This window comes from Modestobacter sp. VKM Ac-2983, from assembly GCF_026967885.1.
GTDB lineage: Bacteria > Actinomycetota > Actinomycetes > Mycobacteriales > Geodermatophilaceae > Modestobacter.
Window position 1 is genome coordinate 569,428 of sequence record NZ_JAPVBK010000002.1, and the last position, 56,424, is coordinate 625,851.

Annotated in this window: 52 protein-coding genes and 1 riboswitch (1 of these 53 only partly in view); of the genes, 24 read left to right on the forward strand and 28 right to left on the reverse strand. The window is 74.8% G+C overall.

The window, feature by feature from the left end; all coding sequences use genetic code 11:
• Window positions 1–2,489 carry the 3' portion of an efflux RND transporter permease subunit gene (locus O2W18_RS09155; protein ID WP_269187224.1) on the forward strand. 637 nt of this gene lie to the left of the window's left edge, so the window shows 2,489 of its 3,126 coding nt (coding positions 638–3,126); its start codon lies off the left edge, out of view; the stop codon is at window positions 2,487–2,489.
• Window positions 2,490–2,553: 64 nt separating this feature from the next.
• Here O2W18_RS09155 and O2W18_RS09160 read toward each other — a convergent pair whose 3' ends face one another.
• Window positions 2,554–3,987, reverse strand: coding sequence for an MFS transporter (locus O2W18_RS09160; protein ID WP_269187225.1), 1,434 nt, complete (start codon window positions 3,985–3,987; stop codon window positions 2,554–2,556).
• Between the two features lie 121 nt (window positions 3,988–4,108).
• On the opposite strand from O2W18_RS09160, the gene O2W18_RS09165 reads away from it, so the two are divergent.
• Both O2W18_RS09165 and O2W18_RS09170 read left to right on the forward strand, forming a co-directional pair.
• Entirely contained in the window at window positions 4,109–5,431 is a 1,323-nt protein-coding gene (locus tag O2W18_RS09165) for an alpha-amylase family glycosyl hydrolase (protein WP_269187226.1), read from the forward strand.
• A 57-nt stretch (window positions 5,432–5,488) separates the two neighbouring features.
• On the forward strand, window positions 5,489–6,838 hold the full coding sequence (locus O2W18_RS09170; protein ID WP_269187227.1) for an MFS transporter: 1,350 nt from the start codon (window positions 5,489–5,491) through the stop codon (window positions 6,836–6,838).
• Window positions 6,839–6,841: 3 nt separating this feature from the next.
• Here the strand turns inward: O2W18_RS09170 and O2W18_RS09175 are convergent, their stop codons facing one another.
• From O2W18_RS09175 to O2W18_RS09195, 5 genes are read right to left on the reverse strand one after another with little or no spacing between them, the layout of a single operon-like run.
• Window positions 6,842–7,528, reverse strand: a complete 687-nt coding sequence (locus tag O2W18_RS09175; protein WP_269187228.1) for a spermidine synthase — start codon at window positions 7,526–7,528, stop codon at window positions 6,842–6,844.
• A complete protein-coding gene (locus tag O2W18_RS09180) occupies window positions 7,525–8,370 on the reverse strand; it encodes a biotin-dependent carboxyltransferase family protein (RefSeq protein WP_269187229.1) in 846 nt (281 codons plus the stop codon). The genes O2W18_RS09175 and O2W18_RS09180 overlap by 4 nt, the downstream gene beginning before the upstream one ends.
• Entirely contained in the window at window positions 8,367–8,981 is a 615-nt protein-coding gene (locus O2W18_RS09185; RefSeq protein ID WP_269187230.1) for a 5-oxoprolinase subunit B family protein, read from the reverse strand. The genes O2W18_RS09180 and O2W18_RS09185 overlap by 4 nt, the downstream gene beginning before the upstream one ends.
• On the reverse strand, window positions 8,981–9,742 hold the full coding sequence (locus O2W18_RS09190; protein ID WP_269187231.1) for a LamB/YcsF family protein: 762 nt from the start codon (window positions 9,740–9,742) through the stop codon (window positions 8,981–8,983). Before O2W18_RS09190 ends, O2W18_RS09185 begins: the two co-directional genes overlap by 1 nt.
• Before the next feature lie 14 nt (window positions 9,743–9,756).
• On the reverse strand, window positions 9,757–11,013 hold the full coding sequence (locus O2W18_RS09195) for an NRAMP family divalent metal transporter (RefSeq protein WP_269187232.1): 1,257 nt from the start codon (window positions 11,011–11,013) through the stop codon (window positions 9,757–9,759).
• Window positions 11,014–11,173: 160 nt separating this feature from the next.
• Between O2W18_RS09195 and O2W18_RS09200 the strand changes: the two genes are divergently transcribed.
• On the forward strand, window positions 11,174–11,881 hold the full coding sequence (locus O2W18_RS09200; RefSeq protein WP_269187233.1) for a GntR family transcriptional regulator: 708 nt from the start codon (window positions 11,174–11,176) through the stop codon (window positions 11,879–11,881).
• A 2-nt stretch (window positions 11,882–11,883) separates the two neighbouring features.
• Window positions 11,884–12,672: a putative hydro-lyase gene (locus O2W18_RS09205; RefSeq protein WP_269187234.1), complete on the forward strand. Its 789-nt coding sequence runs from the start codon at window positions 11,884–11,886 to the stop codon at window positions 12,670–12,672.
• A 6-nt stretch (window positions 12,673–12,678) separates the two neighbouring features.
• Here the strand turns inward: O2W18_RS09205 and O2W18_RS09210 are convergent, their stop codons facing one another.
• Together O2W18_RS09210 and O2W18_RS09215 are read right to left on the reverse strand one after the other, a co-directional pair.
• The gene (locus tag O2W18_RS09210) at window positions 12,679–13,701 is read right to left on the reverse strand and encodes a hypothetical protein (RefSeq protein ID WP_269187235.1); all 1,023 of its coding nucleotides are present in this window, start codon (window positions 13,699–13,701) and stop codon (window positions 12,679–12,681) included.
• Complete coding sequence (locus O2W18_RS09215; protein WP_269187236.1) at window positions 13,698–14,507, reverse strand: hypothetical protein; 810 nt, start codon at window positions 14,505–14,507, stop codon at window positions 13,698–13,700. The genes O2W18_RS09210 and O2W18_RS09215 overlap by 4 nt, the downstream gene beginning before the upstream one ends.
• 83 nt (window positions 14,508–14,590) lie before the next feature.
• Here O2W18_RS09215 and O2W18_RS09220 point away from each other — a divergent pair, with 83 nt between their 5' ends.
• Complete coding sequence (locus tag O2W18_RS09220; protein ID WP_269187237.1) at window positions 14,591–15,361, forward strand: putative protein N(5)-glutamine methyltransferase; 771 nt, start codon at window positions 14,591–14,593, stop codon at window positions 15,359–15,361.
• Window positions 15,362–15,413: 52 nt separating this feature from the next.
• Here the strand turns inward: O2W18_RS09220 and O2W18_RS09225 are convergent, their stop codons facing one another.
• The gene (locus tag O2W18_RS09225; RefSeq protein WP_036335229.1) at window positions 15,414–16,250 is read right to left on the reverse strand and encodes an HpcH/HpaI aldolase/citrate lyase family protein; all 837 of its coding nucleotides are present in this window, start codon (window positions 16,248–16,250) and stop codon (window positions 15,414–15,416) included.
• A gap of 97 nt (window positions 16,251–16,347) precedes the next feature.
• Window positions 16,348–16,944 (reverse strand): hypothetical protein, encoded by a 597-nt coding sequence (locus tag O2W18_RS09230; RefSeq protein ID WP_269187238.1) that lies wholly within the window; start codon window positions 16,942–16,944, stop codon window positions 16,348–16,350.
• A gap of 60 nt (window positions 16,945–17,004) precedes the next feature.
• Here O2W18_RS09230 and O2W18_RS09235 point away from each other — a divergent pair, with 60 nt between their 5' ends.
• From O2W18_RS09235 to O2W18_RS09245, 3 genes are all read left to right on the forward strand, one after another.
• A complete protein-coding gene (locus tag O2W18_RS09235) occupies window positions 17,005–17,784 on the forward strand; it encodes an SDR family oxidoreductase (RefSeq protein WP_269187239.1) in 780 nt (259 codons plus the stop codon).
• A gap of 305 nt (window positions 17,785–18,089) precedes the next feature.
• Window positions 18,090–19,823: an HNH endonuclease signature motif containing protein gene (locus tag O2W18_RS09240; RefSeq protein ID WP_269187240.1), complete on the forward strand. Its 1,734-nt coding sequence runs from the start codon at window positions 18,090–18,092 to the stop codon at window positions 19,821–19,823.
• A gap of 315 nt (window positions 19,824–20,138) precedes the next feature.
• Window positions 20,139–20,432: a hypothetical protein gene (locus O2W18_RS09245; protein WP_269187241.1), complete on the forward strand. Its 294-nt coding sequence runs from the start codon at window positions 20,139–20,141 to the stop codon at window positions 20,430–20,432.
• A gap of 116 nt (window positions 20,433–20,548) precedes the next feature.
• On the opposite strand, the gene O2W18_RS09250 is transcribed toward O2W18_RS09245, so the two are convergent.
• Both O2W18_RS09250 and O2W18_RS09255 read right to left on the reverse strand, forming a co-directional pair.
• On the reverse strand, window positions 20,549–21,619 hold the full coding sequence (locus O2W18_RS09250; RefSeq protein ID WP_269187242.1) for a Dyp-type peroxidase: 1,071 nt from the start codon (window positions 21,617–21,619) through the stop codon (window positions 20,549–20,551).
• Window positions 21,620–21,644: 25 nt separating this feature from the next.
• Window positions 21,645–22,037 carry a cupin domain-containing protein gene (locus tag O2W18_RS09255; protein ID WP_036335220.1) on the reverse strand — a complete coding sequence of 131 codons (393 nt, stop codon included), beginning with the start codon at window positions 22,035–22,037 and terminating at the stop codon, window positions 21,645–21,647.
• A 216-nt stretch (window positions 22,038–22,253) separates the two neighbouring features.
• Here O2W18_RS09255 and O2W18_RS09260 point away from each other — a divergent pair, with 216 nt between their 5' ends.
• From O2W18_RS09260 to O2W18_RS09285, 6 genes are all read left to right on the forward strand, one after another.
• Complete coding sequence (locus O2W18_RS09260; protein ID WP_269187243.1) at window positions 22,254–22,808, forward strand: universal stress protein; 555 nt, start codon at window positions 22,254–22,256, stop codon at window positions 22,806–22,808.
• A 5-nt stretch (window positions 22,809–22,813) separates the two neighbouring features.
• On the forward strand, window positions 22,814–23,461 hold the full coding sequence (locus tag O2W18_RS09265; RefSeq protein WP_269187244.1) for a class I SAM-dependent methyltransferase: 648 nt from the start codon (window positions 22,814–22,816) through the stop codon (window positions 23,459–23,461).
• 165 nt (window positions 23,462–23,626) lie between these two features.
• Window positions 23,627–23,775: riboswitch (cyclic di-AMP (ydaO/yuaA leader) on the forward strand.
• 16 nt (window positions 23,776–23,791) lie between these two features.
• On the forward strand, window positions 23,792–24,688 hold the full coding sequence (locus O2W18_RS09270) for a transglycosylase SLT domain-containing protein (protein ID WP_269187245.1): 897 nt from the start codon (window positions 23,792–23,794) through the stop codon (window positions 24,686–24,688).
• 161 nt (window positions 24,689–24,849) lie between these two features.
• Window positions 24,850–25,449 (forward strand): YceI family protein, encoded by a 600-nt coding sequence (locus tag O2W18_RS09275; RefSeq protein ID WP_269187246.1) that lies wholly within the window; start codon window positions 24,850–24,852, stop codon window positions 25,447–25,449.
• Between the two features lie 146 nt (window positions 25,450–25,595).
• Window positions 25,596–26,825: a pre-mycofactocin synthase MftD gene (gene mftD, locus O2W18_RS09280; protein ID WP_269187247.1), complete on the forward strand. Its 1,230-nt coding sequence runs from the start codon at window positions 25,596–25,598 to the stop codon at window positions 26,823–26,825.
• A 110-nt stretch (window positions 26,826–26,935) separates the two neighbouring features.
• Window positions 26,936–28,075 carry a serine hydrolase domain-containing protein gene (locus O2W18_RS09285; protein ID WP_269187248.1) on the forward strand — a complete coding sequence of 380 codons (1,140 nt, stop codon included), beginning with the start codon at window positions 26,936–26,938 and terminating at the stop codon, window positions 28,073–28,075.
• Window positions 28,076–28,104: 29 nt separating this feature from the next.
• Here the strand turns inward: O2W18_RS09285 and O2W18_RS09290 are convergent, their stop codons facing one another.
• The 5 genes from O2W18_RS09290 to O2W18_RS09310 form a co-directional block, all read right to left on the reverse strand.
• The gene (locus O2W18_RS09290) at window positions 28,105–28,956 is read right to left on the reverse strand and encodes an alpha/beta fold hydrolase (RefSeq protein ID WP_269187249.1); all 852 of its coding nucleotides are present in this window, start codon (window positions 28,954–28,956) and stop codon (window positions 28,105–28,107) included.
• Between the two features lie 103 nt (window positions 28,957–29,059).
• The gene (locus O2W18_RS09295; RefSeq protein WP_269187250.1) at window positions 29,060–29,680 is read right to left on the reverse strand and encodes an FMN reductase; all 621 of its coding nucleotides are present in this window, start codon (window positions 29,678–29,680) and stop codon (window positions 29,060–29,062) included.
• Entirely contained in the window at window positions 29,677–30,822 is a 1,146-nt protein-coding gene (locus O2W18_RS09300; protein ID WP_269187251.1) for an LLM class flavin-dependent oxidoreductase, read from the reverse strand. The genes O2W18_RS09295 and O2W18_RS09300 overlap by 4 nt, the downstream gene beginning before the upstream one ends.
• Window positions 30,823–30,971: 149 nt before the next feature.
• The gene (locus O2W18_RS09305; protein WP_269187252.1) at window positions 30,972–32,108 is read right to left on the reverse strand and encodes an acyl-CoA dehydrogenase family protein; all 1,137 of its coding nucleotides are present in this window, start codon (window positions 32,106–32,108) and stop codon (window positions 30,972–30,974) included.
• Between the two features lie 7 nt (window positions 32,109–32,115).
• Window positions 32,116–33,291 carry an acyl-CoA dehydrogenase family protein gene (locus O2W18_RS09310; protein ID WP_269187253.1) on the reverse strand — a complete coding sequence of 392 codons (1,176 nt, stop codon included), beginning with the start codon at window positions 33,289–33,291 and terminating at the stop codon, window positions 32,116–32,118.
• 265 nt (window positions 33,292–33,556) lie between these two features.
• Between O2W18_RS09310 and O2W18_RS09315 the strand changes: the two genes are divergently transcribed.
• Complete coding sequence (locus O2W18_RS09315; RefSeq protein WP_269187254.1) at window positions 33,557–35,650, forward strand: putative bifunctional diguanylate cyclase/phosphodiesterase; 2,094 nt, start codon at window positions 33,557–33,559, stop codon at window positions 35,648–35,650.
• Window positions 35,647–36,477: an HDOD domain-containing protein gene (locus O2W18_RS09320; protein WP_269187255.1), complete on the forward strand. Its 831-nt coding sequence runs from the start codon at window positions 35,647–35,649 to the stop codon at window positions 36,475–36,477. The genes O2W18_RS09315 and O2W18_RS09320 overlap by 4 nt, the downstream gene beginning before the upstream one ends.
• Before the next feature lie 25 nt (window positions 36,478–36,502).
• Here the strand turns inward: O2W18_RS09320 and O2W18_RS09325 are convergent, their stop codons facing one another.
• Entirely contained in the window at window positions 36,503–38,182 is a 1,680-nt protein-coding gene (locus O2W18_RS09325) for an amidase (protein WP_269187256.1), read from the reverse strand.
• A 176-nt stretch (window positions 38,183–38,358) separates the two neighbouring features.
• On the opposite strand from O2W18_RS09325, the gene O2W18_RS09330 reads away from it, so the two are divergent.
• Window positions 38,359–39,210 (forward strand): hypothetical protein, encoded by an 852-nt coding sequence (locus O2W18_RS09330; protein WP_269187257.1) that lies wholly within the window; start codon window positions 38,359–38,361, stop codon window positions 39,208–39,210.
• A gap of 1 nt (window position 39,211) precedes the next feature.
• Here the strand turns inward: O2W18_RS09330 and O2W18_RS09335 are convergent, their stop codons facing one another.
• Complete coding sequence (locus tag O2W18_RS09335; protein ID WP_269187258.1) at window positions 39,212–40,300, reverse strand: DUF3616 domain-containing protein; 1,089 nt, start codon at window positions 40,298–40,300, stop codon at window positions 39,212–39,214.
• A gap of 104 nt (window positions 40,301–40,404) precedes the next feature.
• Here O2W18_RS09335 and O2W18_RS09340 point away from each other — a divergent pair, with 104 nt between their 5' ends.
• The 4 genes from O2W18_RS09340 (at window position 40,405) to O2W18_RS09355 (ending at window position 42,204) form a co-directional block, all read left to right on the forward strand.
• Window positions 40,405–40,629 (forward strand): hypothetical protein, encoded by a 225-nt coding sequence (locus O2W18_RS09340; RefSeq protein ID WP_269187259.1) that lies wholly within the window; start codon window positions 40,405–40,407, stop codon window positions 40,627–40,629.
• Window positions 40,630–40,672: 43 nt separating this feature from the next.
• Window positions 40,673–41,053 (forward strand): TFIIB-type zinc ribbon-containing protein, encoded by a 381-nt coding sequence (locus O2W18_RS09345; RefSeq protein WP_269187260.1) that lies wholly within the window; start codon window positions 40,673–40,675, stop codon window positions 41,051–41,053.
• 114 nt (window positions 41,054–41,167) lie between these two features.
• A complete protein-coding gene (locus tag O2W18_RS09350; protein ID WP_269187261.1) occupies window positions 41,168–41,830 on the forward strand; it encodes a hypothetical protein in 663 nt (220 codons plus the stop codon).
• Window positions 41,831–41,853: 23 nt separating this feature from the next.
• Window positions 41,854–42,204: a hypothetical protein gene (locus O2W18_RS09355; RefSeq protein ID WP_269173268.1), complete on the forward strand. Its 351-nt coding sequence runs from the start codon at window positions 41,854–41,856 to the stop codon at window positions 42,202–42,204.
• Window positions 42,205–42,222: 18 nt separating this feature from the next.
• Here O2W18_RS09355 and O2W18_RS09360 read toward each other — a convergent pair whose 3' ends face one another.
• Both O2W18_RS09360 and O2W18_RS09365 read right to left on the reverse strand, forming a co-directional pair.
• Entirely contained in the window at window positions 42,223–43,740 is a 1,518-nt protein-coding gene (locus O2W18_RS09360) for an acetyl-CoA hydrolase/transferase family protein (protein ID WP_269187262.1), read from the reverse strand.
• A gap of 119 nt (window positions 43,741–43,859) precedes the next feature.
• Entirely contained in the window at window positions 43,860–45,656 is a 1,797-nt protein-coding gene (locus O2W18_RS09365; RefSeq protein ID WP_269187263.1) for an alkaline phosphatase D family protein, read from the reverse strand.
• A gap of 198 nt (window positions 45,657–45,854) precedes the next feature.
• On the opposite strand from O2W18_RS09365, the gene O2W18_RS09370 reads away from it, so the two are divergent.
• Window positions 45,855–47,279 (forward strand): NADP-dependent succinic semialdehyde dehydrogenase, encoded by a 1,425-nt coding sequence (locus tag O2W18_RS09370; protein ID WP_269187264.1) that lies wholly within the window; start codon window positions 45,855–45,857, stop codon window positions 47,277–47,279.
• Window positions 47,280–47,310: 31 nt separating this feature from the next.
• Here the strand turns inward: O2W18_RS09370 and O2W18_RS09375 are convergent, their stop codons facing one another.
• The 7 genes from O2W18_RS09375 to O2W18_RS09405 all read right to left on the reverse strand — a co-directional run bounded on the left by O2W18_RS09375 (window position 47,311) and on the right by O2W18_RS09405 (window position 54,858).
• Window positions 47,311–48,183 carry a metal ABC transporter permease gene (locus tag O2W18_RS09375; RefSeq protein ID WP_269187265.1) on the reverse strand — a complete coding sequence of 291 codons (873 nt, stop codon included), beginning with the start codon at window positions 48,181–48,183 and terminating at the stop codon, window positions 47,311–47,313.
• The gene (locus O2W18_RS09380; RefSeq protein WP_269187266.1) at window positions 48,177–48,887 is read right to left on the reverse strand and encodes a metal ABC transporter ATP-binding protein; all 711 of its coding nucleotides are present in this window, start codon (window positions 48,885–48,887) and stop codon (window positions 48,177–48,179) included. The genes O2W18_RS09375 and O2W18_RS09380 overlap by 7 nt, the downstream gene beginning before the upstream one ends.
• On the reverse strand, window positions 48,878–49,849 hold the full coding sequence (locus tag O2W18_RS09385) for a metal ABC transporter substrate-binding protein (RefSeq protein WP_269187267.1): 972 nt from the start codon (window positions 49,847–49,849) through the stop codon (window positions 48,878–48,880). Before O2W18_RS09385 ends, O2W18_RS09380 begins: the two co-directional genes overlap by 10 nt.
• Window positions 49,850–49,914: 65 nt before the next feature.
• Window positions 49,915–51,684, reverse strand: coding sequence for an ABC transporter permease subunit (locus tag O2W18_RS09390; protein WP_269187268.1), 1,770 nt, complete (start codon window positions 51,682–51,684; stop codon window positions 49,915–49,917).
• A 21-nt stretch (window positions 51,685–51,705) separates the two neighbouring features.
• Entirely contained in the window at window positions 51,706–53,214 is a 1,509-nt protein-coding gene (locus O2W18_RS09395; protein WP_269187269.1) for an ABC transporter substrate-binding protein, read from the reverse strand.
• 31 nt (window positions 53,215–53,245) lie between these two features.
• Entirely contained in the window at window positions 53,246–54,046 is an 801-nt protein-coding gene (locus O2W18_RS09400; protein WP_269187270.1) for an ABC transporter ATP-binding protein, read from the reverse strand.
• Complete coding sequence (locus O2W18_RS09405) at window positions 54,043–54,858, reverse strand: ATP-binding cassette domain-containing protein (protein ID WP_269187271.1); 816 nt, start codon at window positions 54,856–54,858, stop codon at window positions 54,043–54,045. Before O2W18_RS09405 ends, O2W18_RS09400 begins: the two co-directional genes overlap by 4 nt.
• A gap of 203 nt (window positions 54,859–55,061) precedes the next feature.
• On the opposite strand from O2W18_RS09405, the gene O2W18_RS09410 reads away from it, so the two are divergent.
• Window positions 55,062–56,372 (forward strand): MFS transporter, encoded by a 1,311-nt coding sequence (locus O2W18_RS09410; RefSeq protein WP_269187272.1) that lies wholly within the window; start codon window positions 55,062–55,064, stop codon window positions 56,370–56,372.
• Window positions 56,373–56,424 lie beyond the last annotated feature (52 nt).

The window sequence follows — 56,424 nt, forward strand, 5'->3', positions numbered from 1 at the left end:
TGCCCGCCGGCACGGTGACCGAGGGGCAGCAGACCCTCTCGGTGCAGGCCGGTGACCGGCTCACCTCGGTCGAGGAGCTCCGCGCCGTCCCGCTGACCGGCGCCGACGGTGCCGTCGTCCCGCTGGGCGAGGTCGCCACGGTCGAGCTGGGCGAGGCGCCGGCGACGTCCTACTCGCGGGTCGACGGCCAGCCCGCGCTCTCCGTCGGGCTCACCCAGACCCCGGACGGCAACACCGTCGACATCTCGAACTCCGTGGCCGACCTGCTGCCGCAGGTGCGGGATCTGCTGGGTGCGGGCAGCACGGTCGCCGTGGTGTTCGACCAGGCGCCGTTCATCGAGGAGTCGATCGAGGGCCTGGCCACCGAGGGCGGGCTGGGGCTGCTGTTCGCCCTCGTCGTGATCCTGGTCTTCCTGGGCTCCGTGCGCTCCACGCTGATCTCGGCGATCTCGATCCCGGTGTCCCTGTGCGTCACCTTCATCGGCCTGCAGGTGGCCGGCTTCTCGTTGAACATCCTCACCCTGGGCGCGCTGACCGTCTCGATCGGCCGCGTGGTCGACGACTCGATCGTGGTCATCGAGAACATCAAGCGGCACCTGTCCTACGGCGAGGGGCGCACCAGGGCGATCCTCGGCGGGGTCCGCGAGGTGGCCGGGGCGATCACCTCCTCGACCATCGCCACCGCCGCGGTCTTCCTGCCGATCGCGCTGGTGGGGGGCCTGGTCGGTGAGCTCTTCCGGCCGTTCGCGCTCACCGTCGCGATCGCCCTCCTCGCCTCCCTGGTCGTCTCGCTGACCATCGTCCCGGTCATCGCCTCGGCGTTCCTCAAGGCGCCGGAGACCGACCGCGAGGAGACCGCCGAGCTGGCCCGGGAGCGGGAGGCGGCCGAGGCGGCGGAACGGCGTACCTGGTTGCAGCGGTTGTACGTCCCGGCGCTGCGCGGCGTGCTGGCGCACCGCCGCTGGACCGTCGCCGGTGCGCTGGCCGTCTTCGTCGGCACCCTGGCGCTCACCCCGCTGCTGCAGACCAACTTCATCGGCGACGCCGGCGAGGACACCGTCACCGTGACCGCCGCCTACCCGGCCGGCACCAGCCTGGCCGCGCAGGACGAGCGGGCCCGCGTGCTGGAGGAGGCGCTGGGTGAGCTGGCCGGGGTGGAGACCGTGCAGACCACGGTGGGCTCGGCCGGCGGGTTCGCCGCGTTCAACGGGGGCGGCGGCACACCCACGGCGACGTTCTCGCTGACCCTGGCCGAGGACGGCGACCCCGAGGAGACCCGTGCGGAGATCCGGACGGTCGCCGGGGACCTCGCCGACGTCGGTGACGTGACGGTGGCGGCGGCCGGGTCCGGGTTCGGCAGCTCCACGGTGGACGTGCTGGTCCAGGCGGCCGACGCCGACGTGCTGGCCGACGCCGCCGACCAGGTGCAGCAGGCCGTGGCGGAGGTCCCCGGGGCCACCGACGTGACCAACGACCTGTCGGCCGGGCTGCCGGTCGTACGGGTCGACGTCGACCCGGTAGCGGCGGCCCAGGTCGGGCTGACCCAGGCGCAGGTGACCCGCACCCTGGCCGGGCTGACCAACGCCGTCCCGCTGGGGGAAATCGACGTCGACGACGCGACCACGCCGGTCTACCTGGACCCGGGGCAGGCCCCGGAGACGGTCGAGCAGCTCCGCGCGGTCGTGCTGCCGACGGCCGGGGGCCTGGTGCCGCTGACCCAGCTGGCGACCGTCGAGGAGGCCCAGGCACCGAGCTCGATCACCCGGGTCGACGGCGAGCGCAGCGCGACCGTGTCAGCGACCCCGGCCGACGCCGACCTCGGCGCGCTGACCACCGCGCTGCAGGCGGCGATCGACGACCTGGAGCTGCCGGCCGGTGCCGAGGTGTCGATCGGCGGTGTCGCCGCCGATCAGGGCGAGGCCTTCGCCGACCTGGGCCTGGCGCTGGTGATCGCGGTGGTGATCGTCTACCTGGTGATGGTGGCGACCTTCCGCAGCCTTGCCCAGCCGTTCATCCTGCTCGTCTCCGTGCCGTTCGCCGCGACCGGTGCGCTGCTGATGCTGCTGGTCACGGGCACCCCGCTGGGCGTGCCCGCGCTGATCGGCGTCCTCATGCTGATCGGCATCGTGGTGACGAACGCGATCGTGCTGATCGACCTGGTCAACCAGTACCGCGAGCGCAGCCGCCCGCTGGCCGAGGCGGTCAGCGAGGGGTCCCGCCAGCGGCTGCGGCCGATCGTGATGACGGCGGCGGCCACGGTGCTGGCGTTGACCCCGATGGCGTTCGGGCTCACCGGCGGCGGGGTGTTCATCTCCCAGCCGCTGGCCCTGGTCGTGATCGGCGGGCTGATCAGCTCCACGGTGCTGACCCTGCTGCTGGTGCCGGTGCTCTACACCTCGCTGGAGACCCGCCGCGAGCGGCGGGCGGCGAAGCGGGCAGGTGCCGGGCAGCCGGAGCCGGCGGTCGAGGAGGAGCTGCAGCCGGCCTGACGCCGAGTGCGCCGTTCCGGTCGCCCGACGCGGCGTGTCCACGCGTGTCGGCGACCGGAACTGCTCACTCGGTCGCGGAGGCGGCGGGGAGGGGCGCGGGCACCGGGTCGGCAGCGCGGGCCCGGTCGGGCAGGAAGGCGGTCAGTACCGCCAGGGCGAGGCACGCGCCGCAGCCGATCGCGGCCAGGGCGGTGTAGCCGCTGGACGGCGGGAAGTCGGCGCCAGCCGGGGTCAGCGCCTCCAGCACGGTGGCGCTGAGCGCGCTACCGAGGGCGAACCCGACGTAGCGCAGCACCTGGTTCAGGCTCATCGCACTGCCGGTCTCCCCGGCCGGCACGGCGCCGACGATGAGCCCGGGCAGCGCCGCGAAGGTGAGGCCCACGCCGAACCCGGCGACCGCCATCGCGACGAACAGCTGCCACAGCTCCTCGCGCACCAGGCCGAACAGCACCGTGCCCAGCAGCAGGACGAGGGCGCCGGCCGGCAGGACCACCCGCGGCCCGGCGGCGCGGTCCAGCGGCCGGCCGACCCGGCTGGCCAGGAAGCTGGCGACGGAGAACGGCAGCAGGATCAGCCCGGCCACCACGATCGAGGTGCCGAAGCCGTAGCCGGTGGACTCCGGGGTCTGCGCCAGCCGGGGCACCGAGGACAGCAGCAGGTAGTTGGCCAGGCCGACGAGCAGGGCGGCGCCGTGCGCGGTCGCCGGGACCCGGCCGCGGGCCAGCCGCAGGTCGACCAGCGGGGCCTGCGCGCGCAGCTGCCACACCACCCAGGCGACCAGGGCGAGGACGGCGACGGCGGCCAGCCCGAGCACCGAGGGCGAGGTCCAGCCCCAGGTGCCGGCCTCGCCGAGGGCCAGCAGCCCGGTGGACAGCGCGATCCCGAGCAGCACCGCGCCGGCGACGTCCAGCCGGCGGGGCGGCACGTCGGGCGAGGGCGGGTACACCAGCGCCGCGGCGGCCAGCGCCAGCACGCTGGCGCCGGCGCCGAACCAGAAGGCGGCGTGCACCCCGCCGAACTGGGCGATCGCCCCGGTCAGCGGGTATCCCAGACCGACACCGGCGGCGACGGTCACCGACAGCGCCGCGACCGTGGTCCGGGACCGCTCCCCGGTCAGGGCGGTGCGGGCGGTGGCGATCGCGAGCGGGGTCAGCCCCAGGCCGACCCCCTGGAGCCCGCGGCCGGCGATCAGCCAGCCCAGGCCCAGCGGCAGCGCGGCGAGCACGTTGCCCAGCAGTACCACGGTGAGGACGACGAGCACCACCGTGCGCCGGTGCCGGCCGTCGCCGAGCCGCCCGATCACCGGCGTGGCCACGGCGCCGACCACGAGGGTGACGGTGAGCGACCACTGCGCGCTGGTGATCGAGACGTCGTTGGCCGCGGCGATCGCCGGGACCAGCGGCGCACCCAGGCTGCTGATGACCGCGACGAGCATGGCGAGGTAGATCAGCACCGGCACGAGGGCCGGCCGGGCCGGCGACGCGGGAGGGGCGCTCACCCCGGCGACGGTAGTTGCAGTCTGCACACGGGTGGGGTGCCCCTTCCGCCCAGCGGCGTACCGGTGCCGGCCGCTGGGTAGCGTCGCCGGTGCTGGTGGAGGTCGACGACGAAGGAGCGGGATGCCGGACTGGGTGCAGGACGCGGTGTGGTGGCACGTCTACCCCTTGGGCTTCGTGGGGGCGGAGCGGGAGTCGACCGACGTCGTGACGCACCGGCTGGACCGGCTCACCGCCTGGCTGGACTACGCGGTCGAGCTGGGCGCCAACGGGCTGGCCCTGGGCCCGGTGTTCGCCTCCAGCACGCACGGCTACGACACCGTCGACCACGGTCGGATCGACCCGCGGCTCGGTGATGACGCGGACTTCGACGAACTGGTGGCGGCCGCCCACGAGCGTGGCCTGCGGGTGCTGCTCGACGGGGTGTTCAACCACGTCGGCCGCGAGCACCCGGCGTTCCAGGCGGTCGTCGACCGGGGGCCCGACGCGCCCTCGGCGGCCTGGTTCCGGCTGCGCTGGCCGGACGGCTGGCAGCCCGGCGTCGTCCCGGAGTACGACACCTTCGAGGGCCACGGCCAGCTGGTCGCGCTCGACCACTCCGCCCCCGTGGTCGCCGACTGGGTGACCGAGGTGATGACGCACTGGCTGGACCGCGGCGCCGACGGCTGGCGACTGGACGCGGCCTACGCCGTCCCGTCCTCGTTCTGGGCGACCGTGCTGCCCCGGGTGCGCGAGCAGCACCCCGACGCCTACCTGGTCGGTGAGGTCATCCACGGCGACTACGCGCAGGTGGTGCGCGAGTCGACGATGGACGCGGTCACCCAGTACGAGCTGTGGAAGGCGATCTGGAGCTCGCTCAACGACGGCAACCTGCACGAGCTGGCGCACGCCCTCGGCCGGCACGACGGGTTCCTGGACACGTTCGTGCCGCTGACCTTCGTCGGCAACCACGACGTCACCCGGATCGCCAGCCGGCTCGACGACGTCCGGCACCTGCCCCATGCACTGGCGGTGCTGTTCACCGTGGGCGGCACGCCGTCGGTCTACGCCGGCGACGAGCAGGCCTTCACCGGGGTCAAGGAGGACCGGGCCGGCGGGGACGACGCCGTCCGGCCGTCCTTCCCCGACTCGCAGGAGGAGCTGGCGCCCTTCGGCGAGCCCACCCGCCGGCTGCACCAGGAGCTGATCGGACTGCGCCGGCGGCACCGCTGGCTGCACACGGCCCGGGTCACGCCCCTGCACCGGGACAACCGGCAGCTCAGCTACGCCGTGACCGGCGACGGGCAGCGGCTGGTGGTGGCGCTGAACCTGGCCGACGGCGAGGCGACGCTGCCGGCCGGCGGGGCGGGGGAGCTGCTGGCCGGAGCAGGCGCCGTGCGGCAGCCGGGCACCGACCGGGCGGCCGTCTCGCTGCCCGCGCACGGGTGGGCCATCCTGACCGGGTGAGCAAGTGCACAGCCCGGTTCGGGAAGGGTGGCGGGTGGGACGGCGTCGTCCCTGTACGTGACTGAGTCAGCGATCCGGACGCCTTCCCGCGCCTACGTGATCTGGCTGATCGGCCTGGTCGCGTACGCGGTCGCGATCTTCCACCGCGCCTCGCTCGGGGTCGCCGGGATCGAGGCGCAGGAGCGGTTCTCCGCCGGGGCGTCGGCGATCTCGCTGTTCCTGGTGCTGCAGCTGGCCGTCTACGCCGGCCTGCAGGTGCCGGTCGGCGTGCTGCTGGACCGGTTCGGCTCGCGGAAGATGATCGTGGCCGGCGCGCTCACGATGGCCGTGGGGCAGTTGGTGCTCGCCCTGGCCGACAGCGTCCCCACCGCGGTCGTGGCCCGGGTGCTGGTGGGCGCCGGTGACGCGATGACCTTCATCAGCGTCCTGCGGCTGGTGCCGCTGTGGTTCCCCGGGCGCACCGTCCCGGTGGTCACCCAGCTCACCGGGATCCTCGGTCAGGTCGGCCAGATCGTGGCCGCCTACCCCCTGGTCGCGCTGCTGCACACCGCCGGCTGGACTCCCACCTTCCTCGGCGCCGCCGCCGTCAGCGTGCTGGTCGGCATCCTGGTGCTGGTCGCCCTCCGCGACGCCCCGCCCGGCACCCCCGCCCCGACGGTCGCCGGGATGGCCGCCGTCCGGGCCAACCTGGCGGCCGCCTGGCGGGAGCCGGGCACCCGGATCGGCCTGTACACGCACCTGGTCACCCAGTTCTCCGGCACCGTCTTCGCGCTGCTGTGGGGCTACCCGTTCCTGACCGTGGGCCAGGGGCTGGCGCCCGGGACGGCGGCCGGGCTGCTGACCCTGCTGGTGCTGGTCGGGATGGCGTTCGGGCCCCTGCTGGGCCGGCTGGTCGGGCGCTGGCCGCTGCGCCGCTCCAACCTGGTCTTCGGCATCCTCACCGTCACCGCCACCATCTGGACCGTCGTGCTGCTCTGGCCGGGCCGCGCGCCGCTGTGGCTGCTCGTCGTCCTGGTGGTGGTGCTGGGCACCAACGGCCCCGGCTCGATGATCGGCTTCGACTACGCCCGCACCGAGAACCCGGTCGAGCGGTCCGGCAGCGCCACCGGGTTCGTCAACGTGGGCGGCTTCTTCGCCTCGCTGTGCACCGTGCTCGCGATCGGCTTCGTGCTCGACGCGATGACCCCCGGGAACTCCACCGACTACTCGCTGGACGCCTTCCGGGCGGCGTTCGCCGTGCAGTACGTCTTCTGGGCGATCGGGCTGTTCGGGGTGCTGACCCACCGGCGGCACCTGCGCGCCCGGATGGCCCGGGACGGCGTCGTCATGGTGCCGCTGGTCACCGCGGTGAACGCCCGGCTGCGCGGCAGGTCGGCCTACGACACCCCGCCGCGCGAGGAGGGGTGATCGTCACGGCTGTCCACCGGCCCGGCGGGCGACGGTGATCGCGTAGTCGAAGCGCCGGCCGTCACGCTGCACCGGCAGCACCAGGTGCGCGGCGTCGGCCGCGTCGGGCAGCGCGGACAGCCGGCCGGCGAGCTCCGGCGCGGGGTCGCTGGACCAGACGGCCAGCACGCCCCCGGGCCGCAGTGCGGCGATCGCGGTGGCCAGCCCGGCCTCCTCGTAGAGCGGCGCGTTGGTCCGGTGGACCAGGAACGCCGGCCCGTTGTCGACGTCCAGCAGCACCGCGTCGTAGCGGCCGGGGGAGCCGGCGAGGTGGTCGGCCACGTCGGTCACGTAAAGCCTCAGCCGCCGGTCGACGCCGCTCAGCGCGGGCAGCAGGCCGCGGCCCGCCCACCCCACCAGCGCCCCCTGCAATTCCGCGACGTCGACCGCCGCCACCCGGGGGTCGGCCAGTGCGGTGGCCGCGGTCCAGCCCAGGCCCAGGCCGCCGACCAGCACCCGGAGCCGGTCGCCGGCGCAGCGGGCCAGCGCCTCGGTCGCCAGCGCCCGCTCGGTGGAGGTGTCCACGTCGTCCATCGCGAAGACGCCGTCCACGATGAGCTCCAGGTGCGTGCTGCCGTCCTCGGCGGCGCGCCGGCGCAGGACGACCTCGCCGTGCGGGCCGCTCGCCCGGCCGAGCTCGGTGACCGTCATGTCAGGCTGCCCGGGCGCAGCCGCAGGGTCTGGCCGGGGCGCAGCTGCGCGCACCGGTCGACGTCCGCGTCGGTGACGTACCCGATCACCGGGTAGCCGCCGGTCACCGGGTGGTCGGCGAGGAACAGCACCGGCAGCCCGGACGGCGGCACCTGCAGCGCCCCGCGGACCATCCCCTCGCTGGGCAGCTCCCCGGCGCGCAGCCGGTCCAGCGGCGTGCCGTCCAGCCGCAGGCCGACCCGGTTGCTCTCGCTGGTGACCGCCCAGGCCTGACCGGTGAGCGCGGCCCAGCCGGCCTCGCCGAACCAGTCGGCCCGCGGGCCGGGCAGCACGGTGACGGTGAGCTCGCCCGCGGCCGGCTCGGGAACCGGGGCCAGGTCGACCCCGGGGGCCGGGTGGACCGGCTCGCCGACCGGCAGCACGTCCCCGACGGCGACCACCGCGGGGCCGAGACCGGCCAGGACGTCGGTGGCCCGCGAGCCCAGCACCGGCGGGACGGCGATGCCGCCGCGGACCGCCAGGTAGGTGCGCAGCCCGGCGGCCGGTGGGCCGAGCCGGAGCTCCTGTCCCCGGCGCAGCACCGTCGGGGCGGCGTGCGGGGCGCCGGGGCAGCGTGCCCCGGCGGTCACCACGAGCAGGTCGGCCTCGGCGCGGACGGCCAGCCCGCCGAAGGTCACCTCGAGCACCGCGGCGTCGGCGCGGTTGCCGAGCAGCCGGTTGGCCAGCGCGGCCGACGCCCGGTCGCAGACGCCGGAGCGGCCGATGCCCAGGGCGGCCTGTCCCGGGCGGCCGCGGTCCTGCACGGTGGTCAGCGGCCCGGTGGCCAGCACGGTCAGGCTCATCGCGGTGCCGCCACGAAACGCACCCGGGTGCCCGGCCGGAGCAGCGCGGCCGGCTCGCGGCCGAGGTCGAACACGGCGACGTCGGTGCGCCCGATCAGCTGCCAGCCGCCGGGCGACTCGCGCGGGTAGACGCCGCTGAACTCCCCGGCCAGTGCGACCGAGCCCGGCGGCACCTTGGTGCGCGGGGTGGCCCGGCGGGGCACGTCCCACTGCCCGCCGGGTTCGGTGAGGTAGCCGAAGCCGGGCGCGAAGCCGCAGAAGGCCACCGTCCACTCCGCGCCGGTGTGCCGTTCGACGAGCCCGGCCGGGGTGAGGCCGAGCAGCTCGGCGGCCTCGGCCAGGTCGGCGCCGTCGTAGTGCACCGGCAGCTCGACGGTGTCGCCGACGGCCTGCGCGTCCGGGCGCGGGGTCGTCGCCCGCACGGCGTCGGCAACCGCGGTCAGGGTGGTGACCGCGGGGTCGGTCATCAGCAGCACGGTGCGGGCGGCCGGCACGACGTCGACCACCCCGTGCGGCGGGTCGGCGCTGAGCGCCGCGTACAGCGCCAGGACGTCGTCCAGCCCGTCCAGCTCGACGAGCAGGGCGGCGCTCCCGCTGGGGAGCAGCCGCATCAGCCGGTGAAGGGGGCCAGCTCGACCCCCGCCGTGGTCAGCGCCGCGCGCACCTGCCGGGCGATCTCCACCGCACCCGGGGTGTCGCCGTGCACGCAGATCGACCCGGGCTGCAGCGTCAGCTCGCCACCCTCGACATCGGTGATCGGTCCGCCGGTGGCCATGGCCACGCACCGGTCGGCGATCTCGGCCGGGTCGTGCAGCACCGCGCCGGGCAGCCGGCGGGACACCAGGGTGCCCTCCGGGGTGTAGGCGCGGTCGGCGAACGCCTCGTGCACCACGGTCAGCCCCGCCTCGGCGGCCAGCCGCAGCCACACCGACCCGGGCAGACCCAGCACCGGGAGCGTCCGGTCGTAGGCCACGACGGCCGCGACCACCGCGGCCGCCTGCTCCTCGTGGTGGACGATCGCGTTGTAGAGCGCGCCGTGCGGCTTGACGTAGCGCACCCGGTCGCCGGCGATCCGGGCGAAGCCCTCCAGCGCGCCGATCTGGTAGACGACGTCGGCGGTCAGCGCCTCGGGCTCCACGTCGATGAACCGGCGGCCGAAGCCGGGCAGGTCGCGGTAGCCGACCTGGGCACCGATCGCCACGCCCGACTCGACGGCCTTGGCGCAGACCCGCCGCATGATCGTGGCGTCACTGGCGTGGAAGCCGCAGGCGACGTTGGCGCTGGTGACGACGCCCAGCAGCGCGTCGTCGTCGCCGAGCGTCCACTGGCCGAAACCCTCGCCGAGGTCGGAGTTCAGGTCCACACGGGTCATGTCGACAGCCTCCCTCACGCGAACAGGTCGATGACCGGGCGGATCGAGTTGATCGCCAGGTACAGCGTGAGCAGCCAGGCGACCCAGCCGATGACCAGCAGCCAGCGCGGGTAGCGGTAGCCGTTGAGCAGGTCGGCGCGGCGGGTGGCCACCCAGAGCAGGACGGCGATCCCGATCGGCAGCAGCAGCCCGTTGAACGCCCCGGCGAAGACCAGCAGCGTCGTGGGTGCGGTGCCGATCAGCACGTAGACCAGTGAGGTGAAGGCGATGAAACCGACGACCAGCAGGCTGCGGGTGCGGTCGGAGGTCGTCGTCCGGGAGGTCACGAACGACACCGAGGTGTAGGAGGCGCCGATGACGCTGGTGATCGCCGCGGCCCACAGCACGATGCCGAACACCCGCAGGCCGACCTCGCCGGCGGCCTGCTCGAAGGCCGACGCCGCCTGGTTGGTCGGGTCGAGCGCTGCGCCGCCGGTGACCACGCCGAGGATCGCCAGGAAGAGGACCACCCGCATCACGGCGGTGATCAGGATTCCGGTGACCGAGCCGCGGGTGATGTCCCGGACCCGGCCGGGGCCGGAGATGCCGGAGTCGAGCAGCCGGTGGGCGCCGGCGTAGACGATGTAGCCGCCGATCGTGCCGCCGACCAGCGTGGTGATCGCCAGGACGTCGATGTCCTCGGGCAGCACGACGTTGCGCAGCGCATCGCCGACCGGCGGCCCGGAGGTGATCGCGACGTAGGTGGTCAGCACGATCATCACCACCCCGAGGACGACGACGATCCGGTCGACCGCCACCCCGGCCCGCTTGCTCAGGAAGATGCCGATGGCGATCAGCGCCGACAGCGCCCCGCCGAGCTTCGGGTCGAGCCCGAGCATCGCGTTGGTGCCCAGGCCCGCGCCGCTGACGTTGCCGATGTTGAACACCAGCCCGCCGATCAGCAGGAAGGCGGCCATCACCCAGCCCAGGCCCGGGGCGACCAGGTTGCCCAGCTCCTGCGCGCGCCGGCCGCTGACGCCGATGACCCGCCAGACGTTCAGCTGCAGCGCGATGTCGATCAGGATCGACGCGATGTCGATCAGGATCGAGATGACGATCGCGAAGGCGAACGCGGCGCCCAGCTGGACGGTGAAGGTCGTCGTCTGGGTGATGAAGCCGGGGCCGATGGCCGAGGTGGCCATCAGGAACATCGCGCCGAGCAGGGTGGAGCGGGTGCTCGAGGCCAGCCGCCCGTTGGGCGCGGTGGACGGCTCGGCTGGGGTGGAGGCCATGGCTGCTCCCGGGTCGGGTGAGGTGCTGCGGCGGCGAGGGGTCGCTGCCCGCGGGCTGGTGCCGCTGGCGACCGAACCTAGAGAGTTGTTGAACAATCCCTCAAGGGGATCGGACGACATTTAACTGTGCGGACACATCAGGAGACGGCAGGATGACGGCATGCCCGAGCCCGCCGACACCGCCTGGCTGCGCACCGTGGCGCACGAGGTGCGCAGCTTCGACCGGTCCAGCACCGCCGAACGGGTCGCCGAGCTGCTCCGCTCCCGGGTGATCGAGGGCGACCTGCCGCCCGGCACCCGGCTGTCGGAGGAGCAGCTGGTCGAGGTCCTGCACGTCAGCCGGAACACGCTGCGTGAGGCGTTCCGGCTGCTCACCCACGAGGGCCTGCTGGTGCACCGGCTGCACCGCGGGGTCTTCGTGCCCGAGCTGGACGAGGACGACCTGGTCGACCTGTACCGGCTGCGGCGGACGATCGAGTGCGACGTCGTCCGCCGGCTGGAGGGGCTGGACGCCGTCCGGCTGCGGCCGCTGCACGACGCCGTCGCCGCCGGTGAGGACGCCGCCCGGCGCGGCGACTGGGGCGCCGCCGGCACCGCCAACATGCGGTTCCACCAGCAGCTCGTGGCGCTGGCCGGCAGTCGGCGGCTCGACGAGACGACGGCCCGGCTGCTCGCCGAGCTCCGGCTCGCCTTCCACGCCATCGCCGTCCCGCAGCGGCTGCACGAGCCCTACGTCAGCCGCAACCGCGCCCTGCTGGGCCTGCTGACCGCCGGGGAGGTCGAGCAGGCGGCCAAGGAGCTCGAGGCCTACCTGCACGACTCGGAGGCCGAGCTGGTGGCCGCCCACCGCGAACGCCCGAGGAGCTGACCGTGACCACGATCGTCCCCGCCGCCGGTCCCGCCGCCGCCCGGGCCGCGTTCCGTGCCGGGCTCGCCGTGCCCTCGTCGGGCCGGGCGCCCGGGCACACCCAGGCCAACCTCGTCGTGCTGCCCCGGGACTGGGCCTGGGACATGCTGCTGTTCGGCCAGCGCAACCCGCAGCCGGTGCCGCTGCTGGACGTGACCGAAGCCGGCTCCTGGGAGACCGCGCTGGCCCCAGGTGCCGACCTGCGCACCGACCTGCCGCGCTACCGGGTGTGGCGGGACGGCGAGCTGGCCGACGAGCCCACCGACGTCACCGACCTGTGGAGCGACGACCTGGTCGCCTTCCTGATCGGCTGCAGCTTCAGCTTCGAGACCGCCCTGCTGGACGCCGGGGTGCCGGTGCGCAACATCGAGCAGGGCCGGAACGTGTCGATGTACCGCACCGATCGGGACTGCCGGCCGGCCGGGCGGCTGTCCGGGCCGCTGGTCGTGTCGATGCGCCCGGTGCCCGGTCACCTGGTGGCCACCGCGGTGCAGGTGACCGCCCGGATGCCCGCGGTGCACGGGGCACCGGTGCACGTGGGGGCGCCGGCCGCGCTCGGCATCGCGGACCTGACCCAGCCCGACTTCGGCGACCCGGTCGACCACGCGGACGGCGACGTCCCGGTGTTCTGGGCGTGCGGGGTGACGCCGCAGGCAGCGCTGATGGCGTCGCGTCCGCCGTTCGCGATCACCCACGCCCCGGGGCACATGTTCGTCACCGACGTCCCGGACGCGGTGTACCGGCAGCCCTGAGCCGGCTCAGGGCTCCGCCGCGCGGAAGCAGGCGGCGATCTCGTGTTCCCGTGCAGCCTCCTCGGCGCTGCTCAACTGCTCGGACTCTTCCCAGCTCAAGCCGGGCCCGGTCTGGACGTCGAGACCGAGCTGCTCCAGACACGGGGCGACGAGGGCCTCGTCGACCGGGCCGGTCGGGAACGCCGGCAACGACGGCAACGGACCGCTGAGCATCGGGGACAGCGACTGCTGCCCGACCGGGCTGGTGACCAGCACCTCCCCGGCGTTCCAGGTGACCGGGGTGATGACCACCCCCAGCGGGACCCCGTCAACCTGTGGCAGCGGGTCGAAGTCGCGCACCAGCTCACCGCCGGAGGTCCGGTCCAGACTGGGGGAGTACTCGGCCTCGAGTCCGGGCTCGCCGAGCACGACCAGCGTGCTGGTCTCCGCAGAGCCGTCCATCAGGGCCAGCGGATCGGCCCACACCGGCAGTCCGCCGATCACCGGCGTCATCTCCGCGGGCTCCGCGCCGCGCGGCCCGCTGAACCACGTCCAGACCCACTCCGTCCCGGCGCGGGCGACCACCACGGCCCATCGGTGACCGCCGGGGACGTCGGCGGCGTACACCACCCGCTGGGTGCCCGGGTCCGGCGACAGTCCGCCCCAGTCGACCACCTGGCCGTCCGGCCCGGTCGGGTCGGACCAGTCGGCACCCGCCATCGCGGTCAGGAACTCCTCGTCGTCGGCGAGCGAACCGCGGACGGGCGCCTCGACCAGCCCTGGGGTCGGCGTGACGTACGTGCTGGTGATCGGAGCTGGGATCGGGGTCGCCGCCGGCGGTGCCGCGGTCACCGCCGTGCGGGCGAACGAGGCGCCGGAGACCAGCAGCACGACGGCCAGGACGCCGGCGGCCCAGCCGGCTCCCCGGCGCCGACGATGCCGGTCCAGCGCGACGGCGCGGGCCGCCGTGCGGCCGTCGTCCACCGGGTGCGCGCCCTCGGCGAGCCGGCGCAACCGTTCCGCGACGGCCTGACCGGCGTCCGCGGTCACGTGGGCCTCCGGTAGATCGCGTAGGGATCGTCGCCCGGCTGCGGCTGGCCGGCGACCGGCGCAGATGTCGGCGCGGGAGCCGGCCGCTGGACCGGGAGTGGCACCGGGGGCGGGGCCGGGGTCCCCGGGCGGCGGTAGATCGCGTACGGATCGGTCGGGTCGGTCGTGTGGCCGGCCGGCACCGGGCGATCCGGTAACGCGGCCAGCGGCGGCAGGGTGGCGTCGACCGGCTCGGCCGGGTGTGCCGGGCTGCCCGGGTTCCCGTGGGCGCTCGGCTCGTTCGGGTCGCTCAAGTCGCTTGGGCCGCTCGGGCCGCTCGGGCCGCTCGGGCCGCGCGGGTCGACCGGGTCGCTCGTGAGGAGGGGGGCCAGGGTGTCCAGGGCGTCGGCGAGGGCGGCCCCGACCTCGGCGGGGGAGCAGCCCAGCCGCATCGCGACGGCGTCCTCGTCCTCGCCCTCGTGCAGCCGGAGCACGGCCACCGCCCGGGTGCGCGCATCCAGCTCGGCGAGCGCCCGCAGCCACCGCCGGTCGGGCTCGTGCTCATGTCCCGCGACCAGTGCGCTGCCCCGACCGGCCGCCGGGAGCCGCGTGTGGCCGAGGGCGGCCGACAGCAGCGCCTCCCGGGCGTCGGTCAGCGCGGCCGCCGGCGAGCCGAGCCGCCGCCAGCGCCGGTGCGTCCGCGCCAGCGCCGCCACCAGCAGGTCGTCGGCCTCGGCCGGGTCGGCGCTGAGGAGGAGGGCGGTGCCGCGCAGCTGCTGCTCGTGCTCGGCGACGAACGCCGGGAAGCCCTCCTGCCGCTGGTCCACGCCCGCCCCTCCCGTCCGCCGTCGCTGGCGGCACCGTATCGGTGCGATCGTGTTCCGTCAGCCAGGCGGCACACTGGCCGCCGATGACCACCGCCCCGGATCCTGCCGTCGTCGCCCGGCTGCGCGCGGCGGGGTGCGTGTTCGCCGAGGACGAGGCGGTCCTGCTGGGAGAGGCCGCCGCGTCGGCTGCCCACCTCGACGGCCTGGTCGCGCGGCGGGTGGCGGGCGAGCCGCTGGAGCAGGTGCTGGGCTGGGCGGAGTTCTGCGGGCTGCGGTTCGCGGTCGAGCCGGGAGTGTTCGTGCCACGTCAGCGCACCCGGCTGCTGGTCCGGGAGGCGGTGGCCCGGGCGGCGCCGGGGGCGGTCGTCCTGGACCTGTGCTGCGGGGTCGGCGCGGTGGGCGCGGCGGTGACGGCCGCCGTCCCGTCGGTCGAGCTGCACGCAGCGGACCTCGACCCGGTCGCCGTCCGCTGCGCCCGGCGCAACGTGTCCGGTTCGGTGTACGTCGGCGACCTCTACGACGCCTTGCCGGAGTCATTGCGCGGCCGGGTCGACGTGTTGGTGGCGAACGCGCCCTACGTGCCGACCGACGCGATCGGGCTCATGCCACCCGAGGCCCGCGATCACGAGGCGCGGGCCGCGCTGGACGGCGGGGCCGACGGGCTGGACGTGCAGCGCCGGGTGGCGGCGGCGGCGCCGGACTGGCTAGCGCCCGGCGGCGCGCTGCTGATCGAGACGGGCCGGCAGCAGGCGCCCGGGACGGTGGCTGCGTGCACCAGTGCCGGGCTCACCGCCCGGGTGGTCGAGGACGACGACCTGGCGGCCACCGTGGTCGTCGCCGTCCGCGAGGCCTGAGACGCGAACGGCCCCCTCCCGATGCGGGAGGGGGCCGTTCGGGTCGGTCGGATCAGGAGGGCTCGACGCCGAAGGCGGTGGCCAGCTTCTCGATCTTGCGGGCCCGGCCGAGGCGGGGCAGGTCGCTGCCGTCGCGGATGACCTGGCCGCGGGCGTCGAAGTCGGCCAGGAAGTCCCGGGCCCAGGCGACGTCCGACGGTGCCGGGCTGATGACCTCGTTGATCACCGGCAGCTGGTCCAGCTGCAGGCAGAGCTTGCCGGTGAGGCCCAGGGAGACCGTCAGCGCCGACTGCTCGCGCAGGATCGGGTGGCTGGTGCCCACCGTGGGGCCGTCGATCGGGCCGGGCAGGCCGCCGACCCGGCTGGCGATGACCAGGCGGGAGCGTGGGTAGGCCATCGCCAGGTCGTCGGCGCTGGTGCCGGTGTCGCGCCGGTAGTCACCGCTGCCGAAGGCGAGCCGGAAGGCGCCGCGGGCGGAGGCGATCCGCACGGCCTCCTCGATGCCCAGCGCCGACTCGACGAGGGCGAGCACCGGGGTGGAGCCGCCCAGCCGGTCGTAGGTCTCGGTGACGTGCTCGGCGGCCTCGGTCTTGGCGAGCATCACGCCGGCCAGGCCGGGGAGTCCGGCGAGCGCGGCGACGTCGTCGGCCCAGAACGGGGTCGCGTGGTCGTTGATCCGGACCCAGGCCCGGTTGCCGGGGGCGGAGAGCCACTCGACGACGTCGGCCCGGGCATCGGGCTTGCGGGCCGGGTCGACCGCGTCCTCGATGTCGAGCACGATCTGGTCGGCGCGCGACTCGTGCGCCTCGTCGAACAGTTCCGTGCGGGCGCCGTTGACCAGCAGCCACGAGCGCGCGATTCCGGGGTCTACGTTCCTGCCTCTGTGCACCGGGACATTGTGGGGGCCGCGGGTCCGCCGGTTCCCGCGGGGGTGCCGCACGGGGTGTGCGCCCGGGTGTCGCTCGCGGTGGCCGGGCGCCGGCCGGTCAGGCTGCGCGCCGGCCGAGCAGGTCGAGCAGACCCACCCGCCAGTCGACGTCCACCCGGCGCCCGGCCCAGTCGCGCGGACGGACGAGGTCGAACCGGACCAGTTCCGGCTCCCGGCCGAGCGTGCGCGCGTCGGCCCACAGCAGCGCCAGGTGGTCGCGCCGGCGCAGGTCGGGAGCGCCGTCGATCGCCAGCTGCAGGCGCTGCTGGGCGACCGGCGCCTGCCGGTAGAAGTCGCGCAGGCCCTGGGTGTCGGCGGCCGGCAGCTCGCCGTCGTCGGAGTGCCACACCCGGACCACCTCGGTGGGGGTGCGCAGGATCAGCCCGCTCATCGGCAGCCCGAGGTTCTCGTTGCCGGGGTCGAGCAGCTCCAGCTGGGTGCCGAACGGGTGGTCGTCGTGCTCGGCGTAGGGGCGCAACCGCTCCATCGCCTCCCGGCGGACCAGCTGGTGGTCCAGGTGGCGGTCGGCGGCCGGCTGCCAGCCGTGCGCCGCGTGGATCTCCCGGCTGACGGTCAGGCCACCGAGCAGTGCATCGCGCACCTCGACCAGCAGCGGGTGCAGTCGCCGGAAGGCGGCCTCGGGGCTGTTGTCCACGTCGGGCAGTCTGCCGGGCGGGGGTGACAGTCCCGGCTCGTGCCGCGGCAGGATCACCGCGTGTCCACCCCGCCGCCCGTGCCGTCCGCTCCGTCCCGCCCGGTCACGGTGGTGACCGGCGGCAGCCGCGGCATCGGTGCGGCCACCGCCGTCCACCTCGCCCGGCAGGGCCACGACCTGGTCGTCGGGTACCGGTCGGGCCGTGTCGAAGCCGAGGCCGTGGTGACCGCCGCGCGCGAGCGCGGCGTGCGGGCGGTCGCCGTCCGGGCCGACGTGGCCGACCCCGACGACGTCGACGCGCTCTTCGCCGCCGCGGCCGAGCAGCTCGGGCCGGTCACCGGGCTGGTCGCCAACGCCGGCCTGACCGCGCACCTCGGCGACCTGGCCGACACGCCCGTCGACGTCGTCCGGCAGGTGATCGACGTGAACCTGCTGGGCGTCGTCCTGTGCGTCCGCCGGGCGGCGCAGGTCATGTCCCTGCGGCGGGGCGGGCCGGGTGGGGCGATCGTCACCGTCTCCTCGAGTGCGGCGACGCTGGGTTCGGCGCACGAGTACGTGCACTACGCGGCGGCGAAGGCGGGCGTCGACGCGCTCACCATGGGGCTGGCGAAGGAGCTCGCGGACGACGGGGTCCGGGTCAACGCGGTGGCGCCGGGGCTGGTCCGCACCGGCATCCACGCCGGCGCCGGTGACGCCGGTCGGCTGGAGCGGGTCACGGCCCGGGTGCCGATGGGTCGCCCAGGGGAACCGGACGAGATCGCGCCGGCGATCGCCTGGCTGCTGGGGCCGGAGGCCGGCTACGTCTCGGGCGCGGTGCTGCGGGTGGCCGGCGGGCTCTGATCAGGAGGCCCTAGCCCGGCCGGCGGCGCGCGTCGGTCTGCCGACCCCGTGCGCCCGTGTCGCCGTGTCGCCGTGTCGGGACGTCGACTCGACGAGTTGTCGACTCGTGGACACGCCGACTCGTGCGAACGCCGATCCGCACCCCGGTTCGCAGGGTGACCGGGATGCGTCTCGTTGGGTCCAGAACTGTCAGACCCTCTCCCTAGGTTCGTGGTGTGTCCATGGGCGATGGGTTCGGGGTGGCGGTGACGGTGTCACCGCGGTCCTCGTCGGCCTGCGCTGAGTTGCCTGCACCGCCTGCGGGGGTGACGCGGCGGCGGACCCGGTTGTCGGAGGTGCTCCCGCCGAGCGGCTTCTCCGACGCGGGTCTGGTGGGGGAGCTGGGCACGATCGCCGACGTGCGGGCGCAGTTGGCTGCCTATGAGGCGGTGGTGGTGGCCGAGCTGGCGCGGCGTCGCCCGGTGGAGTGGGATCTGACCGATCAGCAGCCGGGGCACGGGGTGGAGGGCTGGCGCCCGGTTCGCGTGCCGGTGGGGGTGAGTGAGTTCCTGGCCGATGAGCTGGCGGTCGTCGCGGGCATCTCGCGGACGGCGGCGACCCTGTTGGCGGAGCGGTCGCTGGTGTGGGTGCATGAGCTGCCGGAGACGTGGGCGGCGTTGGCTGATTCGCTGATCGACCCGCCGCGGGCAACGGCGATCGCGAAGGCGTTGGGCGGACAGTCGCAGGCTGCGGGCGGCCGGGTGGAGCCGGCGGTGGTGGCCGAGGTGGAGGCGCAGGCGTTGGGGTGGGCGGTGGCGGGGGAGACGCCGGTGCGGTTGCAGGAACGGACGGCGGCGGCGTTGATCGCGCTGGACGATGCGGCGGCCGATCGGCGGCGGAAGAAGGCCGAGCAGTGTGCCGATGTGACCACCCGGGCCACCGCCGATGGGATGGGTCAGCTGGTGGCGGACCTGCCGATGCCGGTGGCCGCGGCCTGCCGAGAGACGGTCGACGGTTATGCGCGGATGGCGAAGGCCGAGGGTGATGAGCGGCCGATCGGGCAGCTGCGTACCCAGGTGATGGCCGACCTGATCCTGCGGCCCTGGGACACCAGCCGGGAGCCGGTCACCGCCCATCTGACGGTCCTGACCCCGCTGCCGGCGCTGCACCCCCACCCCTTCGACGGCTCCACCCCGCCGGGTGAGGGCCACGGCACGCCCGAGGGAGGCCACCGGGCGCCGGACGAGAACCACGGGCCGGGCGAGGGTCTCCACGCGTCGGGCGAGGGTCACGAATCGGGCGAGGATCTCCTCGCACCGGGTGGGGGTCACGCGGCGGGCGCGGGCGGGCTCCCGGCGTGCGATGACCGGGATGCTGCGACGGTGGACGGGGCGCCGATCACCGCCGGGCAGCTCCGGGAGCTCCTGGCGCAGCTGGATGCGATCTGCCCCGGTGGGCTACAGGCCCCGACCGGGGGCACGCTGGGCATCGACCTGACCGACCCGGACACCGGGGCGCTGCGGGCGACGGTGACCCGCCCGGAACTGGAGCGGCTGGCCCGCCGCGGCTGCCCCGCTCATCCCGACCGGGACTGCGGGTGCGGGGTGCTGGACCGGCCACCGCCGATCGACCGCTACACCCCGACCCCGGCCCAGCAGCGGTACGTGCGGGCCCGGGACCGGACCTGCCGACATCCCGGCTGCCGTCGACCGGCCGCGCGCACCGACCTGGACCACGTCTGCGCCCACCGCGACGGCGGGGCCACCGACTGCACCAACTTGTGCTGCTTGTGCCGGCGACACCACCGGCTGAAGACCCACGCACCCAGGTGGCGGTTCGTCATGACTGACGACGGCGCCCTGTCGGTCACCACCCCCTCCGGCGTCACCCGGACCACCCGACCACCCGGCCTCCACCTGCCCAGCCACCGAACACCGAGCTCCCGAACACAGAGCTCCCGAACACCCGGCCGCCAGCCACCGGGCCTCCGGCTGTCCGCCACCGGACAGCTGACCGGAGGCGGGAGCCCACCCGACCCGGACGACCCGCCGCCTTTCTGAGTCCCTACGGGCCGCCTTCCTGAGTCCCTACGGCTTGTGGCCGCCGCGCTTTCTGAGGCCCCATGGCCTGTGGCCCCTGCTTCCTGAGGCCCATGGCGTGGGGCCGCCCCGGCATAGGGGAAGCCGCGTCGACTTCCTCGACAGCGTGCGAGAGGAGGTCGCCCGGCGGGTCCACCCGGGTACCAGATCGGCGTGCGGACGTGACCTCTGATGCGGGTGTGACACGAGTGTCCAGAGAGCAAGAACGGCAGCTCAGGGCCGCCCGTGAGCCCTGTTCGAGTCACAGCGAGCGCACAACGGGCCGATAAGCACATCGTGATCCGTCACCACCTCGCAGCGAGCTCGCCGCGGAGCCCTCAGTGGTTCGACCCGGCGCACCAGGCCGACATCCTCGCGGCCTTCGACAGTCAGGTCGCCGCCGGGCTGCACGATCGGAAGCCGCACAGCCCGCGACCGGAACGGGTCCGCGAACTGGGCCAGCTCGCTGCAGCGAGTGCGCTCCCGGCCCGGGCGGCGCTGCTCCGCTGGGGAGCGCTGCCGGCCTCTGTCCGCGCGCACCTGCTCACCAGCTGGTACGGCAGTCAGGTCGCCAGGAGCTCCGCCGCCTGACTTGCTCGGCGGCCAGCACCGGCCGCCGGCATGGCCGGACAGACCCCTCGGCGCAGTGGCTGCCCAGGCACGGTCGGTCACCTGCCGCTGCGGCCGAGGATCTCATCGGGGGACGGTCAGTCCCAGGGCTCGCCGCAGGCGGCGCAGCGACCCGTGGGCAGCCGCTCGGTCAGCCGGCCGCACACCGGGCAGACCCGGTCGAGCCAGCACGCCGGGTCACCACCTTCCGGCTCCGGCTGCGCCGGCTGCTCCTGCTCCTGGGTCACGGTGGCCGTCAGTCCTCGTCGGGGGGGCGCGAACCGGGCCAGGGCGTCGATCGACGGGCACGTGTAGTACGCCCCGCTCAGCGGGGTCAGGAAGCCGGTCAGCCCGTCGCGCACCCCGTCTGTAGCCCCGGCCATCCGGCGGAGCATCTCGGTGAGGCGCCACTGGTCGCGGGCGAACCCGACGAACGCCGTCCCGTGGTCGGTGACCCCGCCGTAGGCGACGTTGCGCCGGAAGATCTGCTTCTCCTCGCCGTCCACCTCGACGGTGGTGCGGGCGACGTGCGCGCTCGGCAGCATCACGTCGTCGGGCAGCTCGACGCTGTCCGGCTTGGTCCGGCCCATCATCATCTCCTGGCCGTGCATCCCCAGGGACTCCCAGGCGGCGCTGTCGTGCCGCCACACCTGATAGAGCACGATGCTCGCCCCCGCACCCGGCTCGCCGGCAGGCACGGCCGCGACCTCCGCGGCGGTCAGCAGCGAGGGGTTCTCCGTGCCGTCGATGAAGCCGGTCAGGTCCCGGTCGTGCCGGTACAGCCAGCCGGTGACCTCTGCGGCCACCCGGGCGACGCCGGCCAGGGCGGCCAGCACGGCCCGGGCGTTGTCGAAGACCGCGGTGCGATCGCCCCCGGCGACCCAGATCCAGGCGTCGTGCTGGGTCGCCGGCATCCGGTAACGGCCGGCGCCGACGAGGTCCTCGGTCCAGCTGGCGGCGTCCGCCGGGGCGTCGTCCGGGGCGACGGCGGCCCACAGCTCCGGCCGGAAGCCGACCACGAGGTTCACCCCACCGGTGGAGGAGAGCGGACCGGTGAGCCCGGCCACCCCGCGGACCAGGTCCTCCGCGGAGCAGCCGGGCTCCAGGTCGAGCTCCAGGTAGCAGTGCTCAGGGGTGCCGAGGGCGAAGATGCCCGGCTGCGTCGTCACGACGCCCACCCTGCCCGATCGGGCCTCAGCTGGTCGGCGGCTCGTCCTTGCCGGCCTCCTCGAGCGCGTCGGCCTCCTCCTTGGTCTTGTGCACCGCCTTGTCGGCGTGCTCCGGCGGGCCGTAGACCGTGTAGAGCACCAGCGGGTTCACCCCGGTGTTGAGGAAGTTGTGCTTCTTGCCGGCGGGGACGACGACGAGGTCACCCTGGGCGACGTTCTTCTTCTGCCCGCCGACGACGGCCTGGCCGGTGCCGCTGACGAAGGTGAGGATCTGGTCGATCTCCTCGTGCACCTCCTCGCCGATCTCCCCACCCGGCGGGATCGTCATGATCACCAGCTGGGTGTGCTCGCCGGTCCAGAGCACCCGACGGAAGTCGGCGCTCTCCTCGGCGACGGTGGCGATGGTGAAGTGCTCCATGGCTGCCGTTCCTCCTCGATCCAGTCGATCCTGCCGGCGCGCGCCGGCTCATGATCAGTGAAGAGCAGAGCGGCCTCCGCCGCGATCCGAAGGCCCCCGGCCCGGACGACACGGGGGAACAGGCCCTCCGACCCTGCCGTCGACCGGCCGGGTGGGGGAGGCTTCCTGGTGCCGGGTACCGGCGGAGCACGAGCACACGAGCACTGGAGGACGGCGTTGACGCAGCAGCCAGCAGACCGGTCGGGGAACGCAGCACTCGCTGCCGAGCGGGACGAGGCGGCCACCGAGCTGGCCGAGGTCGAGGGAGAGGTGTCGACCCGCGCCGCCGTCGAGGGTGGCGTCGTCGTCGGCCACGACGGCTCGGACTGCGCGCAGGAGGCGCTGCAGTGGGCCGCGACGCTGGCCGAGCGCGCCTCCTGGCCGCTGCACGTCGTCCGCGGCTGGCGGATCGCCACCGCCCCGCAGCCGCCGAGCTGGGAGCTCGGCTACGTGCCGCCGATCGGTGAGTACGAGCAGGCGGTGCAGGCCGACCTGGAGGCCGACGTCCGGGCCGCGCTGGGCGCCGAGCGGGCCGGCGAGGTGACCTGCCACGTCGTGCACGCTGCGCCGGTGCGGTCGCTGCTCGAGGCCGCGCAGCACGCCGACCTCCTTGTGGTCGGGGCCCGCGGGCGAGGCGGCTTCGCCGGGCTGCTGCTCGGCTCGGTGAGCGACCAGGTCACCCGGCACGCCCCGTGCCCGGTCACCGTCGTGCGCACCGAGCGCAAGGCCTGACCGGCGTGGCGGTCCAGCACCCCGTGCCACCGGCCTTCCTGCGGGCCCACACCCGGCTGGACCGCCCGTCGCTCGTCCCCGAGGTGCAGCTGCACGTCGCCGACGACGTCGTCGCGCTCTGGGAGGCGATGGAGACCGAGGGCGGCGGAGCCGGCGAGGACCCGCCGTTCTGGGCCGCGGCCTGGCCCGGCGGCCAGGCGCTGGCCCGGCACGTGCTCGACCACCCGGAGCTCGTGGCCGGCCGCCGGGTCCTGGACCTGGGCGCGGGCAGCGGCCTGGTGGCCGTCGCCGCGCTGCTGGCCGGGGCGAGCGGGGTGCTGGCGAGCGACGTCGACCCGTACTCGCACACCGCGGTCGGGCTGAACGCCGAGGTCAACGGGGTGGCCGGGATCGAGGTCGTCGGGGACGTCCTGGACGAGGAGCTACCGGACATCGACGTCGTCCTGGCCGGCGACGTCTGTTACGACCGGGAGATGACCGCCCGGGTGCTGCCCTTCCTCGGCGCGGCCTGGCTGCAGGGGGCCACCGTCCTGCTGGGCGACCCCGGACGGGCGTACGTCCCGAAGGAGGGCCTGGTGGCCCAGGCGGAGTACGACGTACCGGACGCCGCCGGGGGAGCGGTGCGCCGGACGACGGTCTGGCGGCTCCCCTGAGGCCCACCGGCACCAGCCGTCCCACTGCTGCTGCCCCGCCCCGCCACCGGATGGGAGACGTGGCACATGGCGACGAAATCCGGCTCCCGGCATTGTCACGCCCAGGCGACGGCCTCTACCGTGGCCAGGTCCGGTCGGACGTCTCGTCCCCACCCGGGGAGCCCGCACCGGATGCCGCCGAATCGCTGCACGCAGCGAACCGGGGACCCACCGCACCACTGGGGTGAATCCCGCCCGGGCAGCCGCCCGGCTGGGTAGGGCGACTTCCCGCCCGAATCCGTCAGCTGACTCGGTAGGCGGCCGCGGAAGACCCACGGAGCCCCTCTCTTCATGTCCCGTCGCACCACCGCGTCCTCGTCCGACGAGCAGCTGCCCGCCACCGAGGTGCTCCCCGCGCTCTCGACCGGCGCCGATGACGCCCCGGTGGCCCGGCGGGCTCGTCGTCAGCCCCCGGGGGGCCTCCGTCGGCCCACGCTGTACGTCGGCGTCGCCGCCGCCGGGGCGATCCTGGTCAACGTCCTCGTCGGCGGTGAGCCCGGCACGCGGGCCGAGGCCGCCGTCGAGCCCGCGAGCGTCGTCGCCCAGCTGGACCTGAGCTCGCAGCAGACCGGGACCGCCCTCGTCGACGGCCCCCTGGCCGACCGGCTCGGCCAGCTCGCCGCCAACCGCAGCGAGCGCGAGGCCGCCCAGGCCGCCGCCGCGCAGGCGCAGGCGGCCGCCGACCAGGCCGTGCTCGACGCGCAGGCAGCCGCAGCAGCGCAGGCCGCCGCCGAGGCGCAGGCCGCGGAAGAGGCGCGGATCGCCGCCGAGGCCCAGGCCGCTGCGGAGGCGAAGGCCGCGGAGGAGGCAGCGGCTGCCGCCGCTCGGGCGGCGACCCCGGCCCCGTCCAGCACCACCAGGGCGCCGGCTGCGCCTGCCCCCGTCGCGTCCTCCGGGTCGGGCTCGTTCCAGGACTACGCCCTGGGCAAGCTCGGCGGCGACCAGACGGAGTTCTCCTGCCTGGAGAGCCTGTGGGGCAAGGAGAGCGGCTGGAACCCGAACGCGCAGAACCCGAACAGCACCGCGTACGGCATCCCGCAGTTCCTGGACTCGACCTGGAAGAGCACCGGGATCGCCAAGACCGCGGACGGCTACCGGCAGATCGACGCGGGGCTGATCTACATCACCAACCGCTACGGCTCGCCGTGCGCCGCGTGGTCGCACTCGAAGGCCACCGGCTGGTACTGACCCACCGGCGGTGCGCAGCGAGGCCCGGGTCCGGCCGGACCCGGGCCTCGCTGCGTCCGATGCAGTGCCGAGGTGTCGGGCAGATGGCCCTCCTGTGCACCGGCGGGGGACCATCGGGGAGGATCGAGGGGTTCGACCACCGAGACGAGGAGCGCTGATCCGTGGGCAAGCACCGCGCACCCGAGGGCGCCGCGACGGACTTCGACGCCGCCACCAGCGCCCTGGCCGACGTGACGGGCGACTACACCGTCGACGTCACGCACACCCGGATCGGCGTCCGGGCCCGGCACGCCATGGTGACCACCGTGCGGGGTGCCTTCACCGACTTCTCCGGCACCGCCCACCTGGACACCGCGACGCCGACGGCCAGCAACGTCCGACTGCGGATCGCCACCGCCAGCATCGACACCGGGACGCCGGACCGCGATGCGCACCTGCGCTCGGCCGACTTCCTGGACGTCGAGCAGCACCCCGAGATGGTCTTCGTCTCCACCGCGGTCGAGCAGGTCGACCGGGACGTCTACCGCGTCACCGGCGACCTCACGATCAAGGCGGTCACCCGGCCGGTCTCGATCGACTTCACCCTCACCGGCTCGGCGTTGGACCCGTTCGGCAACATGCGGGTGGGCTTCGAGGGCGCGCTGGCCATCAAGCGCAGCGAGTGGGACCTCACCTGGAACGCGATGCTGGACACCGGTGGCGTGCTGGTCAGTGACCGGATCCAGGTGGAGTTCGACGTCTCGGCGATCAAGGACGCCTGACCGGCGCACTGTGTCCCAGGCCACCCTCGGCCGCTAGGGTGGCACTCAGTGCCACGTAGGGCGCCGGGGGACCGGCCGGCCCCGCGACGGCAACCCCGGTGACGACGGCGTCGCCCGGGACGAGTCGAGCAGCAGGGGGTCCGCAGGTGGCGAACGCGTGGTTCGAGTCGGTGGCGGAGGCGCAGCGCCGGGCGAAGCGGCGGCTGCCCAAGGGGGTCTACGGGGCGCTGGTGGCCGGCTCCGAGCGCGGGCTGACCGCGGCGGACAACCTCGCCGCCTTCACCGAGCTCGGGTTCGCCCCGCACACCGCCGGGCTGAGCAACGAACGGCAGCTGGCCACCACGATCATGGGCCAGCCGGTCTCCATGCCGATCATGATCAGCCCCACCGGGGTCCAGGCGGTCGACCCCGAGGGTGAGGTCGCCGTGGCCCGCGCCGCCGCCTCCCGCGGCGTGGCGATGGGCTTGTCCTCCTTCGCCAGCAAGCCGATCGAGGAGGTCGTGGCGGCGAACCCGCAGACCTTCTTCCAGATGTACTGGGTCGGCACCCGCGAGGAGATGCTCGGCCGCATGCAGCGGGCGAAGGCCGCCGGCGCGGTCGGCATGATCGCCACGCTGGACTGGTCCTTCGCCTACGGCCGCGACTGGGGCAGCCCGTTCATCCCGGAGAAGATCGACTTCGAGGCGGCCCGCCGGTACGCCCCGCAGGTGCTGGCCCGGCCGCGGTGGCTGCTCGACTTCGCCCGCACCCGCAAGCTCCCCGACCTCACCGTGCCGAACATGGTGGCGACCCCCGGTGACCCGGCGCCCACGTTCTTCGGGGCCTACGGGCAGTGGATGGGCTCGCCGATGCCCACCTGGGAGGACGTCGCCTGGCTGCGTTCGCAGTGGGACGGGCCGTTCATGCTCAAGGGCGTCATGCGGATCGATGACGCCAAGCGGGCCGTCGACGCCGGGGTCACCGCGATCTCGGTCTCCAACCACGGCGGCAACAACCTCGACGGCACCCCGGCAGCGATCCGCGCGCTGCCCGCGGTCGTCGACGCGGTCGGGGACCAGGTCGAGGTGCTGATGGACGGCGGCGTCCGGCGGGGCGGCGACGTCGCCAAGGCAGTCGCGCTGGGCGCCCGGGCGGTCATGATCGGCCGGGCCTACCTGTGGGGCCTGGCCGCCAACGGCGAGGCCGGCGTGGGCAACGTGCTCGACCTGCTGCGGGACGGGCTCGGGTCCGCGCTGGTCGGCCTCGGCCACCGCTCGGTCGATGAGCTCAGCCCGGCCGACCTCGTCGTCCCGCCGCACTTCGAGCGGCACCTGGGCGAGGACGGCGCCGACGCCCCGGCGGCCCAGCGGTCCTCGGGCAAGGGCACCACCGCCTGAGGGTCCCGGTGGCCGGCGCGATGACTTCCACCGGCCACCGCCGTCCTCCCTGCCGAGCGCACCGTCCCTCGGACGCTGGGTGCGCCGTCCCTCGGACGCAGGAGGCCCCCATGTCGGACCTGTCCCGGTTCGTCACCGTCTGGTCAGCGCTGCAGGCCCAGGTGGAGCGCGGCCGACTGCCCGGCTACGCCGCCGCGGTGCGCCACCACGGCGAGGTCGAGGTGCACACCGGCGGCTCCCTCGAGCTGGGCGGCCGCGCCCGGGTGCGTCCGGACTCGCTGTTCCGGCTCGCCTCGCTGTCCAAGCCGTTCGCCGGCGTGCTGACGCTGTCGCTGGTCGAGGACGGGCTGCTGGACCTCGACGACCCGGTCGGGCGGTGGCTCCCGGAGCTGGCCGACCCGCGGGTGCTGGTCGACCGGGCCGGCGCACTCACGGACACGGTGCCCGCTGACCGCCCGATCACCGTCCGCCACCTGCTCACCAGCACGCCCGGCTTCGGTGGGCTGTGGGACGGCTCGCCGCTGGACCGAGCTCTGTACCGGGCCGGCCTCGGACCGGGTCCGCTGCCGCCGCAGCTGACGCCGGGGGAGTACCTGGCCCGGTTGGGCGAGCTGCCGCTGGCCGCGCAGCCCGGGGCCAGCTGGCTGTACCAGCTCAGCACCGAGGTGCTCTCGGTGCTGCTGAGCCGGGTCGCCGGGTGCCCGCTGCGCGACTTACTGCGCGTGCGGGTCACCGGTCCGCTGGGCCTGGCCGACACCGGCTTCTGCGCGACCGACCCCGCGCGGCTCGGCCCGGCGTACCTGCCGGCCGGTGACGGGTTCGAGCTCCTCGACCCGGCCGACGGGCGGTCGTCCGTGCCACCGGTCTTCGAAGGGCTGGCGGCCGGGTTGGTCTCCAGCGCACCGGACGTGCTCGCCTTCTTCGGCGCGCTCGCCGACGGCGGCGGGCCGCTGCTGAGCCCGCGATCGGTGGCCGCCATGACCACCGGAGCGCTGACCACGGCGCAGCGGGTGGAGGCCGCCGACTTCCTCGGCGCCGGCCGCTCCTGGGGCCTGCAGGTCGGCGTGCAGGTCGAGCCGGGGGAGCCATGGGCGCAGCCGGGCCGGTTCGGCTGGGACGGCGGGACGGGCACGACCGCCTACGCCGATCCGGACCGGGACCTCGTCGCGGTGCTGCTCACCGCGCGCGGCACGGCCGGGCCGGGCGACGGCCTGGACACGTTCTGGCGGGCGCTGTACCGCTGCCTCTGACCCACCCCTGCGGGAGCACGCCCGACGGGTCAGCGGGGTCGGTCACCGCCCAGCGCGAGCACCGTGCGCAGCGCGGTGACCAGGGCGAGCGGCTGGTCCAGCATCGGGTGGTGACCGCTGTCGGGCAGGTCGACCACGGGCATCCCGGCCCGGGTCAGCCCCACCATCTCGGTGGCCATCTCCGGGCTCACCAGCCCGTGCTCGCAGCGCAGGAAGGTCAGCGGGACGGCGACGCCGGGCAGCAGGTCGCGCAGCCGCAGCCGGGTGCCGAAGAAGTGCGGGTCGAACTTCCACGTCCAGCCGCCCTCGACCGCGCGCAGCGAGCCGGCGGCCACGTGCTCGCGGACGAAGGGGAGCAGGACGTCCTGCGGCGGCAGGGTCCGGAAGCGGGCCCTGGCCTCGGCCGGGTCCGGGTACACGCGGTGCGGCCGGCGGCGCTCCCGCAGCCGACGCTCGTCCGGCGGCCGGTCGTTGAGCGGGGAGTCGACGACGACGACCGAACCGATGTCACCCGGGTGCTGGACGCCCACGGTGACCGCCACCCAGCCACCCATGCTGTGGCCGACGACGACCGGCCGGTCGAGGCCTGCGTCGGCGGCGACGGCCACCACCTCCCGCGCCCACAGCAGCGGGTCGTAGTCCTCGCGCGGGTCGCTGTCGCCGTGGCCGGTCAGGTCCAGGGCGACCACCCGGCGGCCGGTGAGCAGCGGAGCGACGTGGTCCCACCAGCCGGAGTGGGCCGCCCCGCCGTGCACCAGCACCACTCCCGGCGCCCCGGCCGGCCCCCAGGCCCGGTAGTGCACCCGCGCGCCCGAGACGACGACGTCCCGGTGCTCCGGCTGCTGGGCGAGGGCCTGGGTGAACCACGTCGGCGGGGTCATCCCACCGATCCTGCCCGACGGCGGCAGCCCGACGAGAACGGGCTGGGGGCTGCCTCGGGGAAGCGGAGGCAGCTCCCAGCCCGATGTCGAGCTGCGGTGGGCCTCAGTGGCCCTTCAGCAGCTCCTCGAAGGAGGTGGTCGGGTCGGCGAAGGGGTCGGCCGGGCGGGTGGCCGCAGGACGGCCGCTGACCAGACCGGCGAGCTCGCCGGCCGCCCGGTCGATGCGGCCGGCCAGCGACCGGTCGACGCCGCCGCCGGCCCAGTCCTCCGCGGCGGCGAAGACGCCGGTGGGCACCACGATGGCCCGCAGGTAGGCGAACAGCGGGCGCATCGCGTGCTCCACGACGAGCGAGTGCCGCGGCGTCCCGGCGGTGGCGCCCAGCAGCACGGGCTTGCCGGTCAGCGACTCCTTGTCCAGCACGTCGAAGAACGTCTTGAACAGGCCGCTGTAGGAGGCGGAGAACACCGGCGTGACCGCGATCAGCCCGTCCGCTCCGACGACCGTGTCGATCGCCGCCTGCAGGGGCCGGTTGGCGAAGCCGCTGGTCAGGTTGTCGGCCAGGTCGCGGGCGTGCCCGCGGAGCTCCACCACCTCGACGGTGGCGTCCTCCCCGCGGGCGCGCAGCGCCTCGACCGTGGCGGCGGTGAGCCGGTCGGCCAGCAGCCGGGTCGAGCTGGGGTCGCTCAGCCCGGCGCTGACGACGGCGATCGTCCGGGTGGTCATGCCTGCGCCGCCGTCTCCACGGTCCGGCCGGTCACGTCGTCGGCAGCCTGCACGGTGCTGTCGTGCCCGCCGCCGGCGGCGGCCACCAGGCTGGCGTGGGTCGGCGCGTCCGGCACGTGGGCCGGCTTGAGCGCCGCGAACTCGCGGCGCAGCACGGGCACGACCTCCTCGCCGAGGATGTCCAGCTGCTCGAGCACCGTCTTCAGCGGCAGCCCGGCGTGGTCGATGAGGAACAGCTGCCGCTGGTAGTCGCCGACGTAGTCGCGGAAGCCGAGGGTCCGCTCGATCACCTGCTCCGGGGACCCGACGGTCAGCGGGGTCTGCGACGTGAACTCCTCCAGCGACGGGCCGCCGCCGTAGACCGGGGCGTGGTCGAAGTACGGGCGGAACTCCCGGACGGCGTCCTGCGAGTTCTTCCGCATGAAGACCTGGCCACCCAGCCCGACGATCGCCTGGTCGGCGCTGCCGTGGCCGTAGTGCTCGAACCGGCGACGGTAGAACTCGACCATCCGCTCGGTGTGCTCCGGCGGCCAGAAGATGTGGTTGTGGAAGAACCCGTCGCCGTAGTACGCCGCCTGCTCGGCGATCTGCGGGCTGCGGATCGACCCGTGCCAGACGAACGGCGGGACGCCGTCCAGCGGGCGCGGCGTGGAGGTGAAGCCCTGCAGTGGGGTGCGGAACTTGCCCTCCCAGTTCACGACGTCCTCACGCCAGAGCCGGCGCAGCAGCTGGTAGTTCTCCACGGCCAGCGGGATGCCGTCCCGGATGTCCTTGCCGAACCAGGGGTACACCGGGCCGGTGTTGCCCCGGCCCATCATCAGGTCGACGCGGCCGTCGGCGATGTGCTGCAGGGTCGCGAAGTCCTCGGCGATCTTCACCGGGTCGGTGGTGGTGATCAGCGTCGTGGACGTCGAGAGGACCAGCTTCTCGGTCTTGGCCGCGATGTAGCCCAGCGTGGTGGTGGGGGAGGAGACCACGAACGGCGGGTTGTGGTGCTGGCCCTGCGCGAAGACGTCGAGCCCCACCTCCTCGGCCTTGAGCGCGATCGTGATCAGCGACTTGACCCGCTCGGCCTCGGTGGGGGCCCGGCCGGTGGTCGGGTCGGGGGTGACGTCGCCGACGGTGAAGATCCCGAACTGCATCTCGTGCTCCCTCTCGTCTGAGCCGCACTGGTTGAGAGTGCAACTACTTGCTCGTGGAACCGTACGACACCCGGCTGCATTCCCCGCTCCGAACGCGGCAGCGCCCCCCGGCCGGGTGGGCCGAGGGGCGCTGCCGAGAAGGTCCTCGCTCAGGCGAGCGCGTCGACCGTCTCGTGGTCGTCGACCGTGCCGGCCAGCCGGGCCAGGGCCCAGTCGCCGTCGCCGAGCAGGTGGTCGATCGCGGTGAGCCGGCTGGTGTAGTGGCCCACCTTGTACTCGGCGGTGACGCCGATCCCGCCGTGCAGCTGGATCGCCTCCTTGCCGATGTGCCGCGAGGCCCGGCTGGTCTGCAGCCGGGCCCGGTCGGCGGCGGCGACCACGTCACCGTCGGCGTCGACGACCAGCGTCGCCCACATGACGGTGCTGCGGGCCAGCTCCAGGGAGACGTACATGTCCGCCGCCCGGAAGGTCAGCGCCTGGAACTTGTTCAGCGGCACCCCGAACTGCTTGCGGGCCTTGAGGTACTCCGCCGTCGTGGTCAGCGCCGTCTCCATCGCCCCCAGCGCCTCGTGCCCGTAGGCGACCCGGGCGCGGGCCTGCGCCTTCTCGACGGCCGGTGCCTGGTCGCCGGTGCCCTCGCCCAGCGGCTGGGCCGGGGTGCCGGCGAAGGTGACCTTCGCCGAGCGGGTGCCGTCGTGGTTGCGGTACCCGGTGCGGGTGAGCCCCTCGGCGTCGCCCGGCACCAGGAACAGCCGGGTGGCGCCGCCCACGAGCGCACTGACCACCAGCAGGTCGGCGCGGGCGCCGTTCGGCACCGGCTCCTTGACCCCGGTCAGCCGCCAGGAGCCGCCGTCCTCGGTCGCGGTGACCGACTGGGCGGACGCCTGCCAGCGGGAGCCGATCTCGGTGTGCGCGAAGGCCGGGAGCAGCGTGCCCTCGGCCAGCGCGCCGAGCACCTCGGCGCGCTGAGCGTCGGTGCCGAGGTCGGCCACCAGCCCACCGGCGAGGACGACGGCCTCCACGAACGGCTCGGGTGCGAGCACCCGGCCGATCTCCTCGGCCACGATGGACACCTCCACCGGACCCGCGCCCATGCCGCCGTCGGCCTCCGCGAACGGCAGCCCCAGCAGGCCCATCTCGGCCAGCTGGCCCCAGGTCTTCTCGTCGAAGCCCGGGTCGGTGCCGACCACGCGCCGGCGCTGCTCGCTGTCCCCGTAGGCGCGGGACAGCAGTGCGCTCACAGCCTCCCGGAGACCGTTCTGCTCGTCGTCGTAGCTGAAGTCCATGGTCAGTTCACAACCCCAGGATCGAGCCGGCGATGATGGTGCGCTGCACTTCGTTCGAGCCCCCGTAGATGGAGACCTTGCGGTAGTTCAGGTAGGAGGGGGTGGCCACCTGCGCCCACTCCGGCACGTCGGAGTCCTCGTCGGCGAACGACGCCACCGACAGCGGGCCGGCGATGTCCACCAGCAGCTCGGTGGCGGCCTGCTGCAGCTCCGAGCCGCGCAGCTTGAGCACCGAGGACGCCGGGTGCGGGCGACCACCGGCGGAGTTGGCCACCACCCGCAGGGCGGTGAGCTCCAGGGCCAGCAGCTCGTTCTCCAGCTCGGCGATCCGCGCGGTCATGTACGGGTCCTCCGACAGCGGGGCCCCGTTCACCGTGATGCCGCGGGCGTGCTCCTTGGCCTCGATCAGCATCCGCTTGGTGGCACCGATCCGGGCGATGCCGACCCGCTCGTTGCCGAGCAGGAACTTGGCGTAGTCCCAGCCGTGGTTCTCCTCGCCGACCAGGTTCTCCGCCGGGACCCGGACGTCCTCGAAGAAGACCTCGTTGACCTCGAAGCCGCCGTCGAGCAGCTCGATCGGCCGCAGGGTCACCCCGGAGCTGTCCATCGGGAACAGCAGCAGCGAGATGCCGCGCTGCCGCTTCTCGGCGGTGGGGTCGGTGCGGACCAGGCAGAAGATCCAGTCGGCGTGCTGTCCGAGCGTGGTCCAGGTCTTCTGGCCGTTGACCACCCAGTCGTCGCCGTCGCGCACCGCGGTGGTGCGCAGCGACGCCAGGTCCGAGCCGGCGTCGGGCTCGGAGAAGCCCTGGCACCACCAGATGTCGAGGTTGGCGGTGGCGGGCAGGAAGCGCTCCTTCTGCTCCTGCGAGCCGAAGGTCGCGATGACCGGGCCGATCATGCTGGTGTTGAAGGCGAGTGGCTCGGGGACCCCGGCCAGCTGCATCTCCTCGCGCCAGATGTGGCGCTGCAGCGGCGTCCAGTCCCGGCCGCCCCACTCCACCGGCCAGTGCGGGACGGCGAGGCCGGCGGCGTTGAGCGCGCGCTGGGCTTCGACGTACTGCTCCTTGGTCACCTCCCGGTGGGCAGCGACCGCATCCCGGGTCGACTGCGGCACCTGGGTGGTGAAGAAGGTGCGCATCTCGTCCCGGAAGGCCCGGTCCTCCGGCGACAGGTGCAAGCGCATGGATCCTCATTCCTGACGGCAACCCTGCCGTCTCGACGTGGGGTGTCGAACATCCCACATCCGCTACCCGGCAGTAACTCGGGGTCGGCGGCGGCGCTCGGGGTCACCCGCCGTGGTCGCCGGGGACCCACCCCGCCCGAAGGGGGGAAGTCCCCCCGATCGGCTGGAGCACCGAGTCCGGCAGGACGACGCTGTGGACAGGCTGCGCCGAGGCGTGCGGCTGGACGGCGGGAGTAGGGGCGGCATGTCGGCGAGGACCCGAACGGTGAGCGAGCCCCACGCGTCCCCCGAGGTCGTCGCCGCCGTCTTCCACGGGGTGACCGTCAGCGACGCCGCGGCGGTGCTCGTGGTGGAGCAGGTGGGCGCGGTGCTGCGGGTGGGCTGGAGCAACGAGCGGGTCGCGACCCTGCTCGGCTACGGCCCCGAGGACCTGCGCGCGGTGGCCGTCGAGCAGCTGCTGCCCTCGCTCGGTGGTGGGGAGCTCAAGCTGCTGCTCCGCCGGGAGCGGACGGTGCACATGACGCTGCCGGTCCGGTGCGCCAGCGGTGCGCTGCTCGACTGCGTGGTCTCCGCCATCCCGGTGCCGCCACCGGCCGGGCGGCGCTGGACGGTCCGGGTGACCTCCACGGCCAACGAGACCGAGCGGGCCCTGCGGGCGACCGCCGACGCCTCCGAACGCCGCTTCGCCACCCTCACCGAGCGCTCGCCGGTGCCCACGCTGCTGTCCGAGCAGGGCATGCGGCTGGCGCACGTCAACGACGCGTTCTGCGCGCTGCTCGGCATGCAGGCCGAGCAGCTGCTGGGCACCGGCTGGCTGGACGCCGTGCACCCCGACGACCTCGAGACGGTGATCGGCCAGGCCGTCGCCGTCCTCGAGGGTGGCGACCAGACGGCGCAGGCGCGGCTGGTCCGCCAGGACGGCAGCGAGCGCAGCACCGTGATCCGCTTCGCGCACGTCTTCACCCCGGGCGTGGGCGCGGGGTTCATCGGCACCATCGAGGACATCACCGACCGGCTGGCCTTCGAGGCGCGGTTGGCGCACCAGGCCAACCACGACCCGCTGACCGGGCTGCCCAACCGCACCCGGCTGGCCGAGCACGTGGCCGCGCACTTCCGGCCCGGCGCGGGCGGCCTGGCGTGCATCTTCCTGGACCTGGACAACTTCAAGGTGGTCAACGACTCCCTCGGGCACACCGCGGGCGACGCCCTGCTGGTCGAGGTGGCCGGCCGGCTGCGTGCGACGGTGCGACCGGGTGACCTGGTGGCCCGGTTCGGTGGCGACGAGTTCGTCGTCGTCTGCCAGCAGGTGTCCGAGGACGACGCGGTGGCCCTCGCCGAGCGGATCGGGGAGGCGCTGCACCGGCCGCTCACCCTCGCCGGCGTCGAGCTGCACCCCCGGGCCAGCGTCGGGGTCACGGTGCAGACCGCCGAGCACACCGCCGCGGAGGAGCTGATCCGCGACTGCGACATCGCCATGTACCAGGCGAAGGCAGCCGGCAAGGGCCGGATCACCGTGCTCGACTCCGAGGCCCGGGCCCAGGCCCGGGACAAGCTGCGGCTGGTCGCCGACCTGCGTGAGGCGATCGACCGCCGGGAGATCACGCTGATGTACCAGCCGATCTTCAGCACCACCGAGCGGACCGCGGTGACGGTGGAGTCGCTGGCCCGGTGGCAGCACCCCGAGCGCGGCGCGATACCGCCCAGCACCTTCGTCCTGCTGGCCGAGGAGAGCGGGCTGGTGTCGGCGCTCGGCCTGCTGGTGCTCGACGAGACGTGCCGGCAGCTGGCCGAGTGGGACGGCCGGCTGGGGTCGGCGGCACCCCAGCGGGCCAACGTCAACGTCTCGGCCCTCCAGCTGGACGCCAACCTGCACGGTCACGTGCGGTCGGCGCTGCTGCGCCACGGCCTGAAGCCGTCCCGGCTCTCCATCGAGATCACCGAGTCCGCCCTGATGACCGACCCCGCCGCGGCCCGCGCCGTCCTCCTGCAGCTGCGCGAGCTCGGGGTGCAGGTCTCCATCGACGACTTCGGCACCGGCTACTCCTCGCTGGCCTACCTGCGGCACCTGCCCGTCGACTGCCTCAAGGTCGACCGGTCCTTCGTGGCCGAGCTGGCCGACGGGCACCCCGAGATCGCCATCGCGGTCATCGCGCTGGCCCGCAGCCTGGGGCTGGACACCGTGGCCGAGGGCGTGGAGACCCAGCAGCAGGCCGACGAGCTCGCCCGGTTGGGCGCCACCTACCTGCAGGGCTTCAGCCTCGCCACGCCGCTGTCCGGCGCCGACGCCGCCACCTGGTTCGCCGACGCACAGACCGCCGGCACCCGACCCGCTCGACACCCCGACCTGGAGCTCATGTGACCCCGTCCGCGGCACCGTCCCTGACCGTCGCCCCGGTCTTCGACCTGGAGCGGGTGCTGGGCAGCATCGACAGCATGGCCGCCCAGCGGCCGGTCGCCGCCCAGGTCGTCGCCGAGACCAACTCCGACCGGACGAGCGCCAAGGAGCTGTCCCGGTTGCTCGGCGCCGACGTCGCGCTGGCCGGCCGGGTGATGAAGCTGGCCAACTCCGCCTTCTACGGGATGCGCGGGCGGGTGACCTCGCTGCAGTTCGCGGTCACCGTCGTCGGCTTCGGCACGGTGCGCACGATGGCGACGGTCGCCCTGACCGACCTGGACGACGAGTCGCGGCTGCCCGAGGACTTCTGGGAGGTCAGCACCACCCTGGCGCTGGCCGCGTCCACCCTCGCGCCCCGGTTCGCCGAGCGCCCGCAGGACGCGCTCTGCCTCGGGCTGCTGGCCCAGATGGGCGTCGCGCTGCTGCACCACAACGACGCGGAGGGCTACGCCGAGCTGTGGACGGCCCACCGGTCGGCGGTCTCCCGGCGGACGGCGGAGGTGCAGCGGTACGGCATCTCGGCGCTGCGGCTGACCTCGGTGGCGCTGGAGCAGTGGGGCTTCCCGGCGGGGATGCTCCTGCCGCTCCAGCAGGTGGACGACGACACCTCCTTCCAGGGCGCCCTGCTCCGCTCCGCCCTCGAGGTCACCGGCCGGCTCACCGACGGCGCGCACGAGGAGACCCCGATCGAGCGGGTCAGCTGCGGCCAGCTGCGGGAACGCGACGTCGTCCCGGTGCTCGCCCAGGTCCGCACCGACGCCGAGGAGCTGCGCGCCGCGCTGCTCGGCTGAACGGCGCGGCGCGCAGCTCCGCTGCTCAGGTGGCGGGCTCGGGGTTGTCCGGCTGCGGGTCCGCACCCACCGTGGGCAGGTAGCCCGGCGCCTCGCGCGCTGCGGCCTGGTCCTCGAAGTCCGCGGCGATGTCCAGCACGCGGGCGTCGTCCCAGCGGGTCCCGAAGAACGAGACGCCGACCGGCAGTGAGTCCCGCGGGCCGGCGAAGCCCGCCGGGACGGTGACGTTCGGGTAGCCGGCCACCGCGGCCGGGCCGGAGGTGCTGTAGACGAACGCGTCGGCCTCGCCGTCCAGGTACTCGTACCGGGTCTGCCAGGCCGGGGTGTTGGTCAGCCCGACGATCGCGGCCAGGTCGTCCTCCGGGCCGGCGCCCTGGGCGAGCACCTCGTCGATCGAGGCGCGGGCCAGCGTCCGGATCCGGTCCCGGGTCTCCTGGATCGCCGGGTCCTCGGCCGGCACCGTGGCCGCCTGGGCCTGCTCGAGCAGCTCCTGGCCGAAGTAGGCCAGCTCCACCGGGTCCTGCTCGTTGAACTCGATGATGCCGGCCAGGTCGGCCGGGTGGTCACCGGGCGTGGCGGCCAGGTAGGCGTTCAGGTCCCGCTTGAACTCCGCCAGCAGGGCCGGCAGCTCACCTGCACCGATCTCCTCCTGGTAGGCCAGCTGCACCGGCACGGTGGTCGCACCGGCGGCCTCCAGCTGCTTGACCGCCGCGGCGAACACCTCCTCGGTCCGGTCGTCGACGGCCGCCGACTGTTCGGGGGTCAGCGTCCAGACCCCGATCCGGGCGCCCTCGAGCGCGTCGAGGTCCAGGTCGGCGAAGTCGGTGGGCAGGTCGGCGGGGATCTCCGCGGTGGCGGCGTCGGCGTCGTCGGAGCCGGCGAGCACCTCCAGCACCAGCGCCGCGTCGACGGCGTGCCGGGCCATCGGGCCCGCGGTGTCCTGCTCGGCGGAGATCGGGACGATGCCGGTGCGGCTGACCAGGCCGAGCGTCGGCTTGACGCCGATCACGCCGTTGGCCCCGGCCGGGCAGACGATCGAGCCGTCGGTCTCGGTGCCGATCGCCACCTGGGCCAGCGAGGCGGCGACGCCGACCGCGGAGCCCGAGGACGAGCCGCACGGGTTGCGGTCGAGCACGTAGGGGTTGGCGGTCTGGCCGCCGACGCCGCTCCAGCCGCTGGAGGAGGCGCTGCCGCGCAGGTTGGCCCACTCGGAGAGGTTGGCCTTGCCCAGGACGATCGCGCCGGCGTCCCGGAGCCGTCGGGTGATCTCGGCGTCGTCCGGGCGGCTGTCCAGCATCGCCCGGGAGCCCGCGGTGGTCGGCAGCTGCTCGGTGTCCACGTTGTCCTTCAGCAGCACCGGGATGCCCTCGAGCGGCCCGCGCGCCTGGTTCCGCTGCCGCGTCCGGTCGCTGTCCGCGGCGTCGCGCAGGGCGTCGGGGTTGACGCTCAGCACGGCGCCGAGGTCGTCGTTGACCGCAGCGATCCGCGCCAGGTAGGCCCCGGTGAGCTGGACGGCGGTCAGCTCGCCCGCGTCCATCCGCGCCTGCAGCTCGGGGATGGTCGACGCGTCGAGGTCCAGGCCGCGGATCGGCAGGGTGCCGGAGCCGGCCGCGTCGGCGACGCCGGGGCCCGCCTGACCCGGGTCCGCCGGCGCGGCGACAGCGCTGGCCGGGACCAGCAGGGCGGCGGCGAACGCGGCGGTCACCGCGGCCCTCCGACGCAGGGGAAGGGCGGGAACGCGCATGGGTCCTCCGAGGCAGCCGGGGCTGGGGTAGCTGCACGCTAGGCCGACCGCCCGATGCGCGCTCGGTCAACGCGGAGGGGCGACGTCACAGGCCCTCCGGGTCACCCTGACCGGCCGTGGGAGGGCATGGTGGAGGGGTGTTCGACAGCGACTTCGGTCCGGACCTGATGGCCCTGCTCAGCCGGGAGGTGCTCCGCGAGCGCGTCGCCGCGCTGATCGCGGAGGCCTGCGCCTGGTCGGTGGGCCTGTCCGACCACGACCACCACCTGCGGGTCCGCGGCCGCGTGACGGCCACCGGGCTGACCCTCGGCGCCCGGGCGGTGACCGGCCAGCCGCTCAGCGGCGAGGAGGACGGCCGCCTCGAGCTGGGCGACGCCCGCCCCGGGAGCTTCCAGGACGCGCTGAACGCGGTCACCGCCGACGGCACCCTCTACGCCGAGCACTTCGACCGGGAGGTCGTCGAGCCGTTCGTGCTCGCCACCTGCGTCGCTGCAGCCGAGCGCGCCCGGACGACCCGTCCCGCCGACTGGGCCGAGCTCCTCGACGAGCTCGGCGAGGACGACGGCGACCTGGTCGAGGTCGTCCGGGTGGGGGAGTGGGAGGCGCCGCTGCGGATCGAGGCCGAGCACCTGGTGCTGGCGGCGCTGGGCACGGTGCCGCTGGTCGAGGTGGAGGCGGAAGGGCTGCCGCTGTCGCTGGTCCGCGCCGCGGAGGCGGTCACCCGGGCGGCGGCGCCGGCCGCCGTCCCGGAGGTCGGGCCGGCGGCGGACGAGCTGGCGGGCGCGCTGTTCCTGGCCGAGGCGGCGATCAGCTCCGCCGGGCTGCCGGTCCCCGTGCCGGTGCCCGCCGCCGACCGGTTGCTGGACGTGCTGCTGGCCGAGGGGCTGCTGCCCGAGGAGGTGCCGGCGCTGCTGCCGCACCTGCCGGTGGAGCCGGGCACCGCGGCCGAGGTCCGGGCGACGATCGCCGCCCTGGGGCAGGGGGCCTGAGTCAGCCGGCGGTGGGCGGGGGCAGCCGGACGACGTCGGCGGTGACCCCGTGCTCGTGCAGCCGGCCGGGCGCCGGGCTGTCGTAGACGACCAGCAGCTGCGGGCCGGCCGGGTCGTCGTCCAGCAGGCCGATGCCCTCCGCGTGGTCGACCCCGACGCCGAACGGCAGGTCGACCTCGCAGCTGAGCAGGTCGTCCCGCACCACCTGCGGGGCGTCCGCGGTCAGGGCGCCGTGCCAGCGGAACACGTGCACCGGCCCGTCCAGGTCCATCGTCGGGCCGGCGAGCACGAGCAGGTCGGCGCCGTGCGGGCACAGGTCCCGCACCCCGAGCCCGGCGAGGTCGAGCACGTGCTTGCGGTAGCGGCGGCCGTCGTCGAACGGCTCGAGCAGCAGCCGGCCGGGATCGTCCGGGTCGACGGTGGGGCGGAGCTCGAGCACCATCGCCCAGCCGCGCAGCACCGGGCCGCGCAGGCCCAGGTACACCCGCTCCCCGGCCACCGCGATGCCCTCGACGTCCAGGCCGTTGTCCTTGCCCGGGATCGCCAGGAACGGGGCCAGGTGCTCGTCGTCGGCGAGCAGGTCGCGCAGGTCCGGGCCGTGCGCCCCGAACACGGCGGCCCGCTGCGTCCGGCCGGCCACGGTGGTCTCCCGCACCGGCGTGGGCAGGCCGTCGACGTCGGCGACCGGGATCCGCACGAGCACCTGCCGGTTGGCCTGCCCGGTCACCCGGGCCAGCCGGCGCAGCGCCTTCTCCCCGTCGTGCCGCGGCTTGATCCGCTTGCGCCGCAGGCTGTGCGACCCGACGGCCCAGAGGAAGTCCCCGGCCCGGGCGATCCCCTCGATGTCGGCCTCCTCGTCGGCGTCCTCGCCCGGGAGCTCGACGAGGTCGGCGAGCCGGCAGCTGGTCTGGTCGGCGTAGTGCCGCGGCTCCCGGGGGTCGTCGGCGACGAGCCGCTCGATCGTCGCGGTCTCGTCCCCGGCCACCCAGAGCACCGGGCCGTCGCTGCGGACGGCGGAGAGGTTCGTGTGGGTGCCCGACTCCCGGGCCCCGGCGGTGAAGGACAGCCGGACGGTGCGCTCGATGCTCACGCCCGCCACCTTGGCACGCCGGCGACGGCGCGCACGCGGGCCTTCTCCCGGCCGTCGTCCGGGGGGACCATGGGGGGGCACGCATCCTCTGGAAGGACAGTGCCATGAGCACCTCCGCCGACCGCCCTCGCCGGCCGCACCCCGACCCGCTCACCATGACCCCCGCCGAGAAGGTGATCGCCGAGTGGGAGGCCCGCCACGACGTCGCGGCCCGGGGCTCCCGGCCGACGTTCGGGACGGTGCAGCACTACCTGGCCGAGACGCGGTCCCGGGAGCGCTGCGACGAGGCGGCCCGGCCACGCGCCGCCGAGCGGGACAGGCGGCGCTGAGCCGGTCGGGGAACTCCGGGACCGCGGCCCCCGTTGGCGGGCCATGGACCTGGTCTGCCCGAAGTGTCAGGGGACGATGCGCACGTACGAGCGCAACGGCGTCCACGTCGACCAGTGCACCGACTGCCGGGGCATCTTCCTCGACCGCGGCGAGCTGGAGCGCCTGGTCGACGCGGAGAACGCCTGGCACGACGGCCCGGCCGCGGCCGCCCCGCCCGCGGCCCGGCCCTCGGCCCAGCAGCCGTTCTCGCACGCGCCGGCGCGGCACCCGCAGTCGTCCCCGTCGAGCTCCCAGCCGGCCTCGCTCGGCGCCGTGGTCAGCGAGGTGCTGGGCCAGGTCCGCGCCAGCAGCTCCGGTTCGGCGCACGGTTCCTACGGCAAGCCGCGCAAGAAGAAGTCGCTGATCAGCGAGCTCTTCGGCTGACACGGGGCGCCGCGCCCACTGATCGGCGTCGAGATCGGGCTGGTGGCGGTCTCGCCGGGCGCGAGGCAGCCACCAGCCCGGTCTCGGCGCGCGGGCGGGCCGTACGGTCGCGGGGTGGCTGACGACGACCTCACCCCGTTCACCCCTGCCGGGGCCGACCGGCTGCGTGCCGCCGCGGCCGAGCTGGCTGCGGCGGTGACCGCGCACGCCGAGGCGGTGACGGCGGTGACCGGGGAGGCCGGCATGCCCGAGGTCTTCGCTGCCAGCGACCGGCTGCTCCCTGCGGTGCTGGCCTACGCCGACGCGCAGTTCGACCTCACTGGCAACGACTTCCCGTTCGGCGTCCTGCACGGCTACGCCGAGGACGACGAGCAGGACGACGAGCCGCAGGTCGGGGACGCAGCGGTCGGCGACGCGGCGGACGGCGCGGCCACCGCCTCCGGGACGACCGACGTCTCGGTCCTGCAGCGGCACGACCTGCGGGTCACCGACGAGGCCGCGGTGCTGGCCGCCGGCCGCCGGGCGTACCTGCGTTCGCAGCCTGACGGCGACGCCGCCGCGGCGGTCGCCGATGTGGCGGACCTGGGCCGGGCGCTGTCCCAGCTGGCCGACGCCGACGGCTGGGACGCCGTGGGGGAGACGCCGGGGCTGCGGGCGACGGGCCGGTCGGTGCTGGTCATCGGTCGGGAGCTCGCCCCCGGGGCCGACCCGGACGACGACACCGAGGACGACGGCGGCGAGCTGCTGTGGTCCCAGCAGGACGTGTTCCCCGGCTGACCCGCGCAGGGTAGGGGAGCGGCATGCCTGACTACGACGTGAACGAGGCCGGGGTCGCCCACGCCCGGGAGCTGATCGACGCCGGGGAGTACGACGACCAGACCGAGTGGTCCGACGCCGCGCCGTCGACCGACGAGGAGAACGAGGAGCGGGACGACGAGGGCCAGGAGGGCTACGCGCAGTGGCACCTGGCGGTCGACCCGGACAAGGGCGAGGGCACCAAGGGCCGCTACCGGTTCCCCTACGGCGACTTCGCCAAGGTCAACCGGGCCGCGCTGATCCACGCCAAGCAGCGGGCCAGCCAGAACGACCACCCGGAGATCGAGAAGGCGGCCGACGACCTGCTGCAGCGCCTGGACGCCAAGCGTTCCTGACCCTGCGCGGTCGAGGCGTCAGCCGGGCAGCATGCTGCCGGTCTCCAGGTAGCGGGTGTGCCAGCTGAGCGCCTCGGCCAGCAGGTGCGGGGTGTGCCGGCCGTACGCGCTGCGTTCGGCCCGCTCGTAGTAGTCGGCCAGCAGCGGCCGGTAGTCCGGGTGCGCGCACTTGTCGATCACCAGCTGCGCGCGCTTGCGCGGCGGCAGGCCGCGCAGGTCGGCCAGCCCGTGCTCGGTGACGACGACCGAGACGTCGTGCTCGGTGTGGTCGACGTGGGACACCATCGGCACGATCGAGGAGATCGCGCCGCCCTTGGCCGTCGACGGGGTGAGGAAGAAGGAGACGTAGGCGTTGCGGGCGAAGTCGCCCGAGCCGCCGATCCCGTTCTGGATGCGGCTCCCCATCAGGTGCGTGGAGTTCACGTTGCCGTACAGGTCGGCCTCGATCATCCCGTTCATCGCCAGCACCCCCAGCCGGCGGACGATCTCCGGGTGGTTGCTGATCTCCTGCGGCCGCAGCACGATCCGGTCCCGGAACTCGGCCACGTGCGCGTTGAATTCCGCGATCGCGGTGGGGCTCAGCGAGAACGCCGTCGCCGACGTGGAGGCGAGCGTGCCCGAACGCAGCAGGTCCAGCATGCCGTCCTGGATCACCTCGGTGTAGGCGGTCAGCTGCTCGAAGCGGGACTCCTGCAGCCCGGACAGGACGGCGTTGGCCACGTTGCCGACGCCGGACTGCAGCGGCAGCAGCTCGGCCGGCAGCCGGCCCACCGTGACCTGGTGCTCGAGGTACTCGATCAGGTGCCCGGCGATGGCCCGGGCGGTGTCGTCCGGCTCGCTGAAGGGGGTGTTCCGGTCCGGGGAGTGGGTCTCGACGACGGCGACGACCTTGTCCGGGTCGACCCGCAGGTGCGGCACCCCGATCCGGTCGCCGGGCCGGGTCAGCTGCACCGGCCGGCGGTTCGGGGGCAGCGCCGTCCCGTAGTAGACGTCGTGCATGCCGTCCAGCCCGGCCGGCTGCCAGCTGTTGACCTCCAGCACGACCCGCTCGGCGAGGTCCAGCCAGGTCTTGTTGTTCCCGACCGAGGAGGAGGGGATCAGCTGCCCGTCCTCGGTGATCCCGCTGACCTCCACGACGGCGACGTCCAGCGGGCCGAGGAACCCCTCCCAGGCCAGCTGGGCGACGTGGGACAGGTGGACGTCGACGTAGTCGATCTCGCCGGCGTTGATCTTCTGCCGGGCGACCGGGTCGGACTGGTAGGGCAGCCGCAACCCGATGCCGTCCGCGGCGGCGAGCGCGCCGTCCAGCTCCGGTGCGGTGGAGGCCCCGGTCCACAGGTCGACCTGGAACGGCTCTCCGGCGGCGTGCGCGGCGGTGATCCGCTGGGCCAGCAGCCCCGGGACCGCCTTCGGGTGCCCGGCGCCGGTGAACCCGCTCATCCCGAGCGTGTCCCCGGGCCGGATCAGCGCGGCCGCCTCGTCGGCCGGCACCACCTTGCGGGCCAGTGCTGCGTTGCGGATCCGCCCGGTGTCCATCGTCCTCCGACCTCGTCGTGGCGGGCCTGTCCGGCCCACCCGGACGACGCTACGGGCGGGACCATGGTCCCGCCCGGGGAGGCCGGCGGACCCGCGCGATCGGGTCCGCCGGCCGGTGCTCAGGCCGTCCGGGGGGTGTCGGAGCGCGCCCCCAGCTCGGCCGTCGGGCCGCTGACCTTGCGCGAGCCCTTCACCGTGGCGAACGAGGTCTCGTAGCCGACCGTCGCCTGCGGGTCCAGCCGCGGGTCGACGGCCAGGCCCTTGTCGCCGTTGCTGCGGATGAACCAGAAGTCCGCCTGCACCCGCTCCCGCGTCACGTCCAGGACGACGAAGCCGTGGCCGATGCCCTCCAGGTAGCGCACCCACGGGTTGGCGGCCTGGAACGCAGCCGTGGTCGCGGTGGCGGCGGCCGCGGAGCCGACGGCCTCCTTGAACCCGTTGCTGGTCACCGACGGGCAGACGAACTCGACACCTACGGAGTTGCCGTCGCCGGGGTAGCCGCCCACGTCGGTCGGGAGGTCGTTGGCCCAGGAGGAGTGGATGTCGCCGGTCAGCACCACCGGGTCGGCGTGCTGGGCGGCGGCCATCGCCTCCAGCACCGCCCGCTGGTCGGCCTGGTAGCCGTCCCACTGGTCGGTGTTGAACACCGAGCCGGGCACCGTGCCGGGGCGGGGCACGGAGAACACCCGCGCGAAGACCGTCTGGTTGCCGACCAGGTGCCAGTCGGTGCGCCCGGTGCGGATGCCCTTCGTCAGCCAGTCCAGCTGCGGCGGCTCGGGCAGGTGCCGCCGCGGGTCGGTCAGGGCGGGGTTGAGCTGGCCGTCGACCGTGCCCGGGACCTGCTCGCTGCGGTTCTGCCGGGTGTCGATGACCGACAGCTCGGCCAGGTCGCCGAAGCTGAAGCGACGGAAGAACTGCCGGCCCTTGCTGGCGTGCGGCTGCCACATCGCGGGCTCGCGGATCGGCATCCACTCGAGGTAGGCCTGGAACGCCTTGGCCCGGCGGAACAGGAAGTCGCCCTCGGGCTTGATCCCGTCGGGCTTGCCCGGCTCGGTGTAGGGGGTGGCCGGGTCGTCGTCCCGCTCGTGGTTCTCCGCGCCGAAGTCGTAGGCGTCGTTGGTGATCTCGTGGTCGTCGAAGATGACGATCCACGGGTGCTGCTGGTGCGCCCGCTGCAGGTCCGGGTCGGTCTTGTAGAGCGCGTGCCGGATCCGGTAGTCCTCCAGCGACACCATCTCGTGGACCGGCTCGTGGTCCCGGATGCCGATCAGCGCGTTGGGCCCGTACCGATCGCCGGAGCCGGCCACGCCCGCCACCCGCGGGGCGTTGCCGTACTCGTAGAGGTAGTCGCCCAGGTGCAGCACGAAGTCCAGGTCGTCCCGGGCGGCGATGCCGCGGTAGGCGGTGAAGTACCCGCCGGTCCAGTTGCTGCAGGAGGCGAACGCCATGCGCAACGCGTGGGTCTGGCCGGGCTCGTCCGGGGCGGTCTGGGTGCGGCCGACCGGGGAGGTCTGGCCGGCGCAGGTGAACCGGTACCAGTAGCGGGTGTAGGGGGTCAGCCGGTTCACCACGACCTTGACGGTGTGGTCGCGGCTGACGTCGGCGACGACGTTCCCGCTGCGCACGATGCGGGTGAACGCCTCGTCGGCGGCGACCTCCCAGCGGACCGGGACGGCGGGCCCGCGGCGGCTGCCGGGGAGGGACTCGGGGGTGGGCGTCACCCGGGTCCAGATGAGCAGCTCGGTGGCCGTGGGGTCGCCGCTGGCGACGCCGAAGCCGAAGACGCCGGAGCGGGCGGTCTCGGCCACGGCCGCGCGGGCGGCCTCGCTCGTGAGCCCACCGAAGGTCAGGGCGGCGGCGGTGACCGCGCCGCCCTTCAGGACGGTGCGGCGGGACAGGGGTGCTTCGAGGGACATGCGGGCACTGTGGTTGCACTGGGCGACGAGTTGGCGGTGCCTGCGTGAACGGCCGGCGTCCCCCGCTCGGCCGTTTCCCCTCCGGAGGGGGCGGGCACGTGCACGAGGCAGGCGAGCTCTGCCGGACCGCCGGAGCGCCTTCCGCGGGCGCCGCCGTCCGGCACCGACCCGCGACCAGCACGACGACGGGAGACCCCCATGGCGATCGCCACGATCAACCCCACCACCGGGGAGACGCTGAAGACCTACGAGCCGCTGTCCGACGACGCGCTCGAGGAGAAGATCGGTCGCGCAGCCGCCGCGTACCGAAGCTACCGGCGCACCTCGGTCGAGGACCGGGTGCGCTGGTTGCGGGCGGCGGCCGACGTGCTGGACGCCGACACCGACGGCGTCGCCGAGCTGATGACCACCGAGATGGGCAAGACGCTGTCCTCGGCGAAGGCCGAGGTCGGCAAGTGCGCGAAGGCGTTGCGCTGGTACGCCGAGCACGGCCCGGCGCTGCTGGAGCCGGAACCGAAGGACGCCGAGGCCGTCGGCGCGCAGCAGGCCTACGTCTCCTGGCAGCCGCTGGGCGTGGTGCTGGCGGTGATGCCGTGGAACTTCCCGCTCTGGCAGGCGATGCGGTTCGCCGCCCCGGCGCTGATGGCCGGCAACGTCGGCCTGCTCAAGCACGCCAGCAACGTGCCGCAGACCGCGCTGTACCTGGAGGAGCTGTTCCGCAAGGCCGGCTTCCCGGACGACGTCTTCCAGACCCTGCTGATCGGCTCGGGCACGATCGAGCGGGTGCTGCGCGACGACCGGGTGGTCGCCGCGACGCTCACCGGCAGCGCGCCGGCCGGACAGTCGGTCGCCTCGATCGCCGGTGACGCGCTCAAGCCCACGGTGCTGGAGCTGGGTGGGTCCGACCCGTTCATCGTGATGCCCTCGGCGGACCTGGCGGCCGCGGCGGGGGTGGCGGTCACCAGCCGCAACCAGAACAACGGGCAGAGCTGCATCTCGGCCAAGCGGTTCTTCGTGCACCGCGACGTGGCCGAGGAGTTCACCCGGGTCTTCGCGGAGAAGATCGCCGCGCTGACCGTCGGTGACCCGATGGACCCCGACACCGAGGTCGGGCCGCTGGCCACCGAGTCCGGCCTGCAGGACGTGCACGACTACGTGGAGGACGCCCGCGCCAAGGGCGCCACCGTCGCCGTCGGGGGCACCCGCCTGGACCGGCCGGGCTGGTTCTACGAGCCGACGCTGCTGACCGGGATCACCCCGGAGATGGACCTGTACGCCGAGGAGGTCTTCGGGCCGGTGGCCGCGCTGTTCACCGTCGACAGCCTGGACGAGGCGATCGAGATCGCCAACAGCCACCCCTACGGGCTCGGGTCCAACCTGTGGAGCGAGGACGAGGGCGAGCGGGCGCAGTTCATCCGGGACATCGAGTCGGGCATGGCGTTCGTCAACGGCATGACGACGAGCTACCCGGAGCTGCCGTTCGGCGGGGTGAAGCAGAGCGGCTACGGCCGCGAGCTCACCGAGCTGGGGATGCGCGCGTTCATGAACGGCAAGACCGTCTGGATCGGTGCGCCGAGCAGCGAGCAGGGCACCGGCGACACCGCCGGCTCGGCGAACGAGTGAGCCGAGGCTGCTGCTTTCCGTCGTCCGCCGGTCAGCGGGGGAGGGAGACCTCGCCCGGCCGGACCGCCGGGGGGACGGGGACGGTGCCCGGCTCGGTGACTGGGCGGCTCCGGCGCAGCAGGCGGGCGATGGTGAGGGCGGCGTAGGCGGCGACCGCCATCAGCACGATGGTCCCGCCCGAGGGGGTGTCGGCGTAGAAGGAGACCGCTGTGCCGCTGACCGACACGGTCACCCCGATCACCGCGGCGATCACCAGGCTGCTCCGGAAGCTGCGGGCCACCAGCTGCGCGCAGCCGGCGGGCAGCACAATCAACCCGCTGATCAGCAGCAGGCCGAGCACCCGCATCGACAGCGTCACCGTGACCGCGGTGACCACCGCCAGCAGCAGGTTCAGCCGCAGCACGGGCAGTCCGCTGGCGAGCGCGTGCTCCTCGTCGAGCGCGACGGTGAACAGCGACCGGCCGAGCCCCACGGTGACGCCGAGGACGACGGCGGCCATCCCGGCGAAGACGACCAGGTCACTGCGGGTCGTGGTGGTCAGCGCGCCGAACAGGTAGCCGTCCAGGGTGATCGGGGTCCCGGCCGGCGCCCGGGTGACCACCACGACCCCACCGGCCAGGCCGCCGTAGAACATGATCGCCAGCGCGACGTCGGTGCCGGTCGATCGCCGGGCTCGCAGCACCTCGACGACGACCGCACCGGCGACGGTGGCCAGCAGCGCGGTGAGCACCGGCGCCGACCGGGTGGCCAGGCCGACCGCGACCCCGAGCAGCGCGACGTGCCCCAGCCCGTCGCCGATCAGCGACAGTCGTCGCTGCACCAGGTAGACGCCCACGGTGGGCGCGGTGAGGCCGACGAGGACGGCGGCCGCGAGGGCCAGCCGCATGAACTCGTAGCTCAGCACGGGGCGCCCGCGGCCGGCAGCGTCACCGTCCTGGTCACCACCTGGGCCAGCGGGCCCAGCTCGTGCACGACCACCACCACGGCCGCGCCGGTCTCGGCCAGGCCGGCCAGCGTGCCGGCGAGCACCCGCTGGCTGGCCGCGTCGACGCCGGCCGTCGGCTCGTCGAGGAGCAGCAGCTCCGGGTCGCCGGCCAGCGCGCGGGCCAGCAGCGCGCGCCGCTGCTGACCGCCGGACAGCTCGGCGAGCAGCCGGCGGTCGAAGCCGGCCAGCCCGGCGCTGTCCAACGCGCAGTCGACGGCGCACCGGTCGGCCTCGCCGAACCGCTGCCAGGCCCGCAGCCGGTTCAGCCGGCCGGAAGAGACCAGCTCGCGCACGGTCACCGGGACGCCGCCGGCCACGGTGTGCCGCTGGGGCACGTAGCCGACCCGGTGCCAGTCGTGGAACCGCGCCCGCGGCACGTCGAAGAACCGCACCTCGCCGGCCTGCACCTCGCAGAGCCCCAGCACGCCCCGGACCAGCGTCGACTTGCCGGCCCCGTTGGGCCCGCGGACCGCGACCACCTCCCCGGGGCGCACGGACAGGTCGACACCGGTCAGGACGGCGTCCCGGCCGTGACCGAAACCGCCGCCGCGCACCGTCAGCGCGCTGTCGCAGGCAGCCGAGGCCGCGGTGGGCGCCTGCCGGGGCCGGGTGCTCAGGAGCACTGCTGCCCCGCCTGCAGGCTGGCCAGGTTGGCCCGCATGAGCTCCAGGTAGTCCCCGCCCGCCGACTGGTCGGTCAGCCCCTCGATCGGGTCCAGCTGCCGGGTCTCCGCGCCGGTCTCCCGCGCCACGGTCTCCGCGACGGCGGGGCTGACCAGCGTCTCGAAGTAGATGGTGCGCACGTCGTGCTCGCGGACGAACCCGGTCGCCTCGGTCAGCGCGTCGGTGGACGGCTCCTGGTCCGGCGCCAGCCCGCTGATGCCGAACTGCTCCAGGTCGTAGGCGTCGGCGAGGTAGCCGAAGGCGGAGTGGCTGGTCACCAGCTCCCGGCTGGCGCAGTCGGCCAGGCCGGCGCGGAACTCCCCGTCCAGCTCCTCGAGCTCGGTCCGCAGGTCCGCGGCGTTGGCGGCGTACTGCTCGGCGTCGGCTTCGTCCACCGTGGCCAGGTGCTCGGCCAGCGCGTCGCCGACGGCGGCCATCCGCATCGGGTCGTGCCAGAAGTGCGGGTCGGTCACCGGCTCGTCGGCGTGCTCGTCGTCGGAGTGCTCGTGGTCGTGCTCGTGGGCCTCGTAGGTGAGCGACAGGTCGGCCGGCTCGCCGGCGTCGAAGGCCCGGTCCTCGGCCTGCTGCTCGACGGCGGCGTCCACGGCGGGCTGCAGCGTCGGCAGGAACACCACCACGTCGGCCTCGGTCGTGGCGGCGACGTCGCGGGGGGTGAGCTCGTACTCGTGCGGCTCGGCCCCGTCCGGCGTGAGCGAGGTGACTTCGGCCAGGTCGCCGGCCACCTGCCCGCTCAGCCAGGCGAGGGGGTAGAACGCCGCCACGATCGTCAGCCGGTCGTCGCCGGCACCCGCGGCGTCGGCGTCGGCCGTGCCGGAGCAGCCGGCCAGTGCGACCGTCCCCACGCAGGCGAGGGAGAGTGCGGAGAGCGAGCGGGTGGGACGTCGTCGGGACGGTGGCTGCATGGTCCGATCGTCGACGTAATGAGAATCGTTGTCAAATATGGGACGGGGACCGCCGCGGCTAATGGTCACCCGACCGCGGCGGGCTGCTCCGGCGCAGCAGCCGTCGTCCCGGCAGGGGGTGCGACCGCCGCCGGCCGGCGCGGCCGGCGGCTCAGCCCGGACAGCGAGACGGCGAGCACGGACGCGGTGACCAGCGCCCCGGTCGGGGCGAGGACCACCCAGGGCGCCCGCTCGACGTACGGCATCCCCTCGGCCAGCAGCAGCCCCCACTCCGGCGCCGGCGGCGTGGCGCCCAGCCCCAGGAAGCCCAGCGCGGCGAGGGCCAGCGCGATGCCCGGCAGCCGGAGCGCGGCGTTGCGGGCCGCGGCGGGCAGCACGGTCGGCACGACGTACTGCCAGGTGACCGCCGTCGGCCCCACCCCCAGCACCGGCAGCACGGTGACGTGCCGCTGGCGCCGGACCTCCTCCGACGATGCCGCCACGTAGGCGGCGATCGGCGCCCACGCCACCAGGGCGACGGCCAGCGCCGCGCCGGCCTGCGAGGTGCCCAGCGCCGCCGCGACCAGGACGCCGACGATCACCGGGGGCGCGGCGTTGGCGACCTCCACCGGCCCGACCGAGGCGCGCGGCAGCAGTCCGATCAGGACGCCGACCACGAGGGTGACCAGCACGACGACCGCCGCCGTGCCGACGGTCTGCACCGCGCCGTGCGCCACCCGGGCCAGCAGGTCGCGCCCGCTGGCGTCGGCACCGAAGGGCAGCGCGGCGCTGGGCGCGGCCAGTCGGGGGTGGGCGGAGGTGAGCGGGTCGCGGCCGAGCCCGGCGGCCACCACGACCACCAGGAGCCCGGCCGCGCAAGCCGGGAGCAGCCGATCGCGCCGCCGGGACGGGGTGGCCCGGGCCGGCACCGGCACGCTCCCGCTGCGCAGCGCCCGGCCCAGCAGCAGTGCCCGGGTCAGCGCGGCCAGCCCGCCGAACACCGCCGAGATCCCGAGGAGCAGGAGCATCCCCGCCTGCAGGGCCGGCAGGTCCTGGGCCTCTGCGGCGCCGAGCACCGCCCGCCCCAGTCCGGGGATGGCGAACACCTGCTCGACGGCCACCGCCCCGCCGGTGAGGCCGACGAGGACCAGGGTCACCTGGGTGGTCAGCGCGGGCAGGGTGCGGCGCAGCAGGGCCCGGCCCAGCTGCCCGGGCGACGCACCGGCCACCTGCCAGGTGGACACCCAGCGCTCGGTGCCGGTGACGGTGAGCCCGTCACCGAGCAGCCGGCCGATCAGCCCACCCGCGGGCAGGCCCATCGCCAGCGCCGGCAGCACCACCGAGGACGGGCCGGTCCAGCCGTAGGGCTGGAACCAGCCCAGCCACACCGCGCCGACCAGCAGCAGCACCGAGGCCAGCAGGAACTCCGGCAGCGCGGTGAGCGCGGCCCCGATCGCGCCGCCGGTGCGGCCCCGCTCACCCCGGGCGACCCGGTGCAGCGGCGCCCAGCAGAGCAGTGCCGCCGTGACCAGGGCGACCAGCAGGGCAGCGCCCATCAGCGTGACCGAGACACCGAGGGCGTGGACCAGCCCCGGACCGACCGGCCCGCCGGAGATCCAGGACGTGCCCAGGTCGCCGCGGACCAGCCCGGACAGCCAGTGCCCGAGCAGCCCGAGCGGGCCGGCGTCCAGGCCGAGCTCGGCCCGGATCGCCGCGAGGGCCTCGGGGGTGGCCTCCTGCTCGGCCGAGCGTGCCCGGAGGATCGACAGCTCCGGGCTGCGCCCGGACAGCCAGGGCAGCACCCCGATCAGCGACACCACGCCGAGGACGGTGACCGCCCGGGAGGCAGCGGTCACCCATCCCCGCCGTGGCACCGCTCAGTCCTCGTCGACGGTGGTGTCGGCGGTGATCAGCGCCCGCTCCCGCGGGTCGCGCACGGCACCGGAGACGCCGGCGGCCTCGCCCTGGATGACCCGCTCGTGCAGCATCGGCACCGCGGCGCCGGTGTCCAGGATGGCCTGCTCGGCCGCGATGACCGCCTGCTGGCGCTCCGGGCCGGGGGTGGCGGCCGCGGCCGTCTCCAGGGCGGCGTCCACCGCCGGGTCGCACAACTGGGCGATGTTGAACGAGCCCTCGCAGGCGAAGTCGCTGTACAAGTAGGCGACCGGGTCACCGGAGTCCAGCACCGTGGCGCGGGACAGGATGAACGCGTCGAAGGCCCCGGCCAGGGCGTCGGCCTCGATGAAGGCGTACTCCCGCACGTCCTGCTCCACGGTGAAGCCCACCGCCTCCAGTTGCTGCTCGAGCAGCACGGCGACCTCGGGCAGCTCGGCCCGGTCGGTGAAGGTGCCCAGGGTGATCGTCGTGCCGGCCGGCACGGCGGGTGCCGAGGTCTCCGCCTGGTCCTCGCGCAGGTCGGCGGCCCAGGGGATCGCCGGGCCGAGCAGGCCCTCGGCGATGTCGGCGCGGCCCTCGTAGACGGTCTCCACGATGGTGGCCCGCTCGACCGCGGCGCGGGCGGCGGCCCGCACCGCCGGGTCGGCGAACGGCCCGGATGCGGTGTTCAGGTACAGGGTGTTGGTGCGCGGCATCGGCACCTCGTGCACCAGCTCCTCGTCGACCAGCCCGGCCTGGGAGACGGGCACGGCCTCGACGACGTCCGCCGTGCCGGTGCGCAGGGCGGCGGCCCGGGCGGTGCCGTCGGGCACGAAGGCGACGTCGATGCCGGCGGCGGCCGCGGGGTCGCCCCAGTAGCCGTCGAAGCGGTCGAGGGTGGCGCCGGAGGTGCCGTCCACGGCGACCAGCTCGAACGGGCCGGTGCCGTGGCCGACCGGGTCGACCCGCCCGCCCGCCCCGTACGCGGCCGCGGCCAGCACCGCGAGCTGCGGGCTGGACAGCCGCTGCGGGACCAGCGGGTCGGGCTCACCGGTGGTGACCACGACGTCGGAGCCGTCGGCCGTGGCGGTCAGCTCGACGCCGTCCAGGATCCGCGGCCGGGGGGAGGCCTCGTTCGCGGCGGTCAGCGCGGCGGCCGCCTGCTCGGCGGTGAGCGCCGTGCCGTCGTGGAACTCGACGCCCTCGCGGACGGTGAAGCGCCAGGTGAGGTCGTCGGTCTGGGTCCACTCGGTGGCCAGCGCCGGCTGGGCGTCGCCGTCGGCGTCCAGCACCACCAGGGTCTCGGCGGTGCTCCAGCGGGACAGCTTGAACGCGTCGTCGGTCAGCGGGTTCAGGCCCGAGCGCGGCGGTTGCAGCATGGCCAGCGAGATCCGGCCCTCGGCGGCCGGGTCGCTGCCGCCGTCGTCGGGGGAGTTGCTGAAGCAGCCGGTGGTGAGCAGGGCGACGGTGGCGCCGAGCACGAGCAGGCGGGGGGTGCGGGAGGAGGACATCGTTCCGTTCTCTGATCGGTGGTGCAGGGGGTCAGGCGGGCAGGGTGGGGACGGCGGCGAGCAGGTCCCGGGTGCGGGGGTGCGCGGGGCGGGCGAGCAGGTCGGCGGTCGGCCCCTCCTCGACGACGAGCCCGTCGGCGAGCACGACGGTGCGGTCGCAGAGCCGGGCGACGACGGCCAGGTCGTGGGAGACCAGGAGCAGCCCCAGGCCCTGGCGGGCGGAGAGGTCGGCCAGCACCTCGACCACCTGGTCGCGCACCGGCAGGTCCAGGCCGCTGACCGGTTCGTCGGCCAGCAGCAGCGCCGGCTCCGGGGCGAGTGCCCGCGCCAGCGCGACCCGCTGCGCCTGGCCGCCGGAGAGCTCCCCGGGCCGCCGTCCGGCCAGGTCGGGGTCCAGGCCCACCCGGGTCAGCGCCGTCGTCACGGCGGCGGCGTGGTCGCCGGTCACGTGCAGGTGCCGCAGCGGCACCGACACCAGCTCGCGGACGGTCGCGCGCGGGTCCAGCGAGCCCGCGGGGTCCTGCGGCACGTACTGGACCAGTCGGCGGTACCAGCGCAGCGACGCCGTCGACCCCGGGCGGACGGCGCGGCCGGCCACGGTCACCGTGCCGCGATCGGGGCGCTCCAGCCCGAGCAGGCAGCGCAGCAGGGTCGACTTGCCCGACCCGGAGGTGCCGACCAGCCCGACCCGCTCCCCGGGCGCGACCTCGAGGTCGACCCCCCGCAGGGCGGCGACGACATCGCGCGGACCCCAGGGGCGCCGCCGGTGCAGCGGGTAGTCGCGCTCGATGCCCGCCGCGGTGAGCACCGACCCCTGGACCGGGCGGCTCACGAGCCGGCACCGACCCGGGTGGGGAGCGCGCCGGCCCGCGCGGCGGCCACCAGGGCGGCGCTCTGCTCGTGCTCCGGCGCGGTCAGCAGCCGGGTGATCGGGGCGTCCTCCACGACGGCGCCCTCGTGCAGGACGATCGCGCGGTCGCACAGCGAGGCCGCGACCGCGAGGTCGTGGGTGATGAAGAGCAGGGCCGTGTCGCGGGTGGCGTCCCTCAGCACGGCGACGACCTGGGCCTGGGTGACCAGGTCCAGGGCGGTGGTCGGCTCGTCGGCGACCAGCAGCCCGGCGCGGGAGGCGAGCGCCATGGCGATGCAGACCCGCTGCCGCTGGCCGCCGGACAGCTCGCCGGGGGAGCTGCGCAACACCCGCTCGGCGTCGTCCAGTCCGACCGCCGACAGCAGCTCGGCGCGCTGCCGGGCGAGCTCGGCGCCGCGGAGGCCACGGTGGTTGCGCAGCGGCAGGGCCAGCTGCGCTCCCACGGCCACCAGCGGGTTCAGGGCGGCCGCCGGGTCCTGGCCCACCGCGGCGACCCGGGCGGCGGATGGCCGGCGGGCGGGTGCCAGTCCGGTGACGTCGACCCCGCCCGCCCGTACGCTGCCGCGGACCTCGGCGCCGGCGGGCAGGGTGCCCAGCACCGCGGCGGCGGTGAGCGACTTCCCCGAGCCCGAGGCGCCGATCAGCGCCACCCGCTCGGCGGCCGCGACCCCGAGCGTGACGGCGCGGACGACGGCCCGGCCGCCGAGGGCCACCGTGAGGCCGTCGAGGACGAGCGCGGGAGCGCGCCGCGACTCCGCCGGACTGATAACCATTGTCGGTAATGTAGCGGGCGGCGATGGTGTCGTGTCCCGGGGTCGGCCGTGTTGCTGCAAGCGCGTTGCAATAAAGTTGCCGGGCGCGGGACCACCCCGCGGCCCGACCGGACCGCCGGGCACTCCGTGCCGCCGGCACGTCCCGATCTCGGAGGACCCGTGGCACGACGCAGTCCGACGGGCCGGACGCCTCCGGGGCGGGCATGAGCGGGCGGTTCTCCTGGGCGCCGGTCGTGCTGTTCCGCCGGCTGCCGGCCGTGCCGCGGCTGCTGCTGCTCTCCCAGCTGGCGTTCAACGTCGGCTTCTACCTGGTGGTGCCGTTCCTGGCCGTGCACCTCACCGAGGACCTGGCGCTGGCCGGTGGCCTGGTCGGCCTGGTGCTCGGGGTGCGCACCTTCAGCCAGCAGGGCCTGTTCTTCGTCGGTGGCGGGCTGGCCGACCGGTTCGGGGTCAAGCCGGTCGTGGTCGTCGGCTGCCTGGTCCGGATCGCCGGGTTTGCGGTGCTCGCCGTCGCCACGTCGCTGCCCGCCGTGCTGCTGGGCACGGTGCTGGTCGGCTTCGCCGCGGCCCTGTTCTCCCCCGCGGTGGAGTCCGCGCTGGCCGACCAGGGGCAGCGGCTCGAGGCCGCCGGCGTGGTCACCCGGGCCGAGGTGTTCGGGTTGGACGCGATCGCCAGCAAGCTCGGCTCGGTCACCGGACCGGCGCTGGGCGCGGCGCTGCTCACCGTGCCGTTCAGCGTCACCTGCTGGGTCGCCGCCGGGGTCTTCGCCGTCGTCCTCGCCGCCCACCTGCGCTGGCTGCCGGGCGACCTGCGGACCGAGGGCAGCGGGGAGGAGAGCGTGCTCGCCGGGTGGGGACACGTGCTGCGCAACCGCACCTTCCTGGTCTTCACCGCCGGCTACTGCACCTACCTGCTCAGCTACAACCAGCTCTACCTGGCCCTCCCCGTCGAGCTCTCCCGGGCAACCGGCAGCCAGGGGGCGCTCGGCTGGCTGTTCGTGCTCGCCGCGGTCTCGGTGCTGGTGTTCCAGCTGCCGATCACCGCCCGGGCCCGGCGAGCCGGCGCACACCGGGCGCTCCCGTTCGGCTTCGCCCTGATGAGCGCCTCGTTCGCACTGGTCGCGGCCTGCGCCCCGTTCGTGCCCCCGGCCGGCATCTGGGCGCTGGCGCCGGCGACCGGCATGGTGCTGCTGCTCTACGCCGGCCAGATGGTCGCCGTCCCGCTCGCCCAGGACCTGGTGCCCCGGCTCGCCGGGGAACGGCGACTGGGCGCCCACTTCGGGTTCCTGGCCTCCGCCGGCGGCGCCGCGGTGCTGGTCGGCAGCACCGGGGTGGGGGCGCTGCTCGACCTGGCGGGGGAGCCGCGGCCGGCCGCCACCGTCCCGTGGCTGGTGCTCGCCGCGCTGCCGGCGGCCTCCGCCATAGGTCTGGCGGTGCTCACCCGGCGGATCTCCCGGACGCCGGCGGGCCGGCCCGCACCGGCGGTGCCGGCCGAGGAGCCGGTCGGGCCGTGACCGCCGGCTTGGCCCTGTCCCACACCGGTCACCCGGCCGGCGCCCCCTGGGT

Excerpts from the sequence above, each read along its gene's own strand:
- O2W18_RS09290 (WP_269187249.1), bottom strand. The coding sequence starts at position 28,956 with ATGACCCCGCCGACGTGGTTCACCCAGGCCCTCGCCCAGCAGCCGGAG.
- O2W18_RS09410 (WP_269187272.1), top strand. The coding sequence starts at position 55,062 with ATGAGCGGGCGGTTCTCCTGGGCGCCGGTCGTGCTGTTCCGCCGGCTG.
- O2W18_RS09370 (WP_269187264.1), top strand. The coding sequence starts at position 45,855 with ATGGCGATCGCCACGATCAACCCCACCACCGGGGAGACGCTGAAGACC.
- O2W18_RS09185 (WP_269187230.1), bottom strand. The coding sequence starts at position 8,981 with ATGCGGCTGCTCCCCAGCGGGAGCGCCGCCCTGCTCGTCGAGCTGGAC.
- O2W18_RS09195 (WP_269187232.1), bottom strand. The coding sequence starts at position 11,013 with ATGGCCTCCACCCCAGCCGAGCCGTCCACCGCGCCCAACGGGCGGCTG.
- O2W18_RS09285 (WP_269187248.1), top strand. The coding sequence starts at position 26,936 with ATGTCGGACCTGTCCCGGTTCGTCACCGTCTGGTCAGCGCTGCAGGCC.
- O2W18_RS09340 (WP_269187259.1), top strand. The coding sequence starts at position 40,405 with ATGAGCACCTCCGCCGACCGCCCTCGCCGGCCGCACCCCGACCCGCTC.
- O2W18_RS09300 (WP_269187251.1), bottom strand. The coding sequence starts at position 30,822 with ATGCAGTTCGGGATCTTCACCGTCGGCGACGTCACCCCCGACCCGACC.
- O2W18_RS09270 (WP_269187245.1), top strand. The coding sequence starts at position 23,792 with ATGTCCCGTCGCACCACCGCGTCCTCGTCCGACGAGCAGCTGCCCGCC.
- O2W18_RS09200 (WP_269187233.1), top strand. The coding sequence starts at position 11,174 with ATGCCCGAGCCCGCCGACACCGCCTGGCTGCGCACCGTGGCGCACGAG.
- O2W18_RS09310 (WP_269187253.1), bottom strand. The coding sequence starts at position 33,291 with ATGCGCTTGCACCTGTCGCCGGAGGACCGGGCCTTCCGGGACGAGATG.
- O2W18_RS09360 (WP_269187262.1), bottom strand. The coding sequence starts at position 43,740 with ATGGACACCGGGCGGATCCGCAACGCAGCACTGGCCCGCAAGGTGGTG.
- O2W18_RS09395 (WP_269187269.1), bottom strand. The coding sequence starts at position 53,214 with ATGTCCTCCTCCCGCACCCCCCGCCTGCTCGTGCTCGGCGCCACCGTC.
- O2W18_RS09220 (WP_269187237.1), top strand. The coding sequence starts at position 14,591 with ATGACCACCGCCCCGGATCCTGCCGTCGTCGCCCGGCTGCGCGCGGCG.
- O2W18_RS09305 (WP_269187252.1), bottom strand. The coding sequence starts at position 32,108 with ATGGACTTCAGCTACGACGACGAGCAGAACGGTCTCCGGGAGGCTGTG.
- O2W18_RS09355 (WP_269173268.1), top strand. The coding sequence starts at position 41,854 with ATGCCTGACTACGACGTGAACGAGGCCGGGGTCGCCCACGCCCGGGAG.
- O2W18_RS09295 (WP_269187250.1), bottom strand. The coding sequence starts at position 29,680 with ATGACCACCCGGACGATCGCCGTCGTCAGCGCCGGGCTGAGCGACCCC.
- O2W18_RS09255 (WP_036335220.1), bottom strand. The coding sequence starts at position 22,037 with ATGGAGCACTTCACCATCGCCACCGTCGCCGAGGAGAGCGCCGACTTC.
- O2W18_RS09175 (WP_269187228.1), bottom strand. The coding sequence starts at position 7,528 with ATGACGGTCACCGAGCTCGGCCGGGCGAGCGGCCCGCACGGCGAGGTC.
- O2W18_RS09405 (WP_269187271.1), bottom strand. The coding sequence starts at position 54,858 with ATGGTTATCAGTCCGGCGGAGTCGCGGCGCGCTCCCGCGCTCGTCCTC.
- O2W18_RS09385 (WP_269187267.1), bottom strand. The coding sequence starts at position 49,849 with ATGCAGCCACCGTCCCGACGACGTCCCACCCGCTCGCTCTCCGCACTC.
- O2W18_RS09345 (WP_269187260.1), top strand. The coding sequence starts at position 40,673 with ATGGACCTGGTCTGCCCGAAGTGTCAGGGGACGATGCGCACGTACGAG.
- O2W18_RS09365 (WP_269187263.1), bottom strand. The coding sequence starts at position 45,656 with ATGTCCCTCGAAGCACCCCTGTCCCGCCGCACCGTCCTGAAGGGCGGC.
- O2W18_RS09165 (WP_269187226.1), top strand. The coding sequence starts at position 4,109 with ATGCCGGACTGGGTGCAGGACGCGGTGTGGTGGCACGTCTACCCCTTG.
- O2W18_RS09180 (WP_269187229.1), bottom strand. The coding sequence starts at position 8,370 with ATGAGCCTGACCGTGCTGGCCACCGGGCCGCTGACCACCGTGCAGGAC.
- O2W18_RS09190 (WP_269187231.1), bottom strand. The coding sequence starts at position 9,742 with ATGACCCGTGTGGACCTGAACTCCGACCTCGGCGAGGGTTTCGGCCAG.